The sequence below is a fragment of the Spirosoma sp. 209 genome (genome assembly GCF_002006735.1).
Taxonomy (GTDB): Bacteria; Bacteroidota; Bacteroidia; order Cytophagales; family Spirosomataceae; genus Spirosoma; species Spirosoma sordidisoli.
Genome location: NZ_MVEC01000015.1, coordinates 173,014 through 215,437, shown reverse-complemented (window position 1 = coordinate 215,437; position 42,424 = coordinate 173,014). Strand labels below are relative to the sequence as shown.

The 42,424-nt window shown below is 56.3% G+C and carries 37 protein-coding genes (1 of these 37 cut by a window edge); 21 read left to right on the top strand and 16 right to left on the bottom strand.

Going from position 1 to position 42,424, the window contains the following annotated elements; translation table 11 throughout:
* Positions 1-112: 112 nt before the first annotated feature.
* Entirely contained in the window at positions 113-1,780 is a 1,668-nt protein-coding gene (locus B1C80_RS21815; RefSeq protein WP_077923332.1) for a ribulokinase, read from the bottom strand.
* 47 nt (positions 1,781-1,827) lie between these two features.
* Positions 1,828-2,538: an NUDIX domain-containing protein gene (locus tag B1C80_RS21810; protein WP_077923331.1), complete on the bottom strand. Its 711-nt coding sequence runs from the start codon at positions 2,536-2,538 to the stop codon at positions 1,828-1,830.
* Between the two features lie 134 nt (positions 2,539-2,672).
* On the opposite strand from B1C80_RS21810, the gene B1C80_RS28790 reads away from it, so the two are divergent.
* The 4 genes from B1C80_RS28790 to B1C80_RS28200 all read left to right on the top strand — a co-directional run bounded on the left by B1C80_RS28790 (position 2,673) and on the right by B1C80_RS28200 (position 7,241).
* Positions 2,673-2,936, top strand: a complete 264-nt coding sequence (locus B1C80_RS28790; protein ID WP_077923330.1) for a glycoside hydrolase family 97 C-terminal domain-containing protein — start codon at positions 2,673-2,675, stop codon at positions 2,934-2,936.
* A 287-nt stretch (positions 2,937-3,223) separates the two neighbouring features.
* Complete coding sequence (locus tag B1C80_RS21795; RefSeq protein WP_077923328.1) at positions 3,224-5,200, top strand: hypothetical protein; 1,977 nt, start codon at positions 3,224-3,226, stop codon at positions 5,198-5,200.
* Between the two features lie 210 nt (positions 5,201-5,410).
* Positions 5,411-6,289: a hypothetical protein gene (locus B1C80_RS21790; protein WP_077923327.1), complete on the top strand. Its 879-nt coding sequence runs from the start codon at positions 5,411-5,413 to the stop codon at positions 6,287-6,289.
* Positions 6,290-6,467: 178 nt separating this feature from the next.
* The gene (locus B1C80_RS28200) at positions 6,468-7,241 is read left to right on the top strand and encodes a hypothetical protein (protein WP_139361709.1); all 774 of its coding nucleotides are present in this window, start codon (positions 6,468-6,470) and stop codon (positions 7,239-7,241) included.
* A 326-nt stretch (positions 7,242-7,567) separates the two neighbouring features.
* Here B1C80_RS28200 and B1C80_RS21785 read toward each other — a convergent pair whose 3' ends face one another.
* The 4 genes from B1C80_RS21785 to B1C80_RS21770 form a co-directional block, all read right to left on the bottom strand.
* On the bottom strand, positions 7,568-8,305 hold the full coding sequence (locus B1C80_RS21785) for a class I SAM-dependent methyltransferase (protein ID WP_161492801.1): 738 nt from the start codon (positions 8,303-8,305) through the stop codon (positions 7,568-7,570).
* A gap of 95 nt (positions 8,306-8,400) precedes the next feature.
* The gene (locus tag B1C80_RS21780; protein ID WP_077923325.1) at positions 8,401-8,817 is read right to left on the bottom strand and encodes a group III truncated hemoglobin; all 417 of its coding nucleotides are present in this window, start codon (positions 8,815-8,817) and stop codon (positions 8,401-8,403) included.
* Positions 8,818-8,841: 24 nt separating this feature from the next.
* On the bottom strand, positions 8,842-9,591 hold the full coding sequence (locus B1C80_RS21775; RefSeq protein ID WP_077923345.1) for an acyl-CoA desaturase: 750 nt from the start codon (positions 9,589-9,591) through the stop codon (positions 8,842-8,844).
* Between the two features lie 60 nt (positions 9,592-9,651).
* Complete coding sequence (locus B1C80_RS21770; RefSeq protein ID WP_077923324.1) at positions 9,652-10,059, bottom strand: hypothetical protein; 408 nt, start codon at positions 10,057-10,059, stop codon at positions 9,652-9,654.
* Positions 10,060-10,333: 274 nt separating this feature from the next.
* Here B1C80_RS21770 and B1C80_RS21765 point away from each other — a divergent pair, with 274 nt between their 5' ends.
* Positions 10,334-10,738, top strand: coding sequence for a hypothetical protein (locus tag B1C80_RS21765; protein WP_077923323.1), 405 nt, complete (start codon positions 10,334-10,336; stop codon positions 10,736-10,738).
* Between the two features lie 826 nt (positions 10,739-11,564).
* Here the strand turns inward: B1C80_RS21765 and B1C80_RS21760 are convergent.
* Positions 11,565-12,068, bottom strand: a complete 504-nt coding sequence (locus B1C80_RS21760; protein ID WP_077923322.1) for a GNAT family N-acetyltransferase — start codon at positions 12,066-12,068, stop codon at positions 11,565-11,567.
* Between the two features lie 218 nt (positions 12,069-12,286).
* Between B1C80_RS21760 and ccoS the strand changes: the two genes are divergently transcribed.
* From ccoS to B1C80_RS21730, 7 genes are all read left to right on the top strand, one after another.
* Positions 12,287-12,538 (top strand): cbb3-type cytochrome oxidase assembly protein CcoS, encoded by a 252-nt coding sequence (ccoS, locus tag B1C80_RS28785; RefSeq protein WP_236648880.1) that lies wholly within the window; start codon positions 12,287-12,289, stop codon positions 12,536-12,538.
* The gene (gene ccoN / locus B1C80_RS21750; protein WP_077923321.1) at positions 12,535-14,760 is read left to right on the top strand and encodes a cytochrome-c oxidase, cbb3-type subunit I; all 2,226 of its coding nucleotides are present in this window, start codon (positions 12,535-12,537) and stop codon (positions 14,758-14,760) included. The genes ccoS and ccoN overlap by 4 nt, the downstream gene beginning before the upstream one ends.
* Positions 14,761-14,867: 107 nt before the next feature.
* On the top strand, positions 14,868-15,038 hold the full coding sequence (locus tag B1C80_RS28555) for a hypothetical protein (RefSeq protein ID WP_165358915.1): 171 nt from the start codon (positions 14,868-14,870) through the stop codon (positions 15,036-15,038).
* A 13-nt stretch (positions 15,039-15,051) separates the two neighbouring features.
* Positions 15,052-15,888, top strand: a complete 837-nt coding sequence (locus B1C80_RS21745) for a cbb3-type cytochrome c oxidase N-terminal domain-containing protein (RefSeq protein WP_077923320.1) — start codon at positions 15,052-15,054, stop codon at positions 15,886-15,888.
* An 87-nt stretch (positions 15,889-15,975) separates the two neighbouring features.
* A complete protein-coding gene (gene ccoG / locus B1C80_RS21740) occupies positions 15,976-17,460 on the top strand; it encodes a cytochrome c oxidase accessory protein CcoG (protein WP_077923319.1) in 1,485 nt (494 codons plus the stop codon).
* A 102-nt stretch (positions 17,461-17,562) separates the two neighbouring features.
* The gene (locus B1C80_RS21735) at positions 17,563-17,985 is read left to right on the top strand and encodes a FixH family protein (protein WP_077923318.1); all 423 of its coding nucleotides are present in this window, start codon (positions 17,563-17,565) and stop codon (positions 17,983-17,985) included.
* Entirely contained in the window at positions 17,985-18,689 is a 705-nt protein-coding gene (locus B1C80_RS21730; RefSeq protein WP_077923317.1) for a sulfite exporter TauE/SafE family protein, read from the top strand. The genes B1C80_RS21735 and B1C80_RS21730 overlap by 1 nt, the downstream gene beginning before the upstream one ends.
* Positions 18,690-18,746: 57 nt before the next feature.
* On the opposite strand, the gene B1C80_RS21725 is transcribed toward B1C80_RS21730, so the two are convergent.
* Positions 18,747-19,073 (bottom strand): thioredoxin, encoded by a 327-nt coding sequence (locus B1C80_RS21725; protein WP_129602624.1) that lies wholly within the window; start codon positions 19,071-19,073, stop codon positions 18,747-18,749.
* Positions 19,074-19,255: 182 nt separating this feature from the next.
* Here B1C80_RS21725 and B1C80_RS21720 point away from each other — a divergent pair, with 182 nt between their 5' ends.
* The 3 genes from B1C80_RS21720 to B1C80_RS21710 all read left to right on the top strand — a co-directional run bounded on the left by B1C80_RS21720 (position 19,256) and on the right by B1C80_RS21710 (position 22,452).
* Positions 19,256-20,872, top strand: coding sequence for a PAS domain-containing sensor histidine kinase (locus tag B1C80_RS21720; protein ID WP_077923315.1), 1,617 nt, complete (start codon positions 19,256-19,258; stop codon positions 20,870-20,872).
* Entirely contained in the window at positions 20,850-21,920 is a 1,071-nt protein-coding gene (locus tag B1C80_RS21715; RefSeq protein ID WP_077923314.1) for a response regulator, read from the top strand. Before B1C80_RS21720 ends, B1C80_RS21715 begins: the two co-directional genes overlap by 23 nt.
* A gap of 106 nt (positions 21,921-22,026) precedes the next feature.
* On the top strand, positions 22,027-22,452 hold the full coding sequence (locus B1C80_RS21710; protein ID WP_077923313.1) for a hypothetical protein: 426 nt from the start codon (positions 22,027-22,029) through the stop codon (positions 22,450-22,452).
* 13 nt (positions 22,453-22,465) lie between these two features.
* Here the strand turns inward: B1C80_RS21710 and B1C80_RS21705 are convergent, their stop codons facing one another.
* The 5 genes from B1C80_RS21705 to B1C80_RS21685 form a co-directional block, all read right to left on the bottom strand.
* Positions 22,466-23,377, bottom strand: coding sequence for a sugar phosphate isomerase/epimerase (locus B1C80_RS21705; RefSeq protein WP_077923312.1), 912 nt, complete (start codon positions 23,375-23,377; stop codon positions 22,466-22,468).
* Between the two features lie 42 nt (positions 23,378-23,419).
* Complete coding sequence (locus tag B1C80_RS21700) at positions 23,420-25,147, bottom strand: GMC oxidoreductase (RefSeq protein WP_077923344.1); 1,728 nt, start codon at positions 25,145-25,147, stop codon at positions 23,420-23,422.
* A gap of 345 nt (positions 25,148-25,492) precedes the next feature.
* Positions 25,493-28,441, bottom strand: a complete 2,949-nt coding sequence (locus B1C80_RS21695) for a PQQ-dependent sugar dehydrogenase (protein WP_077923311.1) — start codon at positions 28,439-28,441, stop codon at positions 25,493-25,495.
* A gap of 13 nt (positions 28,442-28,454) precedes the next feature.
* Positions 28,455-29,408 carry a sugar phosphate isomerase/epimerase gene (locus B1C80_RS21690; RefSeq protein WP_077923310.1) on the bottom strand — a complete coding sequence of 318 codons (954 nt, stop codon included), beginning with the start codon at positions 29,406-29,408 and terminating at the stop codon, positions 28,455-28,457.
* Positions 29,405-29,674, bottom strand: a complete 270-nt coding sequence (locus tag B1C80_RS21685; RefSeq protein ID WP_129602616.1) for a hypothetical protein — start codon at positions 29,672-29,674, stop codon at positions 29,405-29,407. Before B1C80_RS21685 ends, B1C80_RS21690 begins: the two co-directional genes overlap by 4 nt.
* A 306-nt stretch (positions 29,675-29,980) precedes the next feature.
* On the opposite strand from B1C80_RS21685, the gene B1C80_RS21680 reads away from it, so the two are divergent.
* The 5 genes from B1C80_RS21680 (at position 29,981) to B1C80_RS21660 (ending at position 37,433) form a co-directional block, all read left to right on the top strand.
* Entirely contained in the window at positions 29,981-31,048 is a 1,068-nt protein-coding gene (locus tag B1C80_RS21680) for a sensor histidine kinase (RefSeq protein WP_077923308.1), read from the top strand.
* Entirely contained in the window at positions 31,045-31,812 is a 768-nt protein-coding gene (locus B1C80_RS21675; protein WP_077923307.1) for a LytTR family DNA-binding domain-containing protein, read from the top strand. Before B1C80_RS21680 ends, B1C80_RS21675 begins: the two co-directional genes overlap by 4 nt.
* Before the next feature lie 81 nt (positions 31,813-31,893).
* Positions 31,894-32,373 carry a hypothetical protein gene (locus B1C80_RS21670; protein ID WP_077923306.1) on the top strand — a complete coding sequence of 160 codons (480 nt, stop codon included), beginning with the start codon at positions 31,894-31,896 and terminating at the stop codon, positions 32,371-32,373.
* Between the two features lie 147 nt (positions 32,374-32,520).
* A complete protein-coding gene (locus B1C80_RS21665) occupies positions 32,521-36,363 on the top strand; it encodes a hypothetical protein (protein ID WP_077923305.1) in 3,843 nt (1,280 codons plus the stop codon).
* A gap of 137 nt (positions 36,364-36,500) precedes the next feature.
* Positions 36,501-37,433, top strand: a complete 933-nt coding sequence (locus B1C80_RS21660; protein ID WP_077923304.1) for a homoserine kinase — start codon at positions 36,501-36,503, stop codon at positions 37,431-37,433.
* A gap of 219 nt (positions 37,434-37,652) precedes the next feature.
* Here B1C80_RS21660 and B1C80_RS21655 read toward each other — a convergent pair whose 3' ends face one another.
* Both B1C80_RS21655 and B1C80_RS21650 read right to left on the bottom strand, forming a co-directional pair.
* Positions 37,653-38,912 (bottom strand): lytic transglycosylase domain-containing protein, encoded by a 1,260-nt coding sequence (locus B1C80_RS21655; RefSeq protein WP_077923303.1) that lies wholly within the window; start codon positions 38,910-38,912, stop codon positions 37,653-37,655.
* Positions 38,913-39,011: 99 nt separating this feature from the next.
* Positions 39,012-39,659, bottom strand: coding sequence for a DUF6134 family protein (locus tag B1C80_RS21650; protein ID WP_077923302.1), 648 nt, complete (start codon positions 39,657-39,659; stop codon positions 39,012-39,014).
* 72 nt (positions 39,660-39,731) lie between these two features.
* Between B1C80_RS21650 and B1C80_RS21645 the strand changes: the two genes are divergently transcribed.
* Entirely contained in the window at positions 39,732-42,086 is a 2,355-nt protein-coding gene (locus B1C80_RS21645) for a beta-N-acetylhexosaminidase (RefSeq protein ID WP_077923301.1), read from the top strand.
* A gap of 80 nt (positions 42,087-42,166) precedes the next feature.
* On the opposite strand, the gene ubiG is transcribed toward B1C80_RS21645, so the two are convergent.
* Positions 42,167-42,424, bottom strand: partial view of a bifunctional 2-polyprenyl-6-hydroxyphenol methylase/3-demethylubiquinol 3-O-methyltransferase UbiG gene (ubiG, locus tag B1C80_RS21640; RefSeq protein WP_077923300.1) — the 3' portion only. It continues 534 nt past the right edge of the window; the window shows 258 of its 792 coding nt (coding positions 535-792); its start codon lies off the right edge, out of view; its stop codon occupies positions 42,167-42,169.

Sequence of the window (42,424 nt, the reverse complement as noted above, 5' to 3'; positions counted from 1 at the left end):
GACGCAAAGGCCGGGCCGCCGGGCGGTTGCGTCTCTACACCCTAAACCATCCGAACTACGGTATCGACCGCTCAGCCCGCAGCGGGACTGCCCTGTCCGGCCGGAAAGCTACTTATACGGCGCTGGCAGCCAGGGGTTGGCGGGCTGGGGTGCCTTCGACAAAACCGCCCAGTTTCAGGTATTTCTGGTAGAGCGTTTCGTAGAGGGCTACCCGGTCGGGGCGCGGCTGATACTGGGCGTCGAAGCCCGATCCCATTGCCTGCTGCGCCGATTCCAGCGACGGATGAACGCCCGCAGCTACCGACGCGCACATGGCCGCCCCCAGCGCACAGGCCTGGTCAGACTGGGCTACCTGAATGGGCTGGTTCAGCACATCGGCCAGGGTCTGCATCACGAAGGGCGACTTCTTGGCGACCCCCCCAATGGCAATCACTTTGCGGATCGGAACCCCTTCCTGAATAAACCGATCGACGATGCTGCGCGATCCGAAAGCCGTTGCTTCGACCAGGGCTTTGAACACCCGAGCGGCATCGGTACCGAGGTTGAGGCCGGTGATCGCGCCCTTGAGCGTATGGTTGGCGTCGGGAGTCCGGCGTCCGTTTACCCAGTCGAGCGCAATCAGGTCATTTTCCGTAACGGGTAGCCGCGACGCCTGTTCTGACAGATGCGGGATGAGCTGGCGGTTCAGGGTGTCGGCCGCTTCGGGGCCGAGCAGGTCGCGCACCGGGCCGGTCAGCAGCCGCGCAAACCAGGCGTACACATCGCCGAAGGCCGACTGACCGGCTTCCATCCCCAGCATGCCGGGAGCCACCGACCCATCGACCTGACCGCAGATACCGCGGATGAGCCGATGCCCGATTTCTTCGTTGGGCGCCATCAGAATGTCGCAGGTAGAGGTGCCCATGATGCGGACGAAGGCATAGGGCTCAATTTCGGCCCCGACCGCGCCCATGTGCGCATCGAAAGCACCGACGCCCACGACTACCCCGGCCGGCAGCCCCAGCTTCTGGGCCCAGTCGGGCGAGAGCGTACCCATCGGCTGATCGGCGGTATAGGTCTGGGTAAAGAGCCGGTCGCGCAGACCAGCCAGCAGCGGGTCGAGCTGCGTCAGGAACTCGTCGGAGGGCAGGCCGCTGAACTCGTCGTGCCAGAGCGCTTTGTGGCCGGCCGCGCAGCGTGACCGCCGTAGCGTCAGCGGGTTCGTCTGGCCGGTCAGCGTTGCCGATATCCAGTCGCAGTGCTCGACCCACGAGAACGCATGCTGCCGTACGGCCTCGTCGACGCGCAGGGTGCGCAGGATCTTGGCCCAGAACCACTCCGACGAGTAAATACCCCCAACGTACTTGGTGTAGTCGGTATCCCAGTGGTGGGCCAGCTGATTGATTTCATCGGCTTCGCGGTTGGCCGTGTGGTCTTTCCAGAGAATGAACATGCCGTTCGGGTTCTCGGCAAAGTCGGGACGGAGGGCCAGCGGGAGTCCGGTTTCATCGACGGCAACGGGGGTCGAGCCGGTCGTATCGATCGAGATGCCGGCTACCTGCTGCCGCACGTCGGCGGGGGCGTTGGCCAGGGCGCCGGTAATGGTAGCTTCGAGCCCTTCGAGATAGTCGAGCGGGTGTTGCCGAAACTGCGACTGCTCGGGGTCGCAGTAGAGCCCCTGTTTCCAGCGGGCGTATTCGTGTACGTGTGTCCCTACGGTTTCGCCGGTGTGGGCGTTGACCAGCAGGGCCCGTACGGAGTCGGTGCCAAAATCGACACCCAGAACATATTGATTTTTCATAGCAAACGGATAGTCGGGCCAGGAAAGAGTGGATGCGTGAAGGTTAGTTAGCCGCCTGATAATTCGGCCAGTTCGGGCAGAAACGTGTAGTAGCCGTCGAGGTATTTCCGATAGCGGTCGCTGTTGAGGGTGTAGAGCTGCCCCTTTTTGGTGACGGAGTTGGTGTCTTTTTCGCCGGTGCTCAGGAGCAGGTCGGTGGCCATGATTTTGCGGCTGAAATTGCGCCGGTCCAGCTGGGTGCCGTAGATGGCTTCGTAGAGCTTCTGCAGCTGCGGTACGGTGAACTTGCTGGGCAGCAGCTCGAAGCCTATCGGGTGCAGCGCGGCTTTGTAACGCAGCCGTTGCAGCGCCACGGTAACCATTTGGTCGTGGTCGAAAATAAGCGTGGGCTTACTGTCCAGACTGATCCAGGACGCGTTGTGCGCCTGAATGGCCGCTACGTCCTGATCGGCAATGTTGACCAGCGAGTAATACACCACCGAAATCGTACGCTCAACCGGGTCGCGGTATACGGTGCCGAACGTCTGTAGCTGCTCCAGGTAGTTGTTTCGCAGACCCGTCAGGTTGTACAGAATCCGGCCGGCGGCTTCTTCGAGATCTTCGCCCTCGTTCAGGAATCCGCCCATCAGCGACCATTTTCCGTATTCAGGTTCGAAATTTCGCTTGATCAGCAGCAACTTCAGCGACTCACCGTCGAAACCGAAGATGATACAGTCCAGCGCGACCAGAATGCGGGTGTTGTGTTGATAAACGGCCATGATTGGATACCTACAAGAACGTGTGTTTTTGACACAATTCTAGGTTGGTAAAAGCAATTCTCCAACTAGTTCTACCATTTTTTATACATTAGCGAAGTTGCGAACCCTAATCGCCGAAACGAACGCTTTACGCCCTGACAAGTCGTCTGGTCGAATCAGCAGCAGGCAAAGTAGCCCAGAAAGGGCTAAATACGCATCCGACACGGCCGCTGGACTTGTCTTTCCTCGAACCCGGCCAAATCGACAAAGCCGTAATCTACCGCGACGTGGCCAATGCGGACGGGAATACCAACCCCGAAGTCTTTGTCATTGAGAGGAAACCTGTTACGGCTAAAACGAAACTAATGATTTATCTAGTGAAAGGGGGAGGGTACGCTATACAGCTTGTACGGAAGTAAAAGTTGTTCAGGACAACCTTTAAAAAAGGGCATTACCCTAAAATGATAACTCATTTATCAGAAACGGAGCCATTCTAGTTGAAGGGTAATACGCTGAACAGTATAGGGCGAAAAGCGACTAACAGGTATTTACAAACGAACTGCTGAATGCTTGTATTAATAAAGACGTTGATATTTACGGTATACGGTACAGGTATGCCGCTCACCTGCTGGAGGCAGGTACCGACGTACGGTTCATTCAGGAATTGCTGTGGCACAATGATATAACCACTACGTTGGTACAAAATATGCGTCAGCACGATTTAAACAGAGTTGAATTTTACTCAAAAGAAGACATGGCAGGTCCACATCACCTGTCAAAAGGAGAACATATCTTAAGAAGTGAAACGAAATCCTCGTACACAGACATCAATGACGTTTTAGAACTTTACAACTTAAAAAAGTACTTTGACAATGAATTATATTTGAAAAGTTGGACGCAAGATGACATTAGCAATTTCAAACAAAAAGCAACAGAATATGGAAAAATAATAGGACAGTTTTTTTTAACCATAACTGATGCCAATATAGTTGAACTACATGGGAAACTACTACAAGGCTATATCCATTCATTTTGGGAAATAGTAAGCAACCACAATGTATTTAAACGAATATCAAAGCCGACATTTACTGTAATACTTGAGAGCGAACCTCATTTGATTAAAGAAGTTTTAACTCACAAAGGGCTAGTTGATTATTATCATACTGAGTTAAAGGATTTCTTATTAACCTATTCGCAATCTGCTGAAATTTTACTCGGCTTTTATGAAACAGAAAATGAACCTCACAGAAATCCAAAGTTTATTCCTAAAAGTTTGACAGTCGCTGATAAAGAAAATATAATTTCAAATTATTTGAACTCAACCGATACAAATTTGAATTACATAGGCCTAGTTAAAAATTTGAGGAACAGAAATGACTTCAAAATTTCTGACAAAACACGGCTAAAAGCAAAACGACTCTACAAAAGCGAAACGGAAAAATTTTTTGCTGATAAGGGCGGGATGGCTTATGGTATATCAATCAGCTTTCCAGAGAATGCAGAGAAACTAAAAGAAGTTTACATTGATGATAAACTTGTAGCACACTACAGTTATAGTTTAGATTTTATTAAAGAAAATAATAGACCATATTTGCTATTTAAAAATTTTAAATACTTATTTGATTTTATTGACAATCAAAACAGAATAAATCTTGTAAGCAAGAAAAGTAAATTGGGTTTATTTGAAAAAATTATGGGTGTTCACTCTCAAAACGAATATAGAATTGGTATTGGTTTTTCATTTTCCGAAATGACTTCTCAGGGTCAGATTTATGGTTATAATAAAATTGTTGCCGATTTAAATACATCCTTAGAGGATATTTTACATTTTGCTTTTACAACTGCTTTTCAAGTAAAGTACGGTTTTGCAGATAATGCTCGTTTTTCAATTCCATCAGCAACAAATTCATACTTTGAAAAAGTAAGGTTACTTGCCCCTGAGTTTGAATCAATCCTAAAACAATTCAAGCTTTTCGTTGAAGATGGGAATATAGATTTTGAGCTTTTGCAAATATCTTCATCACCAACTTCAATCAAAGATATCCCAAGCCTGAATACAAATAAATATATCTACTTCAATGCCGATAATAAAGAAATGGTTGGTTGCTCAAATCTATTTTTTTCAGACCAAACGCTACTTGCCTATGTTGAACCTTTTAAAGAAGATAAATATCATACCTTTTTTGACTTACTTGTAAACGAACAAGTTTCGTTTAATAATTATGAAGAACATCAAAAACTACAATTGAATTATTTAATTGATAAAGGTTTTATAAACGTAGACAATAATGGTTTTATTCAGATAAAAAATACAGAAAGACTATTCGTATTTAAAGATTTATACGACAATGAATTTATTTCATTTTATCATTATTCGATAGAATTTCAAACAGAGATTTTGCAAATGGTAAACGAGAATATTGTATTCTTAGAAAGTTCGTTGTTTTCAAAATCAGAACAATCTTATTTCAACTATTTCCTGAACAAAAGTGAGTTTACCAATGGACTAGATTTAAGGAATAGCTACTTGCATGGAACACAGGCAAATCCAAACGAAATTCAAAAACACGAGTATGCTTATTTTAAATACCTAAAATTGCTTATTTTGACCATGTTGAAAATTGATGATGACTTACAAATTTCAAAAGCGATAAAAGATGGGACAGAAAGGGCGAATGGCTAACATTGCATTAGCCATATGGCGGGGCGGCAAGTATATTCTCAGCTTTTTGTTCGCTGTTTAGCTTCGGTTTCGGCAGGCGAATAACGCCAAGTAACAGAATAAACAATACGCTTTGATATCTTTAATCAGTAGCGGCACTGGACAGACAGAATACAGAATACTGCCACATCATTAATGCTTCACGTTAGACATCATTAACATAACGACACAATGGAAATTTTTAGACAGGTAACAGCAAATAATATTGCACTTAAAGAATACCCTTTTTGGAAAGAATTGGCTATGGAAGCATATCTTTTGGAAAATGAGGAAATACTAAAACTTGACAAGCAAAATTTTAATGAAGTTACCATATTGGACGCAGAAATTGCTCTGAAACAAGGCAGGAAAAGTGGTGACGGAAGGATTGATATTTTGGCTAAATATTCTGCGGAATATCTTGGAATTGTTGAAATCAAACTAAATGAGATAAACGACTTTAGTCTAAGTCAACTTGAAGATTACATAAATCAAAAAGATCAAATTCTTAAAGTTAATCCTGATTATTGGATTGAACCAACGAATCCAAAGTGGGTTGGCATTTTAATTGGTGGAAATATCTCAAATTCACTTAGAGATAAATTGAGTGAAGGATACGAATATAACGGAGTACCGATTGCTGGAATGACAATAAAAAGATTTAAAAGTCCAGCTAATGAAATTTTCGTTATTTCAGACACGTTTTTCCGCTTTAAGTATTTAAGCAAAGACTATTCAAAATTCATTTTCAATGGTGTTGAATACAACAAAGGTCGGTTGGTGAATGCTGTGGTAAAAACCTACGTTAAAAATAATCCCACAATAACGTATGCCGACTTAAAAACAAAATTTCCTGACAATATTCAAGGTAGTTTTGGAGTGTTCGAGACAAAATTAAAAGCTGAAGATATTTATCAACGTTGGGGACATAAAAGGCATTATATCAATCCTGATGAAGAAATAAAACTATCGGACGAAACAATTGCGACCTGTACGCAATGGAATCCCGAAAACATTAAACTTTTTTTGGGTCAAGTAAATATGTTAGGATTAAAAGTTGAAATTAAGTAACAAATGCATAGCGCAGTTTGACAAATTAGCGGGTTTAGTGCTTAAATCAATGGTAGGTCTTAGATTAAATTTTTGTGCAAAACTGAATTTTACCTATATATTCGCCACTTCAACAAGCTGCAAAACGTTACAAGCAAGTGTATGAAGATACAAAAAAACAACCTAACAAAAAAAACATATGCCATTTCTTCACAAATATCAACAGCATAATTTTGACAATGGTTTTCAAACTCACGACTCAATTTTGCACACAGTAACTTACGACCCCGAAGTAATTATTATTGGCACACATAACCACGGTTGGACTTGGAATAAATCAGACTTTTACTATGGGCGCGGAATGTATATGTGGACGGCAATGGCGAATTTGTTTTTACATAATTCTAATTACTTAACAAGTAAACGAACAGAGAACAATAATGTTCCGATAAGGTCGCAAATTTTTGACATTTGTACGGCTGGGAAAATTGTTTTTGCAGACATTGTCAAAGGTATCAAAGATAATATAATAGCAGTTGAACAACCTCAAAACAAAAGTGTATTAGTAAACAATCAATACATCTGGACAAGTTACAAGGATGGCCCACTTGACTTTATGGCTGCTCAAGGTTGGCTTGATGACAATGTGGAAGCAATAGCTAAATATATAAATGAAACAAATAGTATCAAACACATTTACTTTACTTTTAAATCTGGTGCTTGGTTAGTTGACAGATTGAAGGAACTATGTAGTCAAATCAGGCCTAACGTATCTTTTTGCTCAATTTTTACACCAACAGCAAATGGTTTTGGTAGACAGTTACAAGTTCCATTTCAAGAAAGAGTTTGGGGACTAACTCATTGCTGGGTTTGGAATGGACTAAATCATGATGTCCCTATAAACAGACCAAATTACGGATATCTAAACCACGACTGGTTAGTTAGAAATGGCGTTAACCCAAATAATTTTTGACGGTGAGAATAAGAAGACCTTCTTGGAACACGGGTTCTGCGTCAGGCGGGTTGATGCGCAAACTTGGAGCTTTGTACTACTATTAAACTTTAATAGTCAATTTAAATTTTCTGCTCCGAAACTCGCTCGAACACAAAGCTTGAAAACGTTATGCTCTTGCTAGGATAACCGTAATCAAAACGAAAACAAAAAATAGACATATGGTAAAGACTCCAGGTCCGAACATAGGCCCGTGAGCAGCGACCATTACTATCTCAAGGGCGAGTTATAGAGCGTCGGCCGGGAATGAAGAAGGATAGATACGCGCTACGGGCTGCCTGTAGTCACTACAGCTTGCGGGCTGACAGGCCAATTACGGGCTGGCATTCGAGGAGGGGCGCCCAATATCCCGGTCCGAATTCATCGACACCCCCCGGCGATACGACCAGCGGGTGCCACTGAATGTCGGTCAGGCCGGCCTGCCGGAGGGCGGTTTCGTGGGTCGCTTTTTCCAGGTGGTAATTGGTAACGGCAATGGGCGATCCGTTGGGCTGATAGAAGCGATAGATGATCTCGGCCCCCTCGCTATAGCTGCTGTTTTCGCGGGTAAACCCGTACGGAAACATCGTCTCGACGGTGGCCCGGAAGTCGGGGTTGCTGTTGATGGTCACGAAGCGGCCGCCCGGTTTTAGATGGCGGGCTATTACGGTAGCCATCTGAACCAGCTCATCGGCGGTGCGGGCGTAGTTGAGCAGGTAAGTCGCCGTAATCAGATCGAATGACTGACCGAGGTTCAGCGTGAGCGCATCCTGACAGATGTACACCAGGCCCAGTGGATTATGGGCTTCGGCCTCGTGGGCCAGTTGGATCATGCCGGCCGAAATATCGACCCCGGTTACCTGGGCTGCCCCTCTCAGTTTCAGCTGTCGGGTGTAAAAACCCTCTCCGCAGGCTAAATCAAGCACATTCAGGTCGGTCAGGTCGCCGGCCAGCTCGAAGAAGGTGTATGATTCGGCCTGCTTCCGCCAGGGGAGCATTTTTGAGGCCTGGTATTCTTTCGCAATAGTATCGTAGTTTGTCGCCACGGGTTGCCGGTGTTTAGGGAGGTATTGGGCTATAAATCAGCTCAATATACGTTCTAATCCTGCATGATCCGGTTCATGTGGCTTTTAGGGCGGTTTTAATCAGTCTCCAGCAGGCCCGCCGAGTAGAGCCGGCTTTGCATAACGGCCGCAATCGACTGAGCGCGCAGCAGGGCTTCGCGGGCGCGCTCGCCGGCAAAGCAGTCGGTCAGGGTCTGGGTGAAAAGGGCCAGCCACCGGTCGAAGTGGGCGGGCGTGATGGGGGTCTTACGGGCCAGATCGACATGAGCCCGCATGGGGTTTCCCTGGTAGCTGCCATCGCCCCCGAGCAGCAGGTTAGTCCAGAAGGCGTTGATACGGGGCAGGTGGTCGGGCCAGTTGACGTGGGCTACACCATCGAAAATATAGCCCAGGTCGGGGTCCTGCCGCACGCGCTCGTAGAAACGATCCAGCAGATGCGCGATGTCGGCTTTGGTGTCGATGTCGTGCAGTACGGGGGCTGTTGTATCAGTCATGAGGGCAGGCGATAGAACCGGTAATTACATATAGGCTTCGTCGCGGCCGAGCCGGAGTTTCAGCACGCCCACCCGGTCGAGGAGCCTGATAAGCGGATAGGCCGGGTCGAACTCGTGCCAGCGGAACCCGCCGAAGTTAGGGCGCCCGCCAAACTTGTGGTGGTTGTTGTGGTACGATTCGCCCATCATCAGAAAATCGAACGGCAGCAGATTTTTGGCGGTATCGGCCAGTTCGAAATTGGTGTAGCCGTAGCGGTGGGCATACCAGTTGATAATAGCGCCGTGGACCGGCCCCATCAGGAAATGAACCGGCAGCAGCAGAAATAACCAGGGGGAGGTCGCAAACTGAATGTAGAACAGGGTATAGGCCGTTCCCCAGGCGAGCCGCACGGGCCAACGATCGCCCAACCGTTCCATCCATTCCCAGTTCGGTACTCCCTTTTTGAACCGGGCCGGGATCGAGTCGCGGTTGTTCAGGATGTCGTTGTAGAAAATCCGCGTTTTCCACATCATGTCGAACAGGTTTTTGGAATACTCCGGCGAGTGCGGATCGTGTTCGGTGTCGGCATGGGCGTGGTGCAGGCGGTGCATGATGCCGTATGCCCGCGGACTCAGGAACGACGACCCCTGTCCGATAAAGGTCAGCACATAGAAGAATTTCTCCCAGCCGGGACTCATGGTAAACATCTGGTGGGCTGCGTACCGGTGCAGAAAAAACGTTTGCATCAGCACCGAGAGGTACCAGTGGCCCAGAAAAAACGCAAGAATAAGCATGTAGTACAAAATGGTATCGGCCGGGTGGGAGTACGCCATCACCACCGGACCGATCGGCGGTTAGATTAAGTTAAGCCGTACCAGCCCCGACAGGAACTGATAGCAGGTAGCGCGTACGGTATTGAATTCGTCGTTGAGGAGGGAAAAAGAAAGAGGAAGGGCTTCGTGACGACCAAACAGTTTCTCGTGGCAGATGGCCCCGCAGGTGCTGCTGGTACATAAATACATACTGCGAATCTGTCTGAACCGGCCTTTCAGTCGGAACAGCTGCCCGTAATAGCGGACGGCCCGGCTGTGTACCGACTGGTAGGCAGGCTGCTCCAGCAGGTCGGCCAGCAGGCCCAGCAGCCCGTCAATGTCCGCTTCGTTCATCGATAGCGCAGCGGTCCAGCGCTGATTTTCCTGACGGCAGGTCAACAAAGCCGCAATGGCTTCTTCCGACGAAGGTGGGGTGGGGGCAGCTTGCATGGAGAGGTGGTTTCAGATCAATTCTGGCCGTAAAACTCCGTCCCCCGCCCAGCCTTATCCCTGATGTACGTCAGCCCACCGGATGAGTTTTGTTACGGCGCGGTTTCGATTGTCCGCACAAAACGTTCGTTTCTGAACAATGCCTGTCCGATTCCGTACAGCGTATTCACGAGTTTTTGGTGGTAATGTGTTGATAATCAATATATAAATTTTGTGGCACGTGGTTTGGCATATAAGAGGAGAACAGTAAACAACATACAAAACACATAAAGCCATGATCACCACAATCCTCCAAACCAGCGCCCTGATGGGCTTCAAGAATCTGATGGGCGGCCTCCTTATCGGCGCCACCACCTTACTCGGCAATCCGGAGAAACCGGCCAAACCATTGTCGTTCGATGCCAGCGTATACGTAACCAAGCAGGGTAAGATTAAACTGGCTATTCAGAAGGCGGCTCCCGGAACCGTATCCGTCGCGCTCCTCGACCAGAAGAACAACGTGCTGTTTACGAACCGGGTCGCCAAAAAAGAGATGAAAGCCGCCCTGCTCTTCGACATGAGCGAGGTAGAAGATGGTTTGTACACGCTGGAAATAAGATCGGACGAAGGGGTTATTCAGAAGCAGGTCAATCTGGGCACATCGAAGTCAGAACGCCTGGTTGCGGTTAACCTGCAGTGACTGATTGCGCCAGTTATCGCCCTCCTCATTATTGACTACTGGCTGTCTCCCGACTGCCATCCCCATTGGAACAATAGTTTATCGTAGGTTAAGATTAACGCCCGGAAAGGTTGGTTCGCACTGCGGCCAACCTTTTTTTATACGCTGTTCTTCGTGGCCTCCCCCGTAGAGACGCGACCCTTCGCGTCTCCTGTCCGGATGGTTTTACCGTCTTGTCGGGCTGGTATTGTTGCTGACGCGAATGAGACGCGAGGGCGGTCCGCCGTTGCGCCGGGCCGCCGTTGCGGTCGCGTCTCTACGGGGGAGATGGTTTACCGTCTTGTTGGGTTGGTATTGTTGCGGTCACGTAGAGACGCGACCGCCCGGCGGACCGCCCTCGCGTCTCGTGCCCGGATGGTTTTATGGTCTTATCCGGATGGTTTACGGTCTTGTCGGTTTGGTATTGTTGCTGTCGCGAATGAGACGCGACGGATCGCGTCTCTACGGGGAGATGGTTTACCGTCTTGTCGGGTTGGTATTGTTGCTGCTGCGTAGAGACGCGACCCCTCGCGTCTCCCGCCCGGATGGTTTTACAGTCTTGTCGGGATGGTTTACGGTCTTGTCGGGCTGGTCTTGTTGCTGACGCGTAGAGACGCGATCCCCGGCGGACCGCCCTCGCGTCTCCCGCCCGGTTGGTTTTACGGTCTTGTTGGGCTGGTTTTACGGTCTTGTCGGGCTGGTATTGTTGCTGACGCGTAGAGACGCGATCCTTCGCGTCTCCTGTCCGGATGGTATTGTTGCTGACGCGAATGAGACGCGAGGGCGGTCCGCCGTTGCGGTCGCGTCTCTACGGGGGAGATCCGATGCCTACGGTTGGGCTGCGTCGTTCCAGCAGGAGCACGTCGCGCCAGACGCCCTGCCGCTGCCCTAGTTTTTCGCGGTAGCCTACCGTACGGAAGCCCGCCCGGTGGTGCAGGGCAACGCTGGCCAGATTCTCCGGGAAGATACCGGCCTGCAGCGTCCAGAACCCCTGGGCTTCGCTGTCGATAATGAGCTGCTCGAGTAGTTGGTGGCCAATGCCTTTGCCGCGTTCGCTGGCCCGGACGTACAGGCTTACTTCGGCAACACCGCCGTATACGCAACGGCCCGATACGCCCGAGAGCAGCGCGTAGCCGACCAGCGTGCCGTTCTGGTCTGCAACCAGCTGGGGAGCCGGCAGGTAGTGCTGGGCCATCTCATCGGGTGGAGGTGCTTTTGTCTCGAAGGTAGCGTGGCCGGTGTCGATGCCCTGCTGGTAGATGTCGGCCAGGGCGGGCCAGTCGGCGGGCTGAATGGGTCGGATGTGTAGCATAGTCGAAGAATCAAGAAAGCGGGTGAGGGGGCAGGCAGGCTTAAAGATAATGATTCTGTATCATATCGCAATATTGCGATAAGGGTAGGTGTGGCTGACCACCACCACCCCAGTCCCAAAACACTGCCAGCTGAATTTAATCAGTCGGGCATCTGACGAATCTCATCGTTGACCCGGCCAGCGACACTCACTTTTGTGACTGTCAAACGCCAATGGGTATGTCAGTCCTCTTCTTTATGATCGGAATTAGTCTGTTGATGGCCCTGGGGTTTCTGGGTGCTTTTATCTGGTCGATGCGTACCGGACAGCAGGACGATCTGTATACACCGTCTATGCGGATGCTGCTCGACGACGACGCCCTGCCCGACCAACCGGCCGCGTCGGGTACCAAAAGCCCGCTACCCGCTGCGCCCCTGACACCCAGCCCTACCTGTCGGATTACCTCTAAAATCACCGTTACTGCCGTATGAACGCTACGACGAACCAACCCCCTCTGATCATCTCTCCCGATAGGTCGGCTATTGGGCAGCCCCCGCCGGGGGAGCACCGCCCAGGACAGCCGCCTGTGGCCGAGCGATTTACCTACGACAATGCCATTGTCCGCAACTTTGCCGTGGCCACCATTATCTGGGGGGTTATCGGCATGCTGGTGGGCGTCATCGTGGCTACGCAGCTGTTTGCGCCGGCTGCCAACCTGGGTAACCAGTATACTACCTTCGGGCGTATCCGGCCGCTGCATACCAACGCCGTCATTTTCGCCTTTGTCGGCAATGCCATTTTCATGGGCGTTTACTACTCCCTGCAACGGCTCTGCAAAGCGCGCATGTTTTCTGACCTGCTCAGCAAGCTTCACTTCTGGGGCTGGCAGCTGATTATTCTGTCGGCGGTGGCAACGCTGCCCCTCGGTATTACGACCTCCAAGGAATACGCCGAACTCGAATGGCCCATCGATATTGCCATCACCCTGATCTGGGTAGTGTTTGGGATCAACATGTTCGGCACCATCATCAAACGGCGCGAGCGGCACCTCTACGTAGCCATCTGGTTCTACATCGCCACCTTCGTAACCATTGCCGTGCTGCACATCGTGAACTCGATGGAGATACCCGTCACGTTCCTGAAAAGTTACTCGCTCTACGCCGGGGTGCAGGATGCGCTGGTGCAGTGGTGGTACGGGCATAACGCGGTAGCGTTCTTCCTGACGACGCCGTATCTGGGTATGATGTACTACTTCCTGCCCAAGATGGCCAACCGGCCCGTGTACTCGTACAAACTGTCGATTCTGCACTTCTGGGCCCTGATTTTCATTTACATCTGGGCCGGTCCGCACCACCTGCTGTACAGCTCGCTGCCCGACTGGGCCCAGTCGCTGGGCGTCGTGTTCTCCATTATGCTCATAGCACCGTCGTGGGGCGGTATGATCAACGGGCTGCTGACCCTGCGCGGGGCCTGGGATAAGGTTCGCGAAGATGCCATCCTGAAGTTCATGGTTGTCGGGCTGACCGCCTACGGTATGGCCACCTTCGAAGGCCCGATGCTGTCGCTCAAGAACGTCAACGCGATTGCGCACTTTACCGACTGGATCGTAGCCCACGTACACGTTGGGGCACTGGGCTGGAACGGCTTCCTGACGTTTGCCATGCTCTACTGGCTCATCCCGCGCATGTACCACACCCCCCTGCACTCGAAGCGGCTGCTCAACCTCCACTTCTGGATCGGCACGCTCGGTATCCTGTTCTATGCGGTGCCCATGTACATCTCGGGGTTCACCCAGGGTATGATGTGGAAAGAGTTTACGCCGGAGAGTACGCTGCGGTACAGCAACTTCCTCGAAACAACGCTGCAGCTGCTGCCCATGCACCGGATGCGGGCCATCGGCGGAACGTTCTACCTGGCCGGGGCGATCATCATGGCCTACAACCTCTTCAAGACCATGGCCGCCGGTACCCTTACCGCCAACGAACCCGCCGAAGCCATGGCCCTGCCCAAAGCCTATACGCCAACGGGTGGCGATACCTTCTGGCACCGCTCGCTGGAGCGCAGGCCGTTCCCGCTGCTGGTTGGGTCGCTGGTGGTGATCCTGATCGGGTCGCTGATCGAGCTGATTCCGACCTTCATGGTCGAGAGTAACGTACCTACCATTGTGGCCGTACAGCCGTACACGGCGCTCGAAGTAGAAGGGCGCGATCTGTACATCCGCGAAGGGTGTGTCGGTTGCCACAGCCAGCTGGTTCGTCCTTTTCGTTCCGAAACCGAGCGCTACGGCGAGTACTCCAAAGCGGGCGAGTTCGTATATGACCACCCGTTCCTGTGGGGCAGTAAACGAACCGGGCCTGACCTCCACCGCGAAGGCAGCAAATACCCCGACTCCTGGCATTACCACCACATGCGCGACCCGGAATCGATGTCGCCGGGGTCTATCATGCCGCCCTACCCCTGGCTGCTCGAACAAAAGCTGAACGTGGCCAGCACCTCGGCCAAACTCAAAGCCCTGCAAAGCGTAGGCGTACCCTATGACGACGTAACCGTTCGCTACGCGGACGAAGACCTCAAAAAACAGGCCGCCGAGGTCAGCAGCCGACTCGCCAAAGACGGCATCAAGGTACCCGCCGACCGCGAAATAATAGCCCTCATTGCCTACCTGCAACGCCTGGGCACCGACATCAAAAAAGCAGAAACCGCTGTGAAATGAGTGATGAGCGATGAATGATGAGCGATGAGCGTCACCGTGGTCCGCGTCCCGGTGTGGCCACGGTGACGCTCATCGCTCATCACTCATCATTAAAAAAACCGACTGCCATGTTCAAGCAATTCATTGACAAGATTCCCGGGGCCGACGTTTACATGGTCGCTTCGTTTCTGACCTTCTTCGTCTTTTTCGTGCTGGTGGGGCTGTATCTGTGGCGGGTCGACAAAGGCCATATGGGACAGATGAGCCGCCTGCCGTTCGATGATTCTCCCACCGATTAACCGACTGTATTTCATGAACCTGCATTCTATTTTACTGGCTGCCGATCCGGGAAAATCCATCTGGAGCCTCCAGACCGGCGAAGAGCTTGCACTGCTCATCGTGGTCATTTTGCTGCTGACCGGTATGGTTATCGTCGGTGTGGTGGCTTTGTATCTGCTGCTGACACTGCGGAAGATGGTAACGCCACCGGTCGCCACCCAGCCCAGCGATACGCGTACGCTCTGGCAGCGCTTCACCGGCCTGCACGCACTCAGTCAGGAGAAAGACCTGATGATGGACCATGCCTATGACGATATCCACGAACTCGACAATCCCACTCCGCCCTGGTTCATGGGCCTGTTCTACGGCACAATCGCCTTCGGGGTCGTGTACCTGCTCATCTTCCACGTTATCGGTACCGGTGATCTGCAAACGGCCGAGTATACGCAGGAAGTAGCCCTGGCCGACCGGCAACGCGACGCCTACATCAAAAAAGTAGCGGGCTCGATCAACGAAAATACGGTGGCCGTAGTCAGTGATGCCAAATCGCTCGATGCGGGCAAGGCGGTATTCATGCAAAGCTGCGTAGCCTGCCACGGGCAGCAGGGGCAGGGGGGCGTTGGGCCTAACCTCACCGACGAGTACTGGCTGCACGGCGGCTCCGTAAAGGCTATTTTCCATACCATCAACGAAGGGGTGCCCGAGAAAGGAATGATGTCCTGGAAGAAGCAGCTCAACCCGCTACAGGTGCAGCAGGTAGCCAGTTTTATCTTGTCCCTGCAGGGTACCAAACCGGCGGGCGCTAAAGAACCACAGGGCGATAAAGAAGCTCCGGCTGCCGCCCCCGCCGATAAACTGGCAACCCGGTAAAATGAAGCCTGCCTTCGAAAAAAAGCCCGCTGCGTGAACCGTCGGCATCAGCGCCGGTCAGGAATCCGTAACACAGTCGCTCATCCCATGATAACTCAACAAGCCCCCGTCGACGATTATTTCCGGTCCCATCTGCCCAATCAGTACGAACAGGGCGGACGGAAGTGGCTCTACCCCCGCGCTACGTCGGGGCGCTATACGCGCTGGCGTACGGCGGTAGCGGTTGTGCTGCTGGTGGCTTTGCTGGCGGGGCCGTTTGTCTGGGTCGATGGGCATCCGTTGTTTCTGTTCAACATACTCGAACGGCGGTTTATCTTCTTCGGGGTGACGTTCTGGCCGCAGGATTTTTACCTGGTAGCCATCGGACTGATCACTTTCGTTGTCTTCGTGACGCTCTTTACGGTCGTATATGGCCGGGTGTTCTGCGGCTGGGCCTGCCCGCAGAACATTTTTATGGAGATGGTGTTCCGCCGGATCGAAAGCTGGATCGAGGGCGATTTCAAAGCCCGCCAGCGGCTCGACGCCGGTCCCTGGACAACCGAAAAAGTCCTGAAAAAGACCGCCAAACATGCCGTGTTTTTCCTGATTTCGTTCGTCATCGGCAATACGTTTCTGGCCTACATCATCGGCCGCGACCAGTGGCTGACCCTGATTACCGACAGGCCGTCGCAACACTTGGCCGGCCTGACCGCCATGCTGGTTTTTACGGGGGTGTTTTATGCCGTGTTTGCCTACCTGCGCGAAATTGTCTGTACAACTATTTGCCCATATGGCCGCCTTCAAAGTGTGCTGCTCGATAAACACTCCCTCGTGGTGGCCTACGACTATGTTCGGGGCGAACCGCGCGGCAAGAAACAACGGGAGCAGATCACACGGGATACGGGGTCTGGGGGAGGGCGTCTGGAGCAGCCTGTGGTAGCCGCCCACACTTCTGCTCCGCGCCCCCTGCCCCAGACCCCCAAAGGCGATTGTGTCGACTGCAAGCTGTGCGTACAGGTATGCCCGACGGGTATCGATATCCGGAATGGTACGCAGATGGAATGTATCAACTGCACCGCCTGTATGGATGCCTGCGACGAGGTGATGCACCGGATCGACCGGCCGCAGGGCCTGATCCGGATGGATTCGCTGACGGGAATCGAAACCCGCGAGCCGTTTCGGTTTACGACGCGTATCAAAGCCTATACGGGTGTGCTGCTGGCCTTGCTGGCGGTGCTGGGCGGTCTGCTCGGCACTCGCCCGGCCCTCGATACAACGGTATTGCGGGCGCCGGGGCAACTGTTTCAGCGCGAGGCAAACGGACGAGTTGCCAACCTGTATTCGGTAGAGGTGATCAACAAAACCTACCAGTCGATGCCCGTACGGTTTCGGTTGAGCCATCCGGCGGCCCGGCTGCGGTTCGTACAGCCCCTGGCAGAAGTGAAACCCGGCGAGCTAACCAAAACCATGTTTTTCATTACCCTGCCCGAAACCGCCATTCAGCAAAGCAACACACCCCTGACAATCGACATCCTGTCGGGTAACACCCTCATCGACCAGGTCGAAACCAACTTCCTGGGACCGGAACATTGAGTGAATTTTCATTGAGCGAGTTAGTGAATGTATGATTGAGTGACTAGCCAGGCACGGCGCAGACATACACTCAATCGCCAACCCGATAAAATACCTGCCAATATGAACTGGGGAAAAGCTATTGTACTTGTTTTTATTCTGTTTGCCGGCTTCATCGGCACGATGGTATTTCGGATGAGTCGCCAGCGTATCGATCTGGTGCGCGACGATTACTATCAGGACGAAATCGCCTATCAGCAACATATCGACCGCCTGGCGCGCACGGCTCATCTCAAACAGGGCCCTGTGTTGCAGATCGATCCGGCTCGGCAACAGCTCGACCTCCGGCTGCCATCGGGCTGGACGCAGGGCCAGCTGACGTTTTACCGCCCGGCCGACCGGGCGCAGGACCGGACCATTACGCTCAGCCCCGGCCAGCAGACCATCTCTACGGCAGACCTGGGCAGCGGGCGCTGGCGGGCTCAGGTCAGCTGGTCGGCCGGCGGACAGACCTTCTATCACGAACAGTCCTTTACCAAACCCTGATGGCTATCACCTGGATACTGGCGGCCCTGACAACGGGCCTGGTAGGAAGCCTCCACTGCGTCGGTATGTGTGGACCACTGGCTATGGCGCTGCCCGTTGGTCGGTTGCCCGTAGCCCGCCGGGGGCTGGGTATCGGTCTCTATCATCTGGCGCGGGTCAGCGCCTATGCTGGTATCGGGCTCGTAGTCGGGAGTGTCGGGCAGGGCTTGTTGCTGCTGAATTTACAGCGGCCTGTTTCCATCGGGGCCGGGCTGTTTCTGGTTATCTGGACAATGGCGGCCCGGGGTAAATTCGGCAGTCTGTCGGGACGACTGCCATCCCGATGGCTGGTTGGCTCCATGGCGCGCTTCCTGCACGAGCCGTCGCTGCGGGCGTTTGCGGCCCTGGGTTTGCTGAACGGCCTGCTGCCGTGCGGATTTGTATATGTAGCGCTGGCGGGGGCTGTTGTCACCGGCAACGTAGGGCAGGGGGCACTTTACATGATCCTGTTCGGGGCCGGTACGGTACCGGCTCTGCTGGCTGTTCGGTCCATTCCGGCGTTGTTTCCGGTTGGGCTGCGTCAGCGCTTTGTCCGGGTCATACCGCTGACCACGCTCGCGCTGGGCGTTTTGCTGGTTGTGCGCGGGGTCTACGTTGCCCCACCCGCCAGCCCCGATCAGCCGCCTATTCCGCTTTGTCACGGGAAAACGACACCGGCGAAATAAGGTCTCGACCGGATGCCCGGTCAGCGCAGCGAAAGCAGCACCGGTCCGGGTGCGTTCTCAGAACGAGTTTACTTTTTGGAGCAGACCGGGCAGGGCGGCCAGCACATCGGTTGAGCCGACGCCCTCTTTCCGCCAGTATTCGATGCCGCGCTGCACGAGAACGAAAGCGGGGAGCTGATGCAGGTTGAAACTTTTAACGACCTCCGGATGCAGCGACTCGTCTACTTTTAAAATCCGTATGGTGCTGGGCAGCAGTTGCTGAAGCCGGGCCGTGAGCAACATCCGTTCCTGGTACATCTCCGGCGAGCTGGCCGTCGGTAAAAAACACAGCAACACCGCTGTGCTGGCCGGAATAAGAAGGGGAGAAGTGCGGTTCGCTTCCATACAGGTACGGGCATTGTTCGGGCCAGCGCGCAGCCAAAAAAATTTATGTAAAAATGGTATTGTTACCAGCAGGTAGGTATGACGACTATCAGAATAGAAGTTGATTTTTGCTGGAGCAGCGGCTGTCCATAAAGTAAAAAAGACAATACCAGCCGTTATGCTACAAACCAGCCCGTTGTCTCATGCTAACATCCAGCGGTAATCCGGCCCTTACAGAGTTACTTTTCGAGCAAAGTGATGATTTCATTGGCCTCTATGATGTCGATCTCGGGCGGTTCGTTCAGGTGAATACGGCCGGTATCCAGCTGCTCGGATTTGAGACAAAAGAAGCGTTTCTGAATGATCCCGTCTGGTCACGCTCGCTGCGGGCCAATCAGCTCAGCGAGTCCGAACGAACCCGCCTGATTGAGCGTATCACGCGGGAAGGGTTCTATGACGAAGTGACCGAACTGCGACGGGCCAACGGAGAGTTGTTCCTGGGTCGGCTAAAAGTTACGTCGTTCAACAACGAAGGGCACCTGTTTGTGATGGTACGGATGCTGGATCAGGAACGGCTGCACCGGGCCGAGCGTGAACTCAAACAAAGTGTGCTGCGCTACGAAGCGGTGTTCACCAATGCCACCATCGGCATTATCGTCTCCAACCAGCAGGGCCGGATCGTATCGCTGAACCAGATGGCCGGCCAGCTGTTCGGCTACGAGGGCGACGAGCTAACCGGGCAGTCGATCGATATGCTGGTCCCGATGGATGTCGAGAAATATCACGAGCGGCTTCGGCAGTCGTTCGTTGCCAATCCGCAGGTGCGCGCCATGGGCCACAACCGCGACCTCCACGCCCGCCGGAAAGACGGGTCGGTGTTTCCGGTCGAGGTCAGCCTGAGCTACTTCCGGCTCGACGACCAGCTACACGTAGTGGCCTATATTATCGATATCACGTTCAAGAAAGAAGCCGAGCGGGAGCTGCTGGCGGGTCGGGACCGGATCGAGCGGCTCAATGCCGAACTGGAGCAGAAAGTGGCCGACCGTACGCACGCGCTGCTCAACACCCTCGAACAGCTCGAGCAGTCGAAAAACGAGCTGGCCGTGGCGCTGGCGGCCGAACGGGAGCTGGGCGAACTCAAATCGCGCTTTGTTTCCATGGCATCGCACGAGTTCAGAACGCCCCTTACCACGGTGCTGACGTCGGCTACGCTGATCGAAAAATACCCCGGTGGCGATCAGCAGGACAAGCGGCAGAAACACCTGTCGCGGATTCGGGCGTCGGTCAACCACCTGAACGATATTCTGGAAGAGTTTCTGTCGGTCGGGCGGCTCGAAGAAGGCAAGATCGAGGCCAACCCCGCTGCGGTCGATCTGCCGGAACTGGTGGCCGACGTGGTGGCCGACATGCAGGGCATGCTAAAAACCGGCCAAACGGTGCAGCTGGCGCTGGGTAACCTGGGCCGGGTCTGGCTCGACCCCTCGTTGCTGCGCAAGGTGATGGTCAACCTGCTGTCTAACGCCATCAAATACTCCGGGCCCGACTCGGTCGTAATCGTTACGGGGGGGCAGGCCGATAACCAGATTACCCTGACGGTCGAGGATCAGGGCGTTGGCATTTCTGCCGATGATCAGGAGCATCTGTTCGAGCGCTTCTTTCGGGCCAAAAACGTAACTAATGTGCCCGGTACCGGGCTGGGGCTGCATATCGTAGCCAAATATATTGAGCTGATGGGCGGTACCGTTGCCCTCAGCAGTGAACTGGGTCAGGGAACCACTATTACCTTAACGCTGCCGTATGAAAACCATTCTGCTAATTGAAGATAACGACGCCATCCGCGAAAATACCGCCGAAATACTGGAGCTGACCGGCTATCGGGTACTGACTGCCGAGAACGGGAAAGTGGGCGTCGAAAAAGCGCTCGAGACCCGGCCCGATCTGGTCATCTGCGATATCATGATGCCCGTGCTGGATGGGTACGGGGTGCTGCATATTTTTAACAAAAACCCGCAGCTGGCCAGTGTACCGTTTATTTTTCTGACGGCAAAAACCGAACGGACCGATTTTCGGAAAGGCATGGAACTGGGCGCTGATGACTACCTGACCAAACCTTTCGATGAGTCTGAGCTTCTCAGCGCCATTGAAGGGCGGCTGAACCGATTCCGACACGTGGGACCACCGCCGGGTCAGCCCGCCACCGCCGACGATCTGAACGAGTTTATCAATGAGGCCCGGCAGGTAGCCGACCTGAAAAGCCTCCCGGCCGACCGTAAGGTGCATACGGTCCGTAAGAAACAGTATATCTACACCGAAGGCGACGAACCGACGCGGCTGTACTTCGTGCAGTCGGGTAAGGTCAAAACCGTACGAACGAACGCCGACGGTAAGGAGCTGATCACCGGACTCTACGGTCCGGGCGACTTTTTTGGATACCTGCCGCTGCTCGAAATGACCGAATACACCGACTCGGCCGTAACGCTCGATGACTCGGAGCTGATTTATATTCCGAAGGAAGATTTTACCCAGCTGCTGACGGCCAACGTGGAGGTAGGCCAGCAGTTTATCCGCCTGCTGGCGGGGCGGGTGAGCGAGCGCGAAACCCAGTTGCTCGGTATGGCTTACAGCTCGCTGCGTCGGCGGGTGGCCGATGCGCTGCTGCGGCTCCACGACCAGCATCCCGGCGAACTGATTCAGCTCTCGCGCGATGATCTGGCGTCGGTGGTGGGTACGGCTACCGAGTCGCTGATCCGTACGCTGAGCGAGTTCAGGCAGGATGGCCTGATCGAGCAGACAACAGTAACCGGCGGATCGGCCACGACGGGCATTCGGGTGCTGCAACCCGACAAGCTGCGCCGGGCCAACTGGTGATCAGCGCTGCAGCTGACCAGAGTCAGCCGACCAGCTGACAGGACTCATCAGCGCTGATGGGCCGGAAACGTAGGTTTGTCTGACCATCTGTACGTCGTTCCGGTTTATGAAAAAAGCGCTCTTCATTACCAACTGCTCGGTCGATTCGGCCCTGGCCCTCCGCAACTGGGCGGTCGAAAACAAGCAGGAATCCATTGCCCTGACGGTAGTGCATCCGTACGATCTGGAATCGTGGGAGCTGAACAAACAAGCGATCAAAGAGGCTAAGCAACGGGCGCAGTATCAGCTGGGCAGCTGGCTGGAACTGCTGGCGCGGCTCGACGGTCCCGACGGCTGGCCCGGCACCCTGCAGACCGAAACCCTGATGGCCTCGCCCCGGCTGGCGGCTACCATTCATCTGCTGCTGCGCACCTACGATTACGTAGTTGTCGAAGATCCCTGGAATCAGACGCCCCTGGTATCGGCCGAACTCCTGCGTCGGTCGGGGGCGCAGCTATGCCCGCTTGCCGAGTCGGCTGGCGTACTCCGGTAACGGAGGGCTGGCGCTAGAAATACGCTTTCATGGCTTTCGGGTACTGCGGAATCACCTGCTCCGGATCGGCAATGTCGGGGTGCCACAGCTTTTCCCATTCGAAACTATAGAACCCCTGATAGCCCCCGGCCCGAAGTGCGCCGATGGCTTCGCGCAGCGGAGCCACCCCCTGCCCAACCGCTACATAATGATGGGCCGCCCCCTCGATCCGGGCGTCTTTGATGTGTACATGCCGGATAAACCGGTTTAGTTGCTGGTACACGGCCACAGGCGTTTCGTGCGTATCGACCCACATGTTGAACACATCCCAGATCAGTCCCACGTTCGGATGCTCGGCCGCGGTCATGATCTTAAGCAGCCAATCACTTTTGGTCAGTTCGCCGTGCGACTCGAGCAGCACCGTGACGGCGCGCTCTTTGGCATACCCGCCCAGTTCGAGCAGACCCTGACTGATGAGGTCGAGCGTTTTGGCGCGGTCCTGGTCGGGCGGTAGCTGGTCGGGAAAAACCCGAACGAAGGGGCAGTCGAGTTGCCGGGCCAGATCGATAAACCGCCGGGCTTCGTCGAGGTGTTTGGCTCGTTTGGTGGGGTCGGCATGGTGGAGCTGGGTCGATGCGCCCAGGTTACAGATCCGAACGCCCTGGCTGGCAAAGCGGTTTCTGGCGTCGGCCGCGCGTTCGGCCGTGCTGAAGTCCGGACTTTTGGTCAGGTCCAGCTCGCCCATGAGCCCCCGAAACTCGACGCCCTGATAGCTCCCGTCGACGGCGGTTTTCAGGATGGTAGCCAGCGGCCATTTCGGGCAGCCCAGCGTTGAAAATGAAAACCGGGGGGCAGCCGCGCTAATCCCGAAAGCCGGTGTCATCAGGGCCGTGGTCAGACTGGCCAGGGTCGTTTTCAGCGCCGACCGGCGGGTTATCGTGCGCATCGGAGTGGGAGAGTAGAGGGTGAAAACAGCGGATGAAATAGTCTACAGCTGGCGGGCTTTCAGCTGCCGAACCGCATAGTTGGCCGCCCGGGCGGTAAGCGCCATGTACGTCAGCGACGGGTTCTGCGTCGAGGTGGAGGTCATACAGGCGCCGTCGGTGACGAACACGTTCCTGCAGTGATGCAGCTGGTTCCAGCCGTTCAGTAACGACGTTTTAGGGTCGCGCCCCATCCGAACACCCCCCATCTCGTGGTTCTCACTGCCGGGCAGCCGACCCGTATCGATGGGTTTTATGGCCGTAAAGCCCGCCCGCCCGAACATCTCGGTGAACTGCTCGAAAAAATCGCGCAGCATCTTCGCGTCATTCTCATCGTAGGCCACCGATACCCGCAGCAGTGGAACCCCCCACGCATCGTTCTGCATCGGGTCGAGCCGGACGGTGCTGTGTTCTTTCGGGATCGTTTCGCCCATCATGCTGGCCATAACCGACCACGGACCGGGCGTATACTGGGTGAGCCGGTCCTTGAGGTCGGCGCCGAACCCGTTCCGGTCGGGCTGCGAGGGTCGGCTGGCCGAGAAGATCGTGGCGTAGCCGCGCAGGAAATCTGTCTCCTGCCGGTGTACGTTGCGGAAACGGGGCAGGTAGGTGCTGTTGGGGCGCCGTCCCCAGGTAGTCGAGTCGGCAAACCCGTCATACTGGGCTGACATACGGCCGCGGTAGCTATGAAAAGCCATGAACTTACCCAGCAGTCCGTTATCATTACCGAGCCCGTTGGGAAAGCGGTCGGAGGTCGAGTTGAGCAGCATCCGGTTGGTGCTGAGCGCCGACGCGTTCAGGAACAGCACGCTGGCAAAATATTCGGTCATGCTGCCCGTCTGCCGGTCAACGACCCGCACGCCCGTGGCCCGCTTTTTTGCTGCGTCGTATATAATCGAGTGGACCACGGCGTCGGTCTGCAGGGTGAGCTTGCCGGTTTTCATGGCCCAGGGGAGGGTTGACGAATTGCTGCTGTAGTAGCCGCCGTAGGGGCACCCCCGTTCGCAGAGCGTGCGGTGCTGGCACTGGGCCCGGCCCTGTTGCATATGAATCGCGCCGGGCCGGGTCAGGTGGGCCGCCCGACCCATAATAACCGGTCGGGTCGGATAGTGCTGACTCATCTGCTGCTGGAAGTATTTTTCCACGCAGTTCATTTCATGGGCCGGTAAAAACTCGCCGTCGGGTAAGGTAGGCAGCCCGTCGCGGTTACCCGAAACGCCGATAAACCGTTCGACATAGCTGTACCAGGGCGCCAGGTCGGCGTAGCGGATTGGCCAGTCGATGGCGAACCCGTCGCGGGCGGGGCCGGTAAAATCGAGGTCACTCCAGCGTTGTGTCTGGCGACCCCATAGCAGCGAACGCCCACCCACCTGGTTGCCCTGAATCCAGTCGAAGGGTTTGTCCTGCAGGTAGGGGTTCTCGGCGTCGCTGGCGTAGAAATGTTTGCTCCCTTCGTAAAAGGCGTAGTTTCGGCTGGCTACCGAATAGGCTTGTTTAGTCTCCAGGGAAACCTGCCCGCGGTGTTCAAAATCCCAGGGATTCAGCGTAGCGGTGGGGTAATCGGTAACGTGTTTTACATCCCGTCCCCGCTCCAGTAGCAAGGTGCGCAGGCCTTTGCCGGTCAGTTCTTTCGCGGCCCAGCCACCACTCATCCCCGACCCAACCACGATGGCGTCGAAGTGATTGGGCAGATCGGCATTGCCGCGCAGGTTACTCGTAATCAGGTGTGCCATAGTATCCTTATGCGTCATCAGAGCGAGCGTACCCGTACTCCGGCCCGATGGCTATTCTAACGTAAACAGATGCCCGACCTATATCGGCGGCATCTGAAAAAGCGCGTCCCCGCCGATCTATACTACTGCCCTCATAACAGATAAGCACCCGTTAGCGTGTTCGCACCGGGACGCGTAGTCCGGGACGCGTAGTCGCCGACCTGCGCGACAGCAAAAGCCATCCGGTCAGGTTGCCGTGTCCTCACGGCAACGGGTGAGAGTGCACCGACCTGCTCGACAGCAAAAAACCACTCGTTACCGCGTGGACACGGTAACGAGTGGTTTCGTAAGTACAGTAACCGCGTGCTACTGCTGCACTTTGTTCAGGAATTTGATGGACGATACGGACATCAGCGGCTGAATGGCTTTGGCCTGCTCGTTTTTAAAGACGAAATACACATCGTGAACGCCCTCCGTTGGCTGAAGCGTCAGGAAGACCGGCGGTCGGGCAAAGGGATTGAAATTACCCCCGCCCTTGCCGCCAGCCGCTGGGGCTCCGGTTTTGGGAGCGGCACCCGGGGCTGGGGCGTTGACTCCGCCAGCGGCAGGTGGTTTCTGACCAGACTCCATCTGGGCCATGAGTTTTTCAATGTCGACTTCGGGAGCCAGCTCCAGCGAGGTGGTACCGATGAGCGGACCCGTGGGCGAGTTCAGATGCACTTCAATGGTGCCGCCTGCGCTACCCTCGCGTCGCTGGGCCGAAGCCGCCAGTTCCAGCTGCCGGATGCCGGTCAGGTCCAGCTTCCGGAAGCCGATGTAGCTATTCTGGTAGGGGATAACATTTTCGCCCTTGCCCATACCCTTGGCTTTTACGTCGGCGCCTTTGATGACAGCCGCCGTTGACGCATCCATTTCGGGACTGCGCAGCACCAGCATCTGCTCGGCCGTCTGGGCCGGAACCGGTTTGCCGCCCTTCACCTGACTACCCCGGTCGGTATAGGCCGCCCGGATCAGCACCGACCCTTTGCCCGGGTCGCCCTCGGGGAGTTTTACCGTATAGCTACCCTGCAAAGGCAGGCTGCTAAACGTTTTCTCGGTGCTGTGCAGGATGTAGTTGACCAGAATACGGGCATCGGCAACCGACATGGCCGGGTGGCCTGGCATGGCTACGTCGCCCCAGTTGCCAACGCCCCCCTGCCGGATTTTGGTAATCAGGCGGTCGGGTGCCGCTGCGTCGTTTTTGTATTTGGTCGCAATCGCCGTGAAGGCAGGGCCCACCGATTTGGTTTCGAGCTGGTGGCACACCTTGCAGTCACTCTGGTTGATCAGCGCCTGCGCTACGGCATACTGGGTCGATGCATCGACGCTGCGCTGGCGCTGGGCTACCTCGGCATAGTCGAAACCCTCGGAGGTATAGTCGATACTCATCGCCACCCGTGCCGGACTGATCTGTCCCGGAGCCGCGGTCGACCGGGCCAGGCTACCATCTTCCTGATCCGTTACCTGAACGGCGTACTGGATGGGCTGGTCGGGGAAGAAGAACGTCTGGTTGCTGGCCAGGTTGACGGCTACGGTCGGGGCTTCGTTGCCGGCAATGATCCGTACCGACTGGCTGTTGGTGGCTCCTTTGGCGTCGGTAACGGTCAGCGTGGCCGTGTAGACCCCTGCTTTGTCGAAGGTGACGGCGGGGTTGGCGGTCGTTAGGGTGCGGGCCGGCTGGCCGGGCGATGTGATCTTCCACTGGTAGGTAAGCGGATCGCCGTCGCTGTCGCGGCTACCGTCGGCCGAGAGGGTGAGCTGCAGCGGTACCTTACCCCCGGGTTTGCTGGCCGAGGCCTGTACAATGGGTTTGCGGTTGCCGCTGTTGTACTCGATCCGAACCAGCCGGGCGTTGTCGCTCTTGCGGAACCAGTTGCTGCCGTATTCGAGTACGTAGAGATCGCCGTCGGGGCCGAACTTCATATCGATGGGCTCGACCGGGTGGTAGCTGGGCAGAAACCGTTCCATGGACTGGTAGTTACCGTCGGCATCCATAGTGATGGCCATGATCCAGCCGCGCGAAAAATCGGTCACGATCCATTTGCCTTCGTAATAGGCAGGCCACGGCCGTTTGGCGTTTTTGAAATCGGCCTGCCGGTATACGGGGCCACCCGTAGCCGACCGCGAGCCGGTTCCTACCAGCGGAAACTCTTCGGAAACCGCGTACGGGTAGTAAACGAACGAAGGCGCCGTTGGGGGTAGCTCCGTCAGGCCGGTGTTGTTGGGCGAGTTATTAACGGGGTGGGTCGGGTCTTTCTTTTCCAGGGGCTTCTTGTTGGCGTAGTCATAGACCGGAAAGGCCTGGTTGTTCCCAACGAACCACGGCCAGCCGAAGTTACCCGGCTTGCGGGCCTGGTTCAGCTCGTCGTAACCGCGGGGGCCGATCTCCGAATCTTTGGTGGCGTCGGGGCCAACTTCGCCCCAGTAGATGTAACCCGTCTGGCTGTCGACCGAGATGCGCCAGGGGTTACGGTGGCCCATGGAGTAGATTTCGGGCCGGGTTTTGGCGCGGTCGGCCGCGGCAGTACTTTTCGGGAACAGGTTTCCGTCGGGAATGGTGTAGGTCCCGTCGGCTTCGGGGTGAATCCGGAGAATTTTACCGCGCAGGTCGTTGGTGTTGCCCGCGTGGCCCTGGTCGTCCCAGCTGCTGCGGTCGGGGCGCTCGTCGGTTTGAGCCGCCTGCTGGTTGCCGGTGTTGTTACCAACGGTCAGGTACAGATTGCCGGCTTTGTCCCAGGTCATGCCCCCGCCCGTATGGCAGCAGACCTCGCGCTGGGTCGGCACTTCCAGCATCACCTTCTGCGAGTTCTCCACCAGCTTGTCGTTCCGGTATTCCCAGCGGGTCAGGATGTGTTTTTTCTCCGTCGGGTGGGCGTAGTACAGGTACATCCAGTGGTTCTGATCGAACTTGGGGTCCAGCGCCAGGCCCATCAGCCCTTCTTCGGCCTCCGACACGCGACCCTGAGCGGAGGTGTATTTGGTGTTGACGGGGATCGTAGCGATGAGGTCTACCGATTTGGTAACGGGGTCGTACTTCTTCAGGGCCCCTTTGCGCTCGATGATAAAGGTAGTACCATCACTGGCCACTTCGAAGACCATGGGTTCATCGAGGTCTTCGGCCAGCACGACCGGTGTAAATCGGGTTTCGTCGGGTTTGGCGGGGTCGTCCTGGATGACGAAAGAGGCCAGGGCCATCAGCAGGCAGGCCTGTAGCGGCAGTATGGCCAGGCGCGACAGGCGGCCTGACCAGGGTGTTGAGGTAGCGGGTTGGTTCATGGCAGGGTCGGGTTTATAGGATCTTTTTCAGATTGGTGTAGCTGGTGGTGATGCTGTCAATCCCGCCGGGCGCCATGTCCTGTTCTACGAAAATGTATTTCAGGCCGGCTTTCCGGGCTGCGGTAAACGCTTTTTTGAAATCGACCACGCCGTTGCCGACTTCGGTAATCGTTTTGAGGTCGCTTTTGATGTCTTTGATGTGCCAGAGCGGAAAGCGGCCGGGCTGCTCATTGAACAGGGCAACGGGGTCTTTGCCGGCTTTGGTGGCCCAGGCCAGATCGAGTTCCATCTTGACCAGGTCTTTATCTGTCTGTGACAGAATCAGCTCGTAGGGTGTTTTGCCGCCTTCGACCGCGTCGAATTCAGTGGCGTGGTTATGATACGCGAAGCCAATGCCGGCTTTTTTGGCGGCTTCGCCCGTTTTCTGGAATACCTCGATCGATTTATTGATCTCGTCAACGGTGCCAACCGGCGTGCTGGAGCAGACCAGGTAAGCGAGTCCGCCTTCTCCGGCTTCGTCGATCAGCTGCTGGTAGTTGTCGCGGAGGTTCAGCATGGGCGGCATCTTCGAGAAATCCATAGCCGGCCGCTGCGGTGCACCGGCCGCAGTACCCGCCGGTGGGACCTGCTGCGGCCGCGGCCGGAACGGTGCGCCACCCGCGTGGTGGGCGCGCCAGGTCATACCCAGGTCCGATACCAGCGTCCTGAACTCTCTGGCCGAGTAGCCGTAGTAGCCACCGCGCAGGTTAAACGCCGACTCGATCTCTTTATAGCCCGCTGCTGCCACTTTCTCCAGAGTTCCCTTCGGATCTTCGTTCATGGGGCCAAACAGGGTAAAGAGCTGGATGCCAATAGGGTAGGCGGGCGCCTTGCCCAGCATGTCCTGTACGCTGGCGAAAGCTGGCAATACCGCACCGCCCAGGGTCAGGGTACCGGCCGTGCGTAGGAAATCTCGTCTTGTTGTCATACAATCAGAAGCAGATAAAAGGGAGTGAGAAAACAAATGGCCTGGCCGCCCCCGCTATCCGGTAAAAGCGGCCGGGCGTGGATACCGAATCGGGTTGACTGGCTGTGTCGGACAACCTCATGGGTTAGCTGAATTGCCATCTCGTCGGCAACGGCCGGCGGGTACTCGAGCCGAAGGCCGGAGCGTTCCAGAGAGCTACTTACCATAAAGCCTGTATCTTCCTGTTTTTTACCGCCCATACCTGCCATCGTAACGGCGTCTGTCATCAACCTCGCCGTATGAACTACCGCGTTGTACAGGCAGGCTGCGAGGGTGCGGAATTATGAACCAACCCATTAATCTGCCAAAGCAACAGCCTGTTCCGTTCCGATGAAAAGCGAATCGACCGCAGGCCCGAGAACGTCGGCGAACGGCCCGTTTCTACCGACGAAGCCCGCGGGTAGACAGGGCCGGTTTGGGGCCGGCATTTCATCGGCAGAAACGGGCAGCCCATCGGTATATTCGGGCCTGCGGGCGATTGCCGGTAGGGCGCGACCAAATTTGACGTAAACTTGTTGTGTTTCTACGCAGGTATGGCCGTTGTTCCGTTTCCCCGCCGATATGTATCGCTGCTGAGCCACCTGCTGGGTTGGGTGCTGCTGGGCTATCTGCTGTTTTTTTACAAACCGTTCAGCTCCGATGTGATCCTGCCCGACCTGTTCTGGGTGCGGCAGGCTATCTTCTTCGGGCTGATGGCGGCTATGTTTTACCTGAACGCGCTGGTGCTGGTGCCCCGGCTGCTGCTGGCTGGCCAGACGAGCCGCTACCTGATGGCGCTGGCGGGAATTATGGGGGTCATTTTTGCGATACTGGCCAGCGTGGAGTTCGGGTTCAACCTGCCCGTACTGGTTCACCGGGCCTTTCATCCGGATGGAAGCGGCACGCCCAAGTTATACGGCTGGGTGCAGCCCAACCTGTTTACGGCTCTGCTCATGCTGGGGTCCAGTACGAGCCTGGCCATGTTGCAGAAGTGGCAGACCGATACCAACCTGCGGCTCATGCTCGAGCAGGCCAGAACTACCTCCGAGCTCTCGTTCCTGAAGGCCCAGATCAACCCGCATTTCTTCTTCAACACGCTCAACAACATCTACGCCCTGACGCTGATTGATGGCGATACCGCCCGGGAAGCCCTGCACCGGCTGTCGCGTATGATGCGGTACGTTCTCTACGAAACCCAGTCCGATACCACCCTGCTGAGTAAAGAGCTGGCGTTTATCAGCGACTACATCCAGCTGATGCAACTCCGGCTTACCGATAAGGTAGCTGTTGTTGTCGACTTTCCCGACCCCCTGCACGACCGGCTTGTGGCGCCCATGCTGCTGCTGCCCTTTGTCGAAAATGCGTTCAAACACGGCGTCAGTGCCAGCCAGGCCAGCCGTATCTATATTGCGCTCGACCAGCAGGCCGATCAGCTGTCGCTGGACGTTTACAACACCGTGTTCAGTATCAAAATGCCTTCGCTCGAAGCGGTCGGTGGTATCGGGCTGACCAACACCCGTCGGCGGCTCGATCTGCTGTATCCGGAACAGTATGTGTTGCAGATCGACGAGCATACGCCCGCCGGCGAATACCACGTGCACCTGACCCTGACGCTGCCATGACCCTGACCTGCATTGCCGTCGACGATGAACCGCTGGCCCTGGGGCTGGTTTGCGCCTTCATCGAAAAAACGCCTTTTCTCAAACTGATAGGCCGGTACAGTAGCGCCGTCGAAGCTTTACAGGGGCTGTTGTACCAGCAGGTAGATGTGATTCTTCTGGATATCCAGATGCCCGACCTGACGGGGCTGGAGCTGGCCCGGGTGCTGGAACGGACCGGCCGGGGCGCTCATACGACCCGCATCATCTTCACAACCGCTTTTGATCGGTTTGCCCTCGACGGGTTTCGGGTCGACGCGCTGGATTATCTGCTGAAGCCGTTCAACTACGAAGAGTTTCTGCGGGCGGCCAGCAAAGCACGCCACTATGCGGAGTTGCTGCACCGGCCCGAACCACGGCCCGCTGCGCCTTCGCCCGAACTGGTTGCCCTGCCTGCCGGGGCGGAGGACTACCTCTTTCTGAAAATAGAGTATCAGCTGGTTCGGATTGCGCACAACGACATTCTGTACATAGAGGGGCTGAAAGACTATGTGAAGGTGTACCGGCAAAGTGATCCCGACAAACCCCTGCTGTCGCTGACCAGCCTGAAAGCGCTCGAAGAAAAGTTGCCGAACCGGCAGTTTATGCGCATTCATCGGTCGTTTATCGTAGCCCTCAACCGCATCGATGCCGTAACCCGAAACTCGGTGCAGATCGGCCCGACCACCATTCCCGTGAGCGATCAGTACAAAGACGGGTTCAGTCAGTTTATCAGCCGCTGGCTGTAGCCCGGCCCGAATTGGGCTGGAGTTTCCGCTTTCTTCGGTTTTCTTTGCTGCTTACCTTTATGGCCAAACCAGTAAAAACCAATGGAAACAAATCCGAAACCCACTGCTGCTGAGCAACTACAGGCTGCCAAAACGGCCGCAGCCGAAAAGCTGGATGCCTTCAAAACCGAAGCCGGTGAGCACCTGCACGCAGCCGCAGCCCAGCTCGACGAACTCCGCGATCAGCTGGTCGCCAAAGCCCAGGAGGTCGGCAAAGACATCGACATCGAAAGCCTGAAAGCGCAGGCTACCCAGCAGCTGGAGATCGTTAAAGCGACCGCGTCCGAAACCCTGTCGAATCTGCAGGCGCAGGCCGAGACTACCTTTGCGGCTGCGGCTGCCAAAGCCGACGAGCTATCCGATGTGGCCGAAGATAAAATTGACGAGCTGAAAGCCGACGCAGCCGTACAGCTCGAAGCGGCACAGGTCAAGCTGGATGAGCTGAAAGCCGAAGCGACCCTCCGGATCGAAGAAGCCAAGGAGAAAGCCAAAGGCATGTGGGATCAGCTCTTCGGTAACTAGCCGTTATCGGGAAAAGCAGTGAACACCCCCGGGTCGGCTCTCTACCAGTCGGACCCGGGGGCATGAGCAGGTGTTTGCCACGGCCGGGCCGGGGTCTTTCTCGCCGGGTGCTGTGCAGCTTCTGGCGTTTCCCGTAACTTTGCCGGTATGCGGCTCAGTCTTCGAAAACCCGCGCAGGCCCTCCATAAAGCCTATGCCAAACAATCGGTTCCCCAGAGCCGTCTGGATACGTTCAGGCGCGCGCTGGCCCGGCTGTTTTCGCGGCTGGATGAACACGAATCCGAAGAATACCAGAAAACAATCGTAGCCGGTTTCCTGACCGACGCCTTCCCTGCCGAGGGCGATCCGGCCCATCCGTTTGCCCGCATCAGCCGCCAGCCGTTTGGGTTGGTTTTGCAGTCGGACGAAGCATCAGACCAATCGGCCCGGGTGGTCATCGGTACCAAAAAGGTGTTTGCGGGGGAGATGATGACAACCCTCAAAAACAACGTCAGAGCCCTCCACGAGCTGATTCTTTATTATTTCGAGCAGCAGATCAACCCGCCCGACCAGCCGATCAGCCAGTTGATTATTACCGATGTCTACAACTGGTTTATCTTCGATGCGGACGACTTCCGACGCTTTTTTTACCAGAACACCCGCCTGCAGAAACTCAATCAGCTTCGGCAGCAGTCGAAGCGCGATCCGGCGTTTTTTTACGGCGAAGTGGCCAAGGTGCTGCGCGACATGCCCGACGAGGTGCCTGTCACCTGCCTCGATCTGCGCAAGGTAGCCGATGCGCTCAACCTGCCGCCCGCCGAGGCTAACCCGATGCTGATTCCGGTGTATAAGCTTCTCTCGCCCCGCCACTTGTACCAATGGCCGGTTACGGACGAAACTCCCGCCATCGACCCGGCCTTCTATCAGGAGCTGCTGCATATTGCCGGCCTGTACGACGCTACTCACGACCCGAACGCGGTGCCGGGACAGCCGCTCGTCGGGCGCCGACCCGAAGGCGACCGGCACGACGGGTCGCTGCTGGAGCGTCTGATCCGGCTGGCTCAGGCGCAACCCGCTCCCATCGATCCGGACGAGACCGCCGAATCGGTTGCGCTGACGCTCTGCCTGACCTGGCTGGCCCGGATCCTGTTCGTGAAACTGGCCGAAGGACAGCTCATCAGCTACCACCGGGGCGACCGGTCGGTTCAGTTTCTGACGCCCCGCCACATCCGAACGTTCGTGGAGCTGGATGAGCTGTTTTTCGACGTGCTGGCCACGCCCGGCCTGAACCGATCGGCCAGTCTGGCCGCGCGCTACGGGCCGGTGCCGTACCTGAACAGCGGCTGGGTGGATCCCACAGCGGCCGAACGGCAGGGACTTCGCATCGGTGCGCTGACCGGCCAGCCAGAACTGCCCCTGTTCGGACAGACCATCCTGACCGATCAGCAGGGCAACCGACTGGCGGGGCAGCTGCCCCTGCTTCAGTACCTGCTGTCGTTCCTGAATGCATACGATTTCCTGGCCGACGGACCGGCGGGGGTGCTGCCCGAAAACAAGTCGCTCATCAGCCCGGCTACGCTGAACGACCTGTTCGAACGCTTCAGCGCCGAAGCTGGCCAGCCACCGCTGGTCCCCAACCCGGCCATAGACTATCTGGTGGGGCAAACGATTCGCAAGCTGGTCATCAGCCGCTTCAACGAGCAGTTTGGATGGGGTTGCACGGAGGTGGCCTCGCTGGCCGATCGGCTGAAAGAGGTCGATCTCAGCGAAGCCAACGCACTGGTGAACCGGGTGCGGCTGGTCGATCCGGCCGCGGGCAGTGGGCGCTGGCTCGCAGCGGCCCTGAACGAGCTGGTGGCGCTCAAAGCGGAGCTGGGCATCCTGATCGATCCGGCTGGCCGGCGACTGAGCCAGTATGACATAACCGTTGCCGATACCGAGCTGATCATGGCCGATGCCAGTGGCGAACTGTTTCGCTATCAGGTGCCCCAGCCTGGCCCGACGGGAATCGGCGGGGCGCGGTCGGCCGGCGCGACGCAAAGCCTACGACATTCTGAAATTCAGCGCGTTCAGGAGGCTATCTTCCGGGAAAAACAAACGCTGCTGACGCAGTGCCTGCTGGGCGTCGATAGCCGTATTCGGTCGGTGCTGGCAACCCGGCTGCGGCTGTCTGTCGAACTGCTGCGGCACAGCTACGTCATCATACCGGCTGCGCTGCCGATTACCGAAGCCAGTCGTGCCAACGGCGCTTCGCTGGTGTCGACTACGCTGATGAGCGAGCCCGCCGGCGAGTGGCTCGAACCCATCCCCAATCTGGATACGGTCATCTGGCACGGCAACGCGCTGGTGAGCCGGTTTGCGACTGATTTTCGGGTAGAGAGCGTACGCAGCCAGCTGCTCCGCGATCGATTTCCGGTGGCCTGGCAACAATACCGACACGACGTTGACGCCTTCAGACTCGAAGCCGACCCGATCCGGAAAGACCAGCTCCGCCTACGGCTCCGGCAGTTTCGAGAGCTGACCGAGCAGCTGGCCCTTGTCGACCAGAAAGAATACGCCGACATCCGGCAGCTCGAAACCCGGCTGGTCCAGGCTACCCAAACGTTCGATTTCGTAACTCCGGACGATGCCGTACAGGGCCTGACCGAACAGCTTACCCGTAAAAAGCAGGCTTATCAGCAGAAGCAGACCTTCTATCGGCAGGGGTTCGACTGGCGGTTCGGGTGGCCGGCGGTGCTCGATGAGGGAGGCACTTTTGTGGGGTTTGACCTGGTGATCGGTGAGCCCCCAACCGGTCGGCCGGACGAGTCGGGCGACGGGCGCTTGCTGTTCAGGAAGACCTACCCCAATACCTACACCAGCCGGGCCAGCCAGTATCAGCTATACGTCGAACGCGGGCTGACGCTCCTGCGTCCGAACGGCTGGCTGGTCTACGCCCTGCCTGCTGCCTGGATGGAGTCCGATGCGGCTCTGCCACTGCGCACCTGGCTCCGGACCAAAGCGATTGAAGAGGTGGTAGAACTGCCCGGCCTGACAGCTGACATGAGCCTGCTTACGGTTCGGCAGGCGCCGGCTTCTGAAACCTTCCGGGGCGCGCGTGTGGATACGGGCGTGTCTAACCTGGGAGATTATCTGGCGCGCCATGCGTTTTCTGTACGGTTGGATACGCTTTCCGATGCGGGCTGGCAATTGACCGATTCGACCCGGCAGGCCCTGCTGATCCGGCTTAGCAGCCTGGGTCAACCGCTGGGGGCTTATCTGAACGAGTCGCTGTTTGCCGGCCTGCGAACGGGTTTCGACCGCGCCTTCGTAATCGATGCACCTACCCGGAACCGGCTCCTGGCCGACGATCCCCGCTCGGCCGAACTGATCCGACCCTATCTGGCCGATCGAAACCTGCGGCCTTATCAGCCACTGCCTCCCGCCACCTACCTGATCGCGACCCGCCGGGGTGCCGATATTGGCCAGTATCCGGCTGTTCTGGCGCATCTCGAAACCTATAAAGAGCGACTCATGCCTAAACCAGACGGGTTGAAAGGGAGCTGGAAAGGGCGACGGGCGGGTGCCTATGCCTGGTACGAACTGCCCGACCTGCCTGAATATGACTCGGTTCATGATCAGCCGCACCTGGTGGTAGCCCCGTACGGACAGGGGCTGGTGGCCACATGGGTCGAAGCGGGTATGTATTCGGGGCATAAGACCACGCTTGTGGTGCCTGCCAGTGCTTACGTGCTGGCTATGCTGAACTCCCGGGTGGCACAGTTTATGCTCCGTAGCCAAAAAGGCATCGTAAGCCCCGAATGGCTGGCGCAGTTGCCGGTACCGCCGGCTTCAGAAACTCAGCTGGCGCAGGTCGAAACCGTGGTCGAGACCATTCGGACCATGCTGCGCAACGACCCGAAGGCCGATATCTCCGCACCGGAGCAGGCGCTGGACGAGTTGATGGCTGAGTTGTACGGCCTGACCAACGAGGAGCGGACGAGGCTGCTGAGCGAGCGGCCTGGCTCGTAAGCGGCTATTGTTCAGAATTGATCAATTAATTCTAGCGATAAAGAGGGTAATGGTGTTGGTAGGCCTCGACTCACCGGCTTCGTGTTGCGTTTCCGGGCCGAAATCGCTAATCTTGCCCCTTTCTTGCATATCCCATCGTGAAGTCAATCAACGTCTTTGCCCCGGCCACGGTCGCCAATGTAGCCTGCGGGTTCGATATATTCGGGTTCGCCGTCGACAACCCCGGTGATAAGATCACCCTCACCCTGCGCGAGGAACCGGGCGTTACCATCACCGACATCATCGGCGACGACGGCCGACTGCCTCGCGAAGCCCATCGAAATACGGCTGGTATCGCCATTCAGAGCTACCTGCAGCACATTGGCCGAACGGACGTAGGGGTCGATGCTGTCTTGTACAAGCAGATGCCGCTGGGTAGCGGGCTGGGTTCCAGTGCCGCCAGCGCCGTAGCGGGGGTGTTTGCGATCAACGAGCTGCTGGACCGGCCGCTTACTACCCGTCAGCTGATCCCGTTCGCTATGGAAGGCGAGCGAATTGCCTGCGGATCAGCCCATGCCGACAATGTAGGGCCGTCGCTGCTGGGCGGGTTTGTGGTGGTCAGAAGTTATCAGCCGCTGGATGTGATCCGCATCGATACGACGGCTAACCTTTTCTGTACGCTCGTTCACCCCGATATCGAGGTCAATACCAAAGACGCCCGGTTCATCCTCAAAAACGAGGTTTCGCTCAAGAACACCATTACGCAGATGGGTAATGTGGCCGGTCTGATTGCCGGTCTGATGACGCCCGACTATGATCTGATCAGCCGGTCGCTGGTCGATGTGATTATCGAGCCGGTACGGGCCATTCTGATTCCTGAATTCAACGAAGCCAAGCAGGCGGCTCTGGAGAGTGGCGCGCTGGGGTGCAGTATTTCCGGCTCGGGTCCGTCGATGTTCGCTCTTAGCCGCGATGCTGAAACCGCCAGCCGCGTCGGAGCAGCCATGCAACAGGCGTTCCTGGGCGTTGGGATCACCAGCGAAGCCTACATTTCTGAAATCAATCGTCAGGGCCCACGCGTAATCGACTGAGGGTATATCCCGTATTGGTGGCTAACCCCTATCCGTGGTCGCAGACCCGGACAGTGGGTTAAAGCCACCGATACGGGATATACCTTGCTCCGGAAACGTATTCTCGCTGCTGACCACTGCCCGGGTCTGCGACCACGGGCAGGGATCGCAGACCTGAGCTATAGTCATATTCACGTTGTTCACCACTGTCCGGGTCTGCGACCACGGCAGGGTGGGGATTCAAAGCACTTCCCAGTTCAGGCCCCAGCCATCGAGTCGCGGTGGGAGTGGGACACCCGGATGGTGCGGCTCGCCGGTCGCGATCATTCGTAAGGGAATCGTCTCCTGAGTTTGGGCTGTTATAAGTCGGTCGGTTCGCAGAAAGACCTGTCCCGATGTGGTGTTGATCAGTTCAACATGCGCGTGAATCAGGTCGCCGACGGCGAAGGTCCATCCATTGAGCGTGAGGGGTTGTATGACCTGAAACACACACAGCTGCCCTTCTGATAAGGGCCCCTCGCTCAGACTTCGCGTCGCCAGGCGACCTGGGCCGATCGCATCAACAGCCGGGTGGGCAGTCACCGTCGACGGAATATGCTCTGCTACGGTCGACGGGGCTGGCACTCCATCTTCTTCGTCCGTTAGCAGAACAACCGCCAGGGTTGAGTCCGTCACGAACGCCGGGCTGCCCAAAGCGGGTGGGGCGGTTTCCTGACTGGCTAAAGAAGCCAGAATGGCCTGCTGTTCGGTTAATGATAAAGTGGCTGGTATCTGACTGGTCAGCATCGCGAAGTGCTGGTTGCTCAGGTGGTCTCTATAGGCCTCGGGGCGCGTAATCAACTCCTTTACCGCAACGGCCTGATAGAGGTAGGCTTTGGTTTCGGCGGCCCGGTACGGCAGCGCCATGGGGTGCGTATCGGGGTGCTGGCGACTGAGCTGCTGGATGTAGCTCGGCCCTGCGTTATAGGCCGAAGCGGTCAGCATCCACGACCCCAGCTGCTGATATAGCTGACGAATATAGCGGCAGGCTGCGTGCGTCGCTTTCTGAAGGTTGAAACGCTCGTCTGTCCGGCCCGACACGCGCAGGCCCAGCGACTGAGCCGTATGGGGCATCAATTGCCAGAAGCCGGCGGCACCCCGGCGCGACACGGCCCGGTTGGTCACGGCGCTCTCCAGCAACGGCAGGTACTTGAAATCGGACGGAATCCGGTATTGTTTGAGGATTGGCTCGATCAGCGGAAAAACCGCCTGTGCCCGTCGCTTCAGCACAACCAGGCTACTGGCCAGGGCGGCCTGACGGCTCAGCATCCGGCGCCAGCGGTGGGTAACGGCCGGTTGATCGACGGGCAGGCTTTCGCCACAAAAATCGATTGGTTCCGATAGGAGGGTGGTAATGGCGTCGGCGTTACGAGCCAGACTGTTGGTGGAGGATTGAGCCAGAACGGGGAGTTTGCAGAACAAACAGCCAAGTCCGGCTGCCAGGAGTAGACGGTTAGTCATGAACGACAGCGTTACGGATGGATATGCTCGTCAACACGTTCGCACACAATGCGATGGTCGGTACCCGGCGGCTTCTCCCTCCTTTTCTGTCCCCGCTGACTAATCCAGCAGCCGCATTACAAAATTCTTAATGGCGTTATGCTTGATGACGCGTACCAGGCGTCCGCCTTCGTAGATGTATTCGTCTTCGCGATCGTTGAACTGGGCATTGTACTGGCCCGGTTTCCCCGGCGCAACCATAAAATAATCGCCGAAATACTCTGAATACACCCGATTTCTAGTGCCTGGATCGTAAAAGTACAACGATGATGTTGTAAAATCAATAGTATTCCGTTCGGTGCCTTTGTGGTCGTATTTGTACTGATTGGCTACAATGTCATAATGATCGCCTTTCCATTCGGTGCGGGAGCTGTAATTGCCCCGGTTGGTAGTCGCTTCTACCGTCGACAGCATGAGTTTCTTACCGTCAAACTCGTTGATGACTTTATAATAGATTTTGATCGTATAGACGAGCAGCCGCACCTTCACATCGCTGATCAGCGTATAGGTCGTGCGATCGTTGGCCTGGGGCTGACGAGTGGCTGTCATCGTACCCACGCGGATACCGGCAATTTCGATGGCGTAATGATGGGTTTCCGGAGCAGCCAGGGCTGGCGTAGTCAGGTAGGCAGGTTCATCGGTATGGCTGGGTTGCGCAAACGAGCTGATTGTGGCGGTAAAAAACAAAATAAAAAGCAGACGCATCATCAAAAGCAAAGGTAAATCGTTGACTTAGGCATGGCAAGAAAACCCGTATTTTTGGCCGAATCAAAAAACCTTATGCAATTGCGTCCTATTTTCCTCTTTTTTGGCTTATTTCTGATGCCCTGGTTAAGCTACGGGCAGGCGCTGGAACGATACTCGATTATTCCGCGTCCGGCTCAGCTCGAACCGCGGGCGGGTGATTTTGTCATCAGTCGGTCTACCAGTATCCAGGTGCCGGTATCAGAGGCTGGCCTGAAAGCCATTGTCGATACATTCGCCAATACCATCAACCGCAGCACAGGGCTGGGCGTATCGGTTCGGGACCTGAACCCGTCGGCTGCCGTGTCGGGCAACCTGATCCGCTTTGCGCCCGTCACCGATACAACCCTGGGCGAAGAAGGCTATCGTATCGATGCCACCGACCGGCTGGTAACCATCGAAGCCACCGGCCCCAAAGGGTTTTTCTACGCCGTACAGACGCTGTACCAGCTCCTGCCGCCCGATGTTCTGCAACCGAAAATAACGGCTGCCGGCTCGGCCGAACCGTCGCTGCGGATGCCCGCCTGCCGCATCCAGGACCGTCCGCGGTACGTATATCGGGGCCTCCACCTCGACGTTAGCCGGCATTTCTTCCCGGTCTCGTTCGTGAAGCGGTATATCGACCTGATGGCCCTGCACAAGTTCAATACCTTCCACTGGCACCTGACCGACGACCAGGGCTGGCGCATCGAAATTAAGAAATACCCGAAGCTGACGCAGGTTGGGGCGCAGCGACGGGAGACGATCGTGGGGCATTATGACGATTATGACCCGCAGGTATTCGACGGAAAGCCCTACGGCGGTTTTTATACCCAGGATGAAGTGCGGGAGGTAGTTCGCTATGCCGCTACCAGACAGATTACGGTGGTGCCGGAAATCGAAATGCCGGGTCATGCCCTGGCCGCCCTGGCCGCTTATCCGGAGCTGGCGTGCGCGCCGGGCCCCTATACACCGGCAACCAAGTGGGGGGTGTTTACGGATGTTTTCTGCCCTACGGAACAAACGTTCACCTTTCTACAGCATGTGCTGACCGAAGTAATGGACCTGTTTCCCGGCAAATACATTCACATCGGGGGCGATGAGTGCCCGAAGGACGCCTGGCGCAAAAGTGCGTTTTGTCAGCAGCTGATCCGGCGCGAAGGGCTGAAAAACGAGAATGAGCTACAAAGCTGGTTCATTACCCGCATCGATAAGTTCGTAACGGCCAAAGGTCGGCGGATCATCGGCTGGGACGAAATTCTGGAGGGCGGGCTGTCGCCGAACGCGACCGTTATGAGCTGGCGTGGTACGAAAGGCGGTATCGAAGCGGCTCGTCAGCGGCACGACGTCATCATGACACCCGGCGCGTTCTGTTATCTGGATCACCTGCAGGGCGACCCGGCTCAGGAGCCTATGGGCTTTGGCGGTATCTTACCCCTGTCGATGGTGTATGGCTACAACCCAACGGCCGCTGAGCTGACACCCGATCAGCAAAAATACATCCTGGGTGTGCAGGGAAATGTCTGGGCAGAATACCTGCCGACGGCGGCCCAGGTCGAGTATATGGTCTGGCCCCGCGCAGCCGCGCTGGCCGAAGTAGCCTGGACGCCACTGGCACTGAAAAATTACGACGATTTCTCCCGGCGGCTCCCGGCTTATTTCGACCGGCTCGACCGGTTGCGGGTCAATTACTCGCGAACGGTCTACGACCCCGCTTTCACGGCCAAACCTACGGCCGACGGACGAGTCGAGGTGTCGATGGCGGCCAATGCACTCAGTTCGGCCATTCGGTACACGCTGGATGGCAGCATACCCTCTGGCGAGTCGCCCCGCTACGAGAAGCCGCTGTTGCTCGACAAAAACACCTCCCTGCGGGCCGCTGCGTTCACCGATCAGAAACCGCTGAGTCAGTTGGCTAAAGTCCAGAAAGAGTTCATTGTCTCGCTGGCGACGGGGAAGTCGTATACGCACCTGAACGCACCGACAACGGGTCGCCCGGACAAAGGAGCTATGCTGACCGACGGCAAGACAGGTGGTATAGGTGGCTACGAAGTGGCCGATGTTGTCTCGTTTGCCGGCGATTTCGGGATGGTTATCGATCTCGGGCAGGCGCAGCCAGTACAAAGTGTACAGATCGGTTTTCTGAAATACACGGCCCGCAACATATGCCTTCCCCGGCAGGTAGACATTGCCGTTTCGGATGATGGGAAGACGTTCCGGCCGGTGCTGACCAGCAAGACCAACGCGGCAGAGGGCGGCAAGCGGGGCTTTGCGCGCCTTCCTTTCGAATTTGCCCCGACCACGGCCCGTTACGTCCGGGTGGTAGCCCGCAATGTCGGCACCGTACCGGCCGGTCTCCGCAACCCCGGAAAGCCCGCTCAGCTAGCCATCGATGAAGTAGAAGTCCGGTAGTCAACGTGGCTGGTCCGTTTCCGTGGTCCGTGTCCTCACGGACCACGGAAACGGACCACGGAATCAGGATGCTAAGGCTGTTAGTGAGCCTGCTTACGGCCCCAGCCCATGTAGCAGAGGCTGGTGTCGCGGCCTTCGCGCATCTTCATGCGTTCGCCCAGCTGGCGGAATGTCCAGCGGCCGGCTGTGCGCTGACGAAGGTAATAGAGTGTTTTGAGTACGTTGTAGTCGGCTACCATGCCGCGGGTTTGTTGGTTGACCAGGCCGACCTGCTTAAGGGTCTGGCTGAGCTCAGCGGGGGTAATAAAGCGGTCGTAGCGATGCTGATCGGGCTGCAT

Bases quoted from the DNA above. Each gene is read 5' to 3' on its own strand.
- B1C80_RS21695 (WP_077923311.1), bottom strand. From the start codon at position 28,441: ATGAACCAACCCGCTACCTCAACACCCTGGTCAGGCCGCCTGTCGCGC.
- B1C80_RS21765 (WP_077923323.1), top strand. From the start codon at position 10,334: ATGATCACCACAATCCTCCAAACCAGCGCCCTGATGGGCTTCAAGAAT.
- B1C80_RS21735 (WP_077923318.1), top strand. From the start codon at position 17,563: ATGAACTGGGGAAAAGCTATTGTACTTGTTTTTATTCTGTTTGCCGGC.
- B1C80_RS21775 (WP_077923345.1), bottom strand. From the start codon at position 9,591: ATGCTTATTCTTGCGTTTTTTCTGGGCCACTGGTACCTCTCGGTGCTG.
- B1C80_RS21815 (WP_077923332.1), bottom strand. From the start codon at position 1,780: ATGAAAAATCAATATGTTCTGGGTGTCGATTTTGGCACCGACTCCGTA.
- B1C80_RS21710 (WP_077923313.1), top strand. From the start codon at position 22,027: ATGAAAAAAGCGCTCTTCATTACCAACTGCTCGGTCGATTCGGCCCTG.
- B1C80_RS21795 (WP_077923328.1), top strand. From the start codon at position 3,224: ATGCGTCAGCACGATTTAAACAGAGTTGAATTTTACTCAAAAGAAGAC.
- B1C80_RS21705 (WP_077923312.1), bottom strand. From the start codon at position 23,377: ATGCGCACGATAACCCGCCGGTCGGCGCTGAAAACGACCCTGGCCAGT.
- B1C80_RS21715 (WP_077923314.1), top strand. From the start codon at position 20,850: ATGAAAACCATTCTGCTAATTGAAGATAACGACGCCATCCGCGAAAAT.
- B1C80_RS28555 (WP_165358915.1), top strand. From the start codon at position 14,868: ATGTTCAAGCAATTCATTGACAAGATTCCCGGGGCCGACGTTTACATG.
- B1C80_RS21645 (WP_077923301.1), top strand. From the start codon at position 39,732: ATGCAATTGCGTCCTATTTTCCTCTTTTTTGGCTTATTTCTGATGCCC.
- B1C80_RS21770 (WP_077923324.1), bottom strand. From the start codon at position 10,059: ATGCAAGCTGCCCCCACCCCACCTTCGTCGGAAGAAGCCATTGCGGCT.
- B1C80_RS21685 (WP_129602616.1), bottom strand. From the start codon at position 29,674: ATGACAGACGCCGTTACGATGGCAGGTATGGGCGGTAAAAAACAGGAA.
- B1C80_RS21700 (WP_077923344.1), bottom strand. From the start codon at position 25,147: ATGGCACACCTGATTACGAGTAACCTGCGCGGCAATGCCGATCTGCCC.
- ccoN (WP_077923321.1), top strand. From the start codon at position 12,535: ATGAACGCTACGACGAACCAACCCCCTCTGATCATCTCTCCCGATAGG.
- B1C80_RS21730 (WP_077923317.1), top strand. From the start codon at position 17,985: ATGGCTATCACCTGGATACTGGCGGCCCTGACAACGGGCCTGGTAGGA.
- B1C80_RS28200 (WP_139361709.1), top strand. From the start codon at position 6,468: ATGCCATTTCTTCACAAATATCAACAGCATAATTTTGACAATGGTTTT.
- B1C80_RS21690 (WP_077923310.1), bottom strand. From the start codon at position 29,408: ATGACAACAAGACGAGATTTCCTACGCACGGCCGGTACCCTGACCCTG.
- B1C80_RS21650 (WP_077923302.1), bottom strand. From the start codon at position 39,659: ATGATGCGTCTGCTTTTTATTTTGTTTTTTACCGCCACAATCAGCTCG.
- B1C80_RS21675 (WP_077923307.1), top strand. From the start codon at position 31,045: ATGACCCTGACCTGCATTGCCGTCGACGATGAACCGCTGGCCCTGGGG.
- B1C80_RS21745 (WP_077923320.1), top strand. From the start codon at position 15,052: ATGAACCTGCATTCTATTTTACTGGCTGCCGATCCGGGAAAATCCATC.
- ccoS (WP_236648880.1), top strand. From the start codon at position 12,287: ATGTCAGTCCTCTTCTTTATGATCGGAATTAGTCTGTTGATGGCCCTG.
- B1C80_RS21790 (WP_077923327.1), top strand. From the start codon at position 5,411: ATGGAAATTTTTAGACAGGTAACAGCAAATAATATTGCACTTAAAGAA.
- B1C80_RS21670 (WP_077923306.1), top strand. From the start codon at position 31,894: ATGGAAACAAATCCGAAACCCACTGCTGCTGAGCAACTACAGGCTGCC.
- B1C80_RS21810 (WP_077923331.1), bottom strand. From the start codon at position 2,538: ATGGCCGTTTATCAACACAACACCCGCATTCTGGTCGCGCTGGACTGT.
- B1C80_RS21665 (WP_077923305.1), top strand. From the start codon at position 32,521: ATGCGGCTCAGTCTTCGAAAACCCGCGCAGGCCCTCCATAAAGCCTAT.
- B1C80_RS21780 (WP_077923325.1), bottom strand. From the start codon at position 8,817: ATGACTGATACAACAGCCCCCGTACTGCACGACATCGACACCAAAGCC.
- B1C80_RS21720 (WP_077923315.1), top strand. From the start codon at position 19,256: ATGCTAACATCCAGCGGTAATCCGGCCCTTACAGAGTTACTTTTCGAG.
- B1C80_RS21680 (WP_077923308.1), top strand. From the start codon at position 29,981: ATGGCCGTTGTTCCGTTTCCCCGCCGATATGTATCGCTGCTGAGCCAC.
- ccoG (WP_077923319.1), top strand. From the start codon at position 15,976: ATGATAACTCAACAAGCCCCCGTCGACGATTATTTCCGGTCCCATCTG.
- B1C80_RS21760 (WP_077923322.1), bottom strand. From the start codon at position 12,068: ATGCTACACATCCGACCCATTCAGCCCGCCGACTGGCCCGCCCTGGCC.
- B1C80_RS21725 (WP_129602624.1), bottom strand. From the start codon at position 19,073: ATGGAAGCGAACCGCACTTCTCCCCTTCTTATTCCGGCCAGCACAGCG.
- B1C80_RS21655 (WP_077923303.1), bottom strand. From the start codon at position 38,912: ATGACTAACCGTCTACTCCTGGCAGCCGGACTTGGCTGTTTGTTCTGC.